Origin of the sequence: Lacibacter sp. MH-610, from assembly GCF_045780045.1 — a bacterium.
In the GTDB taxonomy this organism is placed as follows: domain Bacteria; phylum Bacteroidota; class Bacteroidia; order Chitinophagales; family Chitinophagaceae; genus Lacibacter.
In genome coordinates, this window is sequence record NZ_CP116002.1 from 634,386 (window position 1) to 692,056 (window position 57,671).

Sequence of the window (57,671 nt, forward strand, 5' to 3'; positions counted from 1 at the left end):
GTTGGTAAGTTGGGTGAAGCCGAAGACTTTGCCAGTCTTGCATTGTGGCTATTGAGCCCGCACAGCAGGTATATAACCGGGCAAACGATGATTGCAGATGGAGGAATGGTGAAAGCTACACTTTAAAGAAATAAAAAAAGGGACGTCGTAGCGTCCCTTTTCTTTAACAGCATCCCCAATCGGTAATGCCACCGCAACATTCGCTGCCACTTCCGCAGCAACCAGGATCATTTTGATTTGTGTTCATGACTGTACATTTTAAGTGTTAATAAAAAAAGGTTTTAACAGCATTTGGCTTTTAGCTTATCAAACAGTGTTTCAAATTCTGATTTAAATTTTTCAAAGGCCTTCCAGTTGATGCAGTAGCAACTGCGGGGACCGTCTGTTTCTCCATCGATCAGTCCGGCATTTTTTAATTCTTTTAAATGTTGTGATACAGTTGATTGTGCCAATGGTAACACTTCCACTATTTCACCACAAATACATTCATTCTTTTGCGCCAGTACTTTTAAAATAGCAATACGTGCAGGATGGCTCATCGCTTTGGCAAAGCCTGCCAGTTCCTGTTCCTTTTGCGTGAATTCTTCTTTCTTATGAACCGCCATTATTAATCGTTTTATTACGATGAATCTGAGTTAAAAAAGAGACGGATCGATCCGCCTTTTAATTTAATATCGCAAATATACGATTAATCTTTTCAGATTTCCAATCAAAAAGCCGGAAAAATTTTTCCGGCTGTAAACTTTATGACTTTTCAGAAATACATTTTAAGTGTGGGATAACACAGTTCCGTTATCTAAACCCATCGCCATCCAGTAAATTACCAATACCTCCCAGCAAGCTTCCTTCTTCTTTACGGTTGGTTGTTCCGTAAGATAGGATGCGGCTGGCCAGTCTTGATACAGGCAATGTTTGAATCCAAACCTTACCCGGACCACGTAATGTAGCAAAGAACAAACCTTCACCACCAAAAATGGTATTCTTGATACCACCTACAAATTGAATATCAAAATCAATCTGATGTGTATAAGCTACCACGCAACCTGTATCAATCTTTATCAATTCACCCGGTTGTAATTCACGTTCAAAAACATGTCCGCCTGCATGCACAAAGGCCATCCCATCACCTTCTAACTTTTGCATAATGAAACCTTCACCACCAAATAAACCGGTACCCAACTTGCGTTGCAACGCAATACCAACACTTACACCTTTGGCAGCACAGAGGAATGCATCTTTTTGACACACTACCGGCCCACCTAAACGTAATAAGTCCAGCGGAATAATTTTACCGGGATAGGGTGATGCAAAGCTTACACGTTTCTTTCCCTGGCCCACATTGGTATAGGCTGTCATGAACAAACTTTCACCGGTGAGCAAACGTTTACCGGCTGAAAAAAGTTTGCCTAATACACCTGTAGGAGCATTGGCACTTCCATCACCAAAAATGGTTTGCATTTGAACGCCTTCATCCATCAGCATAAAACTTCCGGCTTCAGCGATTGCGGTTTCATTGGGGTCGAGTTCAATTTCTACATACTGCATTTCTTCCCCTACAATGCGGTAATCAATTTCATGAGACTGTGGCATGATGATAATTTTTAAGTGAAGGTAACGGAGAGTTTAAAATTTTAAACGGGTATTTTGTTAAACGGAAAAGAAAATCCCGCCACAAGTGCGGGACTTCTTCTAATCAAAACCAACTGTATTATTTTATGCTTTTGCCGGTACCTTCCGTTGCTGGCCCAGCCATACTTTCTTGCCTTGAATGGCTCTAACCAGGTACATGATACCTACAAAGATGAAGAAGAAAGGACCAAGGAAACCAAACAATGCCACGTACTTGGTGCCATAGAATTTTTCCATGGGTCGCTTTAATCGTTCAGCAATGATGTACATACTTGGTACCATCATCAACGTTAAGAAAAAGGCGAAGATGAGACCATAGATAATGGTCCAGCTCAGCGGTCCCCAGAACACAACGCTATCTCCTCCAAAGAAAATTTTAGGATCAAGATGTTGGAACAATGAAACGAAATCAATATTAAAGCCAACAGCGAGCGGTAATAAACCAAGCATCGTAGCTAATGCGGTTAACAATACAGGTATGATACGGATCTTACCTGCCTGTATGGTGGCTTCCCTGATTTTATAACCACGGCCTCTCAACTCATCTGTAAATTCAATTAATAGAATACCATTTTTAATTACAATACCTGCCAAACCAACAATACCAACCAGGAACATGATGGTAGCAATGGTTTGCCCTGTAATTACATAACCGATCAACACACCAATTACACTGAAGAAAATTTCAGTAGTTACAATAAACGGTTTGCTCAAACTGTTAAACTGCAGTACAAGAATCAGGAAGATCAAACCAATAGCAATTGCTAATGCCATACCAAGGAACCGTGAAGTTTCTGCTTCCTGCTCACTTTGACCACTCTGCCGAATGGTTACCCCTTCAGGCAAACGGGTAGCTGCTTTAAATGCATCAATCTTCTCTTTCAATGCAGCATTAATTGGTGCTGCCTGTGTAGGATCAGCTACGTTGGATTGTAACTGAATAGTACGTTTAAAGTTTTTGCGTTTTACTCCACCACTTGTACTGGTATAATCAAATTTTGCCACTGCACCTACCGGTACCTGTTTAATCTGACCGGTTGTGAAATCACGGAAAGTGATTTTCATATTCATCAGATCGTTAATGTTGTTGCGCTGTAAATCAGAGTAACGTAATTGAATTTTATATTCATCATCACCCTGCTTTAATTTACTTACTTCACTTCCAAATAATGCAGTGCGTATTTCCATCCCTATCTGTCCGGTACTTACTCCTTCAATCAAGGCACGCTCTCTGTCAATGGTTACGGTTATCTCAGGATTATTTAAATCCACATCCAGTTGCAGGTTTTCGATTCCCTGTACACGGTTGGTGTCAAGATAATTGAAAAGATTAGTCGCCACTTTTGCTATCTGGTCAAAGTCTTCACCCACTACCTCAATATTTACAGGAGGCTCGGTGGGAGGACCACCGTTTTCCTGTTCTACACTGATAGAAGCGCCGGGAATATTTTTAATACTGTTTCTTATCTGTGTTAGGTATGGAGCAGAAGATTTTCCATGACGTTTTTCAAATTCAACAAATGAAATCTGAATACGGCCCAGGTTACTCTGCGTGCTTCTGTTATTATCCATCGGGTTATTGGCACTCACGGCTACGTTGGCAATAACACTTTCAACAATGGAACCTTCTGCACCCGGTTTTTCATCTTTTAAAATTTCATACACTTTCTTTTCCAGTGATCGTGTTACAGAATCTGTTGTGCGTACATCAGTACCAACCGGCATTTTCAAATAGACATAAATAAAATTGGGATCACCACTGGGGAAGAAGGTTGATTTGGTTCTGCCCGATGAAACACTCATGAACAGTAATACTGCAGAAATCAGGAACAGAACAAATAAAGACACAAACGCCCACACAGGCCTGGTTCCTTTTAAAATCCAGCTCAATAATTTTTCATAACTCCTCATTAAGTAAGGCAATGCCCTTTCCTGGAAAAAGTAAATGGAATCACGAAGTACATAGCGGTTAAGTACACCGGCCAGTGCCATGAAGAACAACAGGTTTCCGGTACCATGATTGCCCATTACATGCATAAGAATACCAATGCCCCAGAAGGCCCACCAATAAGGTTTGCGGAAGATAGCTTTCTTAGATTCATCATAAGCCCTTCCTTCCGGCTTCATAAAGCTCACCGCAAACACAGGGTTGATGATAAAGGCAACGATTAATGAAGCAGCCAATGTTAAAATGAGCATGGTGGGTAAGTAAATCATGAACTTACCAATGATGCCCTTCCAGAACAGCAGCGGAAAGAACGGCGCAAGTGTAGTGGCTGTACCTGCTAATACCGGAATAAATACTTCTCCTGCTGCTTCCTTAGCACTTCTTACAATAGGTACTTTACCGTTATGATAAATACGATGCGTGTTTTCAATTACTACAATGGCATCATCCACAATAATACCCAGACCAAACAGCAACGCAAACAATACAATAAAGTTGAGTGTAACTGTAGTGCCGATGATTCCATCTGCAACAGGTAAAAACAGGAAGGCAACAAATACACTTAAAGGCACACTGAGGGCAACAAAGAACGCATTGGTAACACCCATGAAAAACATGAGGATGAGTAACACCAGTATAAAACCGATAATGATGGTGTTTACCAGTTCATTAAAAGAGGTCTTGGTTTGCTTACTCTGGTCACCTGTAATGGTTACTTTCAGATCTTTTGGTATTTCATCATTATCCTGCATTTCTTTTACAGTAGCCTTGATTTTATCGGCGGCATTGATGAGGTTTTCTCCACTGCGTTTAACAATATTGAGAGTGATTACATTCTTACCATCCAATCTTGCAAAACTTTCTAATGTTTTTACAGTATCTTTTAAGGAGGCAATATCTTTCAGATATACGGGTGCGCCGTTAATATTTTTTACAACAATATTCTCCAGGTCAAAAGCAGTTTTAAACTGACCACGAATACGAACAGTGCGTTTCATATCTCCGCTTTCAATTAAGCCGGCACTGATATCGTTGTTCTCTCTTTGTACAGCTGCTTCAATATCATTAAAGCTTACCCTTGCACCGGCCATGCGGTAAGGATCCACATTAATCTGTATTTCACGTTCAGGAGCACCCACAATATCAGCTCGGGTAATTTCACGAAGGTCTTCAAAATGATCCTGCAGCTTATCAGCATATTGTTTCAGCTTGACGCCATCATAATCACCGCTGATGTTTACATACATGATGGGCATTTCACTAAAAGCAAACTCCTGCACATCCGGTTGCACCGTTAAGTTTTGCGGTAAGTCAGTTTTTGCTTTATCTACCGCATCTTTTACTTTCTGTTTAGCAAGGTCTGTTTTAACATCTGTATCAAACTCAACAATGATGAGTGAAAAATCCTGCTGCGATGTAGACTGTACTTTTACTACACGTGCTCCACTGATGCTTTTAACCTGTTTTTCAATGGGTCTTGTAACCAGGTTTTCAATATCAGCAGGTGAGTTACCCACGTACACTGTTGCTACAGAAATAGTGGGTACTACAATGTCAGGAAACTGTTCCTTGGGCATCGTGTTGAATTTGTATAAGCCATACAGTGTTACAAGAATCGTAACAATGTAAATGGCCGTACGGTTATCAACACTCCAGCTGGTAGGTTTAAATTCTTTAAACTTTTTGCCGATGCCTTCTATAAAATTTGATTGCATAATTTCTTGTTTTGGTGGTCTTCTTTAGAATGAATATTCCGCTGTCATAATTTCTCTTTAGTTGGCTGCAGTTGTTTGGCCATCTATCTGCACCACCTGTTTGTCATATACGCTTTGATAACCGGCAGTAACCAGCTGCATACCCGCCTGTAAGCCTGCTTTGATTTCAATCATATTATTGTAGGACTCACCAACCTGTACCGGTATCTTTTTAACCACATTCCTGTTTTTACTGTCTTTCTCAACAGTATAAACATATTTTCCGTTTTCGTCTGTCTGTACAAGGTTTACAGGTATAACCACAGCCGCAGGAGCACTGTAATCTTTAATGCGTAAAGCAGCAATGGTGTTAGGACGAACCGTGCCACCCGGAATTGAAGCTTCAATGGCAAATGTTCTGCTGTTAGGATCAATAAGCTGTGAGGCAAGATTTATTTTTGATGAATAGGTTTTTCCTGCATCCGGCAAAGAAATTTCAACCTGGCTGCCTACATGTACACGGCTCATATAGTTTTCAGGAATATTAGCCTTTACTTTCAATGTACTGTTATTTACAATCTGAATCTGTGGACCACGGGCACCTGCTCCTGTAAACATTTCACCCACTTTTACATCTACTACATCAGCAATGCCGTTTACAGATGAAGTAACCGTGTACAACCTGATTTGCTCATTGAGTGTTACCAATTGTTTTTCGAGGGCCTCAACATTGTTTTTGGCAGTTATGAGCTGCACTTCACTACCAATATTCTGCTCCCACAAGTTCTTTTGACGGTTATAAATATTCTTTGCAAAATCAAGTTGTACCTGTAATTGCTGCAATTGTGTACGCAACACTTTATCATCCATCTTTAAAATGAGCTGTCCTTTTTTTACATACTGTCCTTCTTTAATGTAGATGGCAGTTACTACACCACCCATACCATTTGCAGGAGCTATGTAAGAAATATCTTCGGCAGTTACGGTGCCTTGTATATCAATGTAATGACTGAAATCCTGTATGGTTACAGGTGCTGCAGCAATGAGTTTAGCTTTGTTCAGCAGCGCAGCAGCAGTATCAAGCCTGGCTATTTCCTCTTCCAGTTTTTTGATTTCTGTAGCGGTTACAGCCATTTCTTTTTTCAGTTTTTCCAACTGTGCTTTTTTATCGCCTAAACTTCCTTTTTTCTCTTTAGCGCCTTCGCCGCAGGCGATTACAAGTAATGCAAATGTGGCGGTGAGTGTGTATTGAATAATCTGTTTCATAATCTGTTTTTTCGGTTGTGATATTATTGGAGTTTTCCGGTTGCTTTTAAGTAAGAAATCTTTGCTACTACCGCCTGGTATAAGGCGTCGAAATAATTTCCCTGTGCCCGTTGCAACTCAGTGTCTGCAGTTAGTATTTCAAAACTGCTGCCCACACCCTGCTCATATTTCTTTTTAGTAGTGTTATAAACATGCTCTGCGAGCTCCAGGTTTTTTTGCTGGGCATCCATATTGATGATGGCATTACGCAGGTTAATCTGTGCTGCATTCTTTTCAAAGTCAATTGCTTTTCTTGTATTATCAAGAATATTGTTTGTTTTATCAAGCGTGTATTGTGCCTGCTGGATTTTATTCTTCTTTACTCCAAAATCAAAAATGGGAACGCTCAGGTTTAATCCTACAAGATTGGAGTTAAACCAAAACCAATTGCTTCCTGTAAACGCAGAAAAGTTTTTATTAAGTACTCCCTGTTGCTGAAACTGGTAAAAGAACGAAAGCGTGGGTAGATAGCCGAGTTTATTACGACGTACATCTAACTGCTGCAGTTTTTGTACGCTGTTGAGCAGGCGCACTTCGCTGCGGCTGTTGTAATCAAATGTGCCATCATCCAGTGTATTTTGTTTTACTAACTCCGGAGTAAGCTTATCTGTTAAAGACAGTTTATCTGTTTGCGCAAGCCCCAGTGTAAACTTTAATGAAGCGTAACCCAACTCAATAATATTCTTTAACTGTGTTTCTGTTGCTTTGGTGTTGTTGAAGGTTACGGTTGTTTTATCCAGATCCAGCTTTTCAATAAAACCATTTTTAAACAACTGTTCCTGATCAGCCCGTAATTTTTCCAGCCGCTGCAATGTTTGCTGCAGTACTTTTAATTGCTCTTCGCCTATGAGTACCTGGTAGTAGGCCTTCTGTACCTGCTCACGGATTTTATCTTCTGCCACTGCGATGTTTTCTTTGGCATATTCAATAGATGTTTTGCGGGCAATGAGTCCTACAAACACATCCGGCTGAAACAGCAACTGATTCAGGCTTACACCTGCAGAGGCATTCCAGGGTTGCACAAAGGAAAACTGGTTTAAGGCAAATTCCTGTTTGGGTTGAATTACATTGCCACTTCCGTCTTTTACACCTTCCTGGTTCAGTACACGGTAAATATCTGTTGCTCCTGTACTGGGGAAAAGAATGAGGGGTAATGTGAGGTAGTGTGTTAATTGAGCGCTTCCTGTTATTTGAGGAAGTGCCGATCCTACGATTTCACGGTTCTGCGCCAACTGTTTGAGTGAGTCAATACGCAGGTTTTTTACTTCAGCTACATTTTTTAATGCCAGGTTCACAGCATCCTGTACACTCAATTTATAGTCTGTTTGAGCATAGGCAGTGATAGTGTTCAGCAAAACAAGTAATGCAACTAACCATTTACTTTTTGTTAGTCTTGTCATAGCTTCTTTTTTTGATTTGTTCTTCTTTGTATTTGGTGATTAACTTATATCCTTTAAGTGTTGCTAAGCCGTACAAAAAATGCTCCATGGTTTCCCGGGCAACAGCAGCCAGGTTATACTTGGTAGGTGCAGAGGCTGCCATACTGAACGCCACCATCATGGTTTCTACCCGGAAGCGGCTCATGGTTTCCACATTAATATCCGGGCGGTAGAGTTCTTCTTTAATACCACGTTTAATATTGTTGGCCACTACCTGCTGCAGGTATTCATCCTTCATCTTTCTGAACTTTTGATAAGCACGGGGATGAAATTTTTCGATATCATACAGTATCATAGGATTCAACTCAGAGAACTGTTCATGAATTTCTTCCATGGTTAGAAATATCTCATCAATGGCATCCTTGGATTGATTTTTACAGAAATCACATTTAATATGCGTTTCTGAATTCTTATAATCCATTACGGCATCTACCAGTTCATCTTTATCATTAAAGTACTGGTAGATGGTTTTTTTACTCATGCCAAGTTGCGAAGCAATATCATCCATTGAAACGGAACGAAAGCCGTAACGCATGAACAGTTCATGTGCCTTACTTTGTATTCTTTCTTTTATATCCATATTGTAAGAAATCGGAGGCAAAACTATGGAAACTTTAAACGTTGCCAAAGTTTCTATCATGATTTTTTTCCGCTGGTAACAAAAAATTAAAATCCGAACATGCGTTTGTAAAACAGTATTTTTGATTCAAGAAAACGTTATTCTATGTTCAAATCCTTCAATTTCAGAAAGTTGTTTCAATACTTTCTGCAGGGTTTATTGGTAACTGCACCACTGGCAATTACCGTTTTTGCCATTTACTGGATTGTAACCAGTATTGATGAACTCATCCCCATTTTTACAACTGTTGAGGATGGCCGGGTTAAGGTTCGGAATTTTGGTTTGGGTTTTCTCATCATCATTGCCTCTATCTGCATCATCGGATATTTGAGTACGTTTTTTATTCAAAGCCGGATTTTTAACCTGTTTGATCACTGGCTGGAAAAAGCCCCCGGCATCAAATTCATTTATACCACCGTTAAAGATTTCTTTGAAGCTTTTGCAGGCGAAAAGAAAAAATTCAATCGCCCCGTGCTTGCTAATATTGATGACAATGATGTGTGGCGTGTTGGTTTTTTAACCAATGAAGATGTGAGTGACTTAGGGCTGAAGGACTATGTAGCTGTCTATGTGCCCATGAGCTACTCCATTGCAGGCAATGTTTATTTAATACCTTCCAACCGTATTAAATCACTGGATTCACATCTGTCGCCAACTGAAGCCATGAAATTTGCCATCAGCGGTGGTGTTACCAAAGTGGACGAATAAAACGGCGAATTACTTTTTGAGCTTTGTATTTTTTTTGAAATTAGCGGTGAATAAAAATACAGTACGATGCGGGGCTTAGAATGTTGAGCCAATGACATGGATAAATTGTTTGGGTTGTAGCTGTGTTTCTTGATAATGAAACAACAATCGATACATGAAAAAATTTTTGTTAAGCCTTCTCTTGCTCTGTTGCTGGCAACAGGTTTTTTGCTGGGGCTTTTTTGGTCATCGTAAAATCAATTACCTGGCGGTTTTTTTGTTGCCTCCGGAGATGATTTCTTTTTACAAAACACATATTGATTTTTTATCAGAACATTCGGTTGATCCCGATAAGCGACGTTATGCTATTCCTGAGGAAGGCCCCAGGCATTATATTGATATTGATCATTACGGCATTTATCCTTATCCTCAACTTCCTCGTTCTTATGACAGTGCTGTGGCTAAGTTTACAGAAGATACCATCCAGGCTTATGGCATTGTACCCTGGTGGGTGCAAACCATGCTCGGCCGTTTAACCTTTGCTTTTAAAGAAAAAAACCAGGCCCGCATTTTAAAACTCAGTGCAGAAATCGGTCATTATATTTCAGATGCACATGTTCCGCTGCATGCCAGTCATAATCATAACGGACAGTTTACCGGGCAAAATGGTATTCATGGTTTTTGGGAGAGTCGTATTCCGGAACTGCTGGCCGACAGGGAATTTGATTTCTGGATTGGTAAAGCAGAGTACATCAAAAAGCCGGGTGAGTTTATCTGGGCACGTGTACTGGAGAGCGGCGCTGCTTCAGATACAGTGCTTCGCTTTGAAAAAGAACTTACGAATGCTTATGCCAGCGATGCCAAATATTCATTTGAAAACAGGAACGGTGTTACGGTGCGTACGTACTCAGCAGGATTTACAAGGGCGTATAATGAAAAATTGCAGGGTATGGTGGAACGCAGGATGCGGCAAAGCATTTATGCAGTTGCCAGTTTCTGGTACACCGCATGGGTAAATGCAGGTCAACCGGATTTGAAAAATCTTTTGAATAAAGAATTCAGTGCAGAAGATTTGAAAGAGTTTGAAGAGCTTAATAATACCTGGCGTAAAGGAAAGATACAGGGCCGGGAGCATGAATAAATTAACGTAATATAAAATGCAGTTTTTAAATGGTAGTTGTTGAAAACGGTACATTCCGTTTGTTATATCTTTTAATGCATTTGAAATTATCCTTCAATTCTTGTAATATCAGCTCCCAGTTTTCGTAAGCGTTCATCAATGTATTGATAGCCCCTGTCAATCTGCTCTATGTTCTGAATAATACTCTTTCCTTCTGCACTTAATGCAGCAATGAGTAATGCCTGGCCGGCTCTTATATCCGGACTGCTCATGGTAATACCTCTCAGTTTCTGTTCCCGCTCCAGTCCTATTACCACTGCACGGTGCGGATCACACAAAATAATCTGGGCTCCCATATCAATAAGCTTATCTACAAAGAACAAACGGCTTTCAAACATTTTCTGATGTATGAGTACGCTGCCTTTTGCCTGAATGGCGGTTACCAGTACAATGCTCAACAGATCCGGTGTAAAGCCGGGCCATGGATGATCATAAATAGTGAGTACACCTCCATCAAAATAACGCTGTATTTCATAAAGCTCCTGCTCGGGAATATGAATATCATTGCCTTTAATGTCCAGTTGAATACCCAGTTGACGGAATTTATCCGGAATGATTCCGAGATGCTCTACACCTGCATCTTTAATAACAATATTACTCTGCGTCATTGCTGCAAGACCAATGAAAGACCCAACTTCTATCATATCAGGTAAAATGCGGTGGGTGGTTCCTCCTAAAGTATCTACACCTTCAATGGTAAGCAGGTTGCTGCCCACCCCACTGATACGTGCACCCATACGGTTAAGCATGGCACATAGTTGCTGAATGTAAGGCTCACATGCTGCGTTATAAATTTGTGTGGTGCCGCTGGCCATACAGGCAGCCATTATAATATTGGCAGTGCCGGTTACAGATGGTTCATCCAGCAGCATGGTAACACCTTGCAGTTGCGGAGCGGTTAAATGAAAAAATCCATCCTCAGGATGATAATCAAAACGGGCACCTAATTTTTCAAACCCGATGATATGTGTATCTAATCGGCGGCGGCCAATTTTATCTCCGCCGGGTTTTGGAATAAAAGCTTTTTTGTAACGGGCCAGCATAGGGCCGGCCAGCATTACACTTCCTCTTAAACGTCCGCTTTTCTTTTTATACGTTTCACTGTGCAGGTAATTAATGTTTACATCATCTGCCTGAAAGATACAGGTGTCTCTTTGCGGTCTTTCTATTTTCACATTCATTTCACCCAATAACTCAATCAGCAAGTTGACGTCAATGATATCGGGAATATTGGTGATGGTTACTTTTTCTGCAGTAAGTAAAACAGCACTGATAATCTGTAAGGCTTCGTTTTTAGCTCCCTGCGGAATGATATCACCTTTTAGTTTATTGCCGCCTCTTACCTGGAATGAATGCATGTGACTGAATTTAAAAATCAATAATAGATGCGTGTTGTTGAGGCGAATGTAAATAAAAAGGGGACGTTTTTGCAAACATCCCCTTTCAAACAAATGGTTGAATTAATATCTTTTTTTAAATTTTCCGCCACGGTTATCTCTTCCTCCGCCGCCATTGTTACGGCCGCCGCCACCACCACGTTGTTGAAAATGTTTATAACGTTTGCCGCCACCGCCACGGTTATCACGGAAATCATCGCTGGGTCTGTACTGTCTTACAAAAGGTTTGTTGTTGAACTCAAGTTCTCCTTTGGTAATCGCCTGCAACTCTGCCTGGATCGTATCATCCTGTACATTCTCTTTATGCCAGTTGTTGTAAGACAGCTTCATGTAATAAGCAATGGCATTGGCAAATCCCTGTTTCTTTTCAGGGTTTTCTTCGCTCAGTGCTTTATTAATTACCAGTTCAATATTTTTTCCGAGGTGATTGTAGCGGGGATAACGTTTAGGGTAATGCAAACGCTGAGGTTTTGCTTTGAGTGTTTCCCGTGTAGGAATAGGATAAGGACTTTCTACATCCAGTTTAAAATCTGAAATTACAAACAGATGATCCCATAGCTTATGACGGAAATCTTCTACGTTTTTGAGATGCGGGTTGAGAAAACCCATCAGCTCAATTACCACATGTGCCTGCTCCTGGCGTTTCTTTTTATCTTCTATGGTTAACAGGTGGTCAACCATTTTTTGTATATGTCGTCCGTATTCACGAATACTTAAACCGGACCGGGTGGTATTATATTCCATACTTTATTTAAAAGACAAATGTAAGCATACGGCTGTAAATAAAAGAACTGCCCTTTTCAGGGCAGTTTTAGTTTAAGAACAGGTAAGCAAAAAGAAGGTGATTTATTTTTTGATGATTTTTTCAGTAGTGATTTCAGATCCGTCAATGATCTGCAGCAAATACATGCCGCTACTCATAAACCCGGCTTCAATACGGTTGTAGCCGGTAGTCATACGACCGGTGCCCAGCTGGCGTCCGTTCATATCTACCAATCTCCACTGGTAAGAACCATTGCTGTTTACCACTACACTGTTTTGGTTAACAATATTGGTAAGCAGGTTGTATTTGTTGCTGTTCTTAACAGGGCGAAGAGAAACGATGTTAGAATAGTATTTCAGTTGTGAGGCGGTAACTACATGTAAACGGTAATACAAGGTTGTTTTTTCAAGCGGCTGGTATACGAATTTGCGGAGCGTTCCATTGATTGTTTGCAGGTTTGTAAATGATTTACCGTCAGATGATACTTCAACAGCTATCGATTCAACCGGTTCGTCAGCAATGATATTCCAATCGAGCTCATGTTTTTCATTGTTAATACGTGCACCTAACTGCAGGTCATATACAGGCAACACAGCGCCTGCCACATAAGAACCGCTCAGTGAGTAATTGCCAAGCATACCATAGTTGGTAGTATTTACATTACCCACATTGGTAACACGTATAAAATAAGTTCCTTCATTCAATACAGAATCAATAATTGCCTGTACTGATGTAGAAGGATTATACACTCTGATTACGGAACCATTAGAAGCCAGTAAAGAAATCTGCAGATCAATATTGGCTGATTGTGTTCCGTTTCCTACGTTATTGGGAGTGCCGTTTAACACAAAGCGGCCTCTTTCAACCAGGTTAAAACGAAACATATCAATATCATTCGTAGAGTTGATGAATGCACTGGTGGCAAAAGTGGAACCATTGATGGTTACGGTGGCTGCCTGTGCTGTGTTGCTTCCTATATCGTCATTGCGGTAGCCGAAACCGTTCTGGTTGCTGGCTATAATACTCAAATCATCTTGTGTTGTACCGCAACTGGTAGAAGTACCATTATGCCACAGTGTAAGATTGCGGGAATAACTGTTGCCCATAATAGGAGCCCAGCTGATTTCGCCACTGCCAATGCCGGGATTGTATTCAAACTGCAGACCACAGGAAGCATTGTACAATTTCTGATGTTCCAGTCCTAATGTATGACCTGTTTCATGTGAGCAGGCTTCTGCAATAGATTTCGGATTCCAGTTTAACAGGTTACTGAAAACAAAGCCCGGTACATCCTGCGTCCAGCGGAAAGACGGGTTGTAAGCAACACCACCGGCACTTCCATACCATGAACTGTAGGAAGTAATGATGATTCTTTGTCTTCTGCCGGGTGTAGCCGCCAGAAACACAGTGGAGTCTGTAGTAATGTTGAGATTAAAAGGCCTGAAATCTTCAGCTACCTGGTTAAACACACGGGTCATCTGGTCAGTGGTTAAACCCGATGGTGTAGCATAAAACGGAGTAACCGTCCAGAAAGGTGAAGAAACTGTTTGGCCATCAAAATCAAGGAAAATAGTTGCTGATGCTTGCGGGTAACTGTTTAAAACAGGCACTTGTGCATTTGCAACTGCTGCGGTTAATAGCAACGCCTTCAGGCTCAGGGCAACGATGAAGCGTTTCATGGGATTGGGATTTAGTTTGGATTATTGGTTATATCTTCTTCAGGGTATACGGATAAAAAACGGGCTAATCTGCTATCATTTGCGAAAGGTTTTTTCGGGTCCACATATAATTGCCGGTAATAATATCTTTCTCCAGCATAATCATGTCGCTGATGTCACGGCTGGTAATAAGGCCCATGAAATCAATACTTCCATCTGCTTTAGTAAACTTTGAAACAGAAAGGATCAATCCTTTTTTCTGCTGACTTTCAACAGTAACAATCTCCAGGCCGTTGCTTTCACGGGTTTTAGTAATTACTTTGCCGCTGAAAACAAAACCATCCGCTAACTGAAAACTGACCTGCTCGTCAAGACGAACACTCAGAATTTCATTAAGAAAACCGGGCTTTACTGAAAACTTGGAGGAAAGATGTTTGAATTGCTGAGGCTTACCATCATGCTTTTCTTTACCGGAAGTAAAATGAAAATCTTCCTGGGAAAAGGCGGCGGATACGGATAAGCTCATTACAAGAATGAATGCAAGCTTCTTCATAGAATTTGGTTTTAACTTGGATACAGAATTAAATCTCCTTACAAACTTATAATCAAAAAACGAATAGAAAAACAGTCATTTTTCAAAACTAAATGGAAGACCCCGCTGGAAAGCGGGGTCGTTTACCCAAAATCCACATTGTAAAACCATCAACTTGCTCCCGTTGCAGTATCAGATAGCTGCCTCGGGAAATTCGTTTTTTTCCTTTATCCTCAATGCTTTATGAAGAATTTTATGTAGTGTTAAGTGTTTCATTCTCTTGGAAGCAATTATTATTCCAAAATCGGTTCAGCGGTTGTTTTTTTTACAGGCAGAGGGCAAGTGAATTTTCAAAATCTAAGTGTATTTTCTTAAAGTAACTGATAGTATTTTTTACATAATTTTTATTCTTCATTAAAGTTACAATAACTATTTGAGCCCTGCAATCGTAACAGCAATGATTTTGTGCTACGCAAAAAACCAGTTGTCTTGCAAAAAATACGGTAATTACGATGTAGTAAGGCTTGTTAAGTATACAATCTTCCCTGCAGCTTACTTTTGCAGCTATGAATGTGGTGATTGATCTTTCTCTCAGAAATCCCGGAACAGATGATTCGTTCTTTTTTTCCGATGAATTACTTGCGGTTCTGCAGGAACATTACCCGAAACATCGCTTTACTTTTATTAATAATGAGAATAGCAGGGTAAACTTTTCTGGTAGTGACAGGGTAAAAGAAATTTTGTTTAATCCGTCAATCAATCCACTGCGGAAAATAGTTCAACAAAAATCTTTACAAAAGGAAACAGAGCAGCTTCGTCCGGATGTTTACATAGGAACTCCCGGTTCTATCTTCTCCGCCCAAAAAAAATTCTGCTTGTTTATTTCCGGTGCTGATGAATTAAAAACAGCCCTGAAAAAAAGCAGAAAAAGTAAAGCAGTGTTTTGTACAGATGCATTCAGCTTTGATCAGCTTCAGGCGCATTCTCTTCTGAACAATAGCAGGTTGTTTTATGCGCCGCCGCCGCCACTTCCCTTTTATAAAAAAATTGAATGGCAGGAGAGAGAACAAATCAAAAGCGAACTGAGCGGAGGTTCTGAGTATTTTTTATTACTTAACCCCGTTTTGCAGGAAACGGAACTGGTGAACCTGCTCAAAGCATTTTCATTTTTTAAAAAACGATTGCAAACCTCTATCAAATTAGTAATTGCTGCCCGGCAGGAGGAGTTTGCGGCATCTTTGTTACAGTTGCTGGCTACTTATAAATACAACGCTGATGTTGTTTTAGCCGGAGACCTTACAAACAATAACAAACGGGCCTCTCTTGCTGCTGCCTGTTATGCAGCGTTGCAAATAGCATCACCTTATAAAACGTATATTTTACCACAGGATGCTTTAGCCGCTGCCGTTCCCGTTGTGTTATGCGGTCATCCATTGCATTCTTCTTATGAAAATATGTTTATACAGGCAGGCACAACTCCTGAAGATATTGCCCGTATTATGATGCTTCTTTATAAAGATGAACAATACCGAAAACAGGTGATTGAGAACGGGCAACAAGGGTTGCACAATTTTTCACACAGGGTAAATGCTGCTTTATTAGCAGAATGCATTGAGTACACAGCCGGGGAGGCAAGCTCTTTTTCTTGAGCAGGAACGGTTGAAAACCTACCTTTGCGCTTCAATTTTAACTATGACACATAAGAGTACAATTACAATTAATGTAGCGCTGGATGAAGCCCGTGTGCCCGAACAGATTTCCTGGAAAGCTACAGACAGTACAGCGGATATGGAGCAGCAGGCAAAAGCCATGATGGTTTCTTTTTGGGATGGCGCTGATAAGAGTGCTTTACGCATTGATCTCTGGACAAAAGATATGATGGTAGATGAAATGGCGGATTTTTATTATCAAACCTTTATGACGATGGCCGATTCTTTTCAACGTGCAACCAACCAGCCCGAACTGAGTGCAGAGTTGAAAACATTTGCGCAGGGATTTATCAAAAAATTCAAACAGGAACAGTTGAAACAAAATCAATAAAACTATGAGTCTGGAAACAAGCATCATGGCCGAAATGAAAGAAGCCATGAAGTCAAAAGATGAAGCTACGCTTCGTGGATTGCGTGCTATTAAAGCCGCATTGTTGTTATTGAAAACATCCGGTTCAGAGGTAACAGAAGATGCTGAGTTGAAGATGTTGCAAAAACTGGTGAAGCAACGTAAAGATTCGCTGGAAATATTTCAGCAACAAAACAGAAATGACCTGGCTCAGAAAGAGGAGGAAGAAATAAAAGTGATTGAAAAATTTTTACCGCAACCTTTAAGTGAAGATGAGTTGAAGCTGGCTGTACAAAAAATTATCATTGATACAGGCGCTTCTTCACCGGCGGATATGGGTAAGGTAATGGGAGTGGCTACCAAACAACTGGCCGGTAAAGCAGATGGTAAAGCCATCAGTGCAGCTGTAAAGGAACTTCTTAAATAAACCTGATGATAATTGATGTGGCTGTTGCCGCTATTTTGCTGATGGCCATCATCAAAGGCTATCAGAGAGGGTTAATTGTTGCACTCTTTTCTGTATTGGCATTTATTGCCGGTATTGCAGCCGCTTTAAAGTTGAGCAGTACGGTAGCAGTGTGGTTAGGTGAATCAACCAACCTTGGTGCCCGTTGGCTTCCTTTTGTAAGTTTTTGCGTCGTTTTTCTGGGAGTGGTGCTATTAGTGCGGTTAGGCGCTTCCTTTATTGAAAAAGCAGTGCAGCTGGTATTGCTGGGCTGGCTTAATAAAACGCTGGGTATACTGCTCTATCTTTTTTTATATACAGTCATTTTGAGTGTGTTTTTATTTTATGCTCAAAAGCTGCATGTGTTTTCTGATGCCGTTGTTAAAGAATCTGTAACGTTCAATTATATTGCTCCCTGGGGGCCAGGTGTTATTGATGGTCTCGGATCATTACTTCCGCTGTTTAAAAATATGTTTGATGAATTAGGAACTTTTTTCAGCAGTATGCAAAGCTCAGCGTAGGTGCAGTACCGATACCATTATTGCTGACGGAAGCATCATGAATTATTTCTTCAACAGTTGTAACCTATATAACCTGTTCATATTGAATTTTATTGGCACATTTGGAACAAATCAATTACTTTAGCAAATAACAATTGCTTATCAAAGCTTCATGAACTACGAAATAAAACAGCTTGATAAATTCAGATACATTGAAGAGGGAAGCGGAGAGCCGCTGATCCTTCTGCATGGGCTATTTGGTGCATTGAGTAATTTTAAAGATTTGATTGAATATTTCCGGCATCACAACACAGTGGTTGTTCCCATGCTGCCGTTATTTGAGTTAGACTTACTGCATACAACAGTTGGCGGGCTTGAAAAATTCGTTCATAAGTTTATTGAAGCTAAAGGTTATACCAATATTCATTTATTAGGTAATTCACTGGGTGGTCATGTTGCACTGGTACATGTGCTGAAGCATCCGCAACGGATTAAATCACTTACATTAACCGGCAGCAGTGGTTTGTTTGAAAACGGAATGGGTGATACATATCCCAAACGTGGTGATTATGACTATATCAAACGTAAAACAGAATTAACCTTTTACGATCCCTCAGTTGCTACCAAAGAGTTGGTTGATGAGGTCTATGATATTGTAAATCAACGGTTGAAAGTAATAAAGGTAATTGCACTGGCAAAAAGTGCTATACGCAATAACCTGGGTGATGAGTTGAAAGAAATAAAAATTCCAACACTTTTGATCTGGGGAAACAATGATACCATCACTCCGCCGTTTGTAGGAAAGGAATTCAACCGGCTCATACCAAATTCTGAGCTGCATTTCATTGATCTTTGCGGGCATGCTCCTATGATGGAACGGCCCCGTGAGTTTAACGAAATATTACATGGGTTCCTTACCAAACTTAGTCGCCCGGTACCCGTCTGATTCTAAAAAACAAACTATGACCGCTGCTGAACTTCTTATTAACTCCATCCCCTCTCTGCAAACAACAGACAATGTTCAGCACGCTCTGGAGCTAATGAAAGAATTTCGTGTAACAGAATTGCCGGTTGTAGCAAATCACCAGGTAGCCGGTTTATTGTACGAAGAAGATGTGGAAGATATTGATGCGGCTGATTCCATAGCTCCTTATATCCGCACCGATGCACAGGTGCAGGTTCATGCATCTGACTTTTTTCTTTCTGTATTAAAAATGATGCACCAGCGTAAGTTAAGCCTTGTGCCCGTTGTAAAAGAAGATGGTGAGTACCTGGGAGTGATTACTGCAGAAGATTTGTTGTACGCAGCTTCGCATTATAACAGTGCTGCCGAACCCGGTGCTATCCTTATTTTACAAATGGCCCCTAACAATTTTTCCATTTCTGAACTGGGCAGAATTATTGAATCCAATGATGCACGCATCATACACCTCAACACCTGGATGGATAAAGATAACGGTCATTTAATGGTAGCAATAAAAATCAATAAACCGGATTTACAGGATATACTGGCAACACTGGAACGATATGAATACAACGTGATCCAGTATTTTGGCGAAAATCTTACAGAAGAAGAACTGAGGCTCAACTATGATCACCTCATGAACTACCTCAATATTTAACGAAAAATCCATCCTTCAAAAAGGGCATTTTCCTTCATATCCTTTACATTTACCAATGGCTTACCGTGTGTATTGGATGAGAAAATTTCTGTTTACATATACGCTGCTTGCAGTTCTGTTATTCCCTTTTGTACAACTTATGGGACAGGCTTCCGTGTCCTATGATTCTGTGAAACGGAAAATGGAGGAAACTGTAAGTCAATTACCGCAGGAGGCTGCTGTTCGCATTATTAATATTCAGCTCTCCGGTCATAAAGTAACCAAAGATTATATCGTACTAAGGGAAGTGTCATTTACAAAAGGTACCGTATTGCCGGTGAAAGATTTACTCAAAACCATTGAAAAGGCAAGGCTGGATATCATCAACACCCAATTGTTTTTAGAAGTGCTTCCTAGCTTGCGCATTATCAATGAGCAGGAGATAGAAGTGTTTTTTGTTTTAAAAGAACGCTGGTACATATTCCCCATTCCTTATTTTAAAGTGGTTGACCGCAATCTCAACCAATGGATTGTAGAACAAAATGCAAGCCTGGAGCGTGTGAACTATGGTCTTAAATTTAACTGGGAAAATGTTTCGGGCCGCAGAGATAAATTGTCCTTCCGTTACATTAATGGGTACAGCCGTCAATACTTACTTTCTTACGAACAACCTTTTGCTGATAAAAAACTGGAAAAAGGTTTTTTGTTTTCCATCAATTATACCAGCAACAGGCAGGCTTCTTTCGCCACCGATAGTAATAAACAGGTGTTTTATCCGGCAAACAATAATCTAATCAACGATTTTGTAAGAACTACTTTTAAAGCTGAAGCAGGATTTTCATACAGGAAAGGAGTAAAGCATCGTCATTATTTAAGGGTAGGTTATGTAAATGAACGTATTGCAGATACCATTTCCCGTATCATACAGCAGAATGCATCAAAGGGTTATCTTCCTTTTTTTGCAGATAACAAAACCCGCCAGGCTTTTGGCGAAATAAGTTATAACTACCAGTATTACGATCTTGATAATATTCCTTATCCATTAAAAGGCTTTGCATTTAACGGAACTTTTTTGCAAAGAGGTTTAGGTGCCAAAGGAATGAATCTCTGGCAATTTAACGGTAAAGCAGGCAGGTATATTACACTTGGAAAAAAAACGTACACCTCTTTTTACGGAGTAGGTACATTAAAGTTGCCGTTTAATCAGCCTATGTACAATATGCCTGCAATGGGTTATGGCGATTTGTATATGCAGGGGCTGGAGTATTATGTTATTGATGGGGTAATGGCAGGAATGCTCAGAACTACAATAGCACAGGAACTCTTCAAGGTGAATGTGCCCACGCTTTTTATTAAAGATGAGAAGTATCGGAAAATTCCGTTTCGGGTACTGGCAAAAGTGTATGCTAATATCGGCGGTGCCTACACGCCTTTTTACGCAACAGGATTTTTAAATAACCGTTTGCTGTATACTTACGGGGCGGGGCTTGATATCCTGAGTTATTATGATTTTACAGCCAGGATTGACTATTCATTCAACCAGTTGGGCGAAAAGGGTTTATTTTTACATGTACGTAAAGATTTTTAAATCCATCAATCACTGCTGGTTTTAAATTTCAGCAAATCAAATTCAAATGAAGGTAGCTTTATACAGCCGTGTTTTTGAGCAGGAGCAGAAAGAAGAGATTCAGCGGCTGCTGCAACAACTGGACGATCATAATATTAAACCTGTTTTATATCACGACTTTTTTATGCAGGTAAAAGATGTGTTGCATTTCAGCAGCACTCCTTTGTTATTTAACGAACCTCATGAGTTGGACGATTCTTTTGAATGTATGATCAGTCTTGGAGGTGATGGTACCTTGCTGGACACTGTTACCATGGTGCAGGATAAAAAAATTCCATTGCTTGGCATCAATTTCGGAAGACTGGGCTTTTTGGCAAGCATCGGCCGTGAAGAGCTGGATTCAGCCGTGGCCGCATTGGTAAATCATACGTTTGTAAAAGATGAGCGTACATTGATTCATCTTGACAGCAACACATCTCTTTTCGGCTCCACACCGTATGGGTTGAATGAATTTGCCATTCATAAACTGGACACATCATCCATGATAAAAATTCATACCTATCTCAACGGAGAGTTTTTGAATACCTATTGGGCAGATGGGTTAATTGTGGCTACACCTACAGGCTCTACCGGTTATTCATTAAGCTGTAACGGACCGGTTGTGTTTCCTGAAAGCGGCAGTTTTGTAATTACCCCGGTGGCTCCGCATAATTTAAATGTAAGACCGCTGGTGGTGCCGGATAACAATATTATTTCTTTTGAAATAGAAGGAAGAACAGACAGCTTTCTGTGTACACTCGATTCAAGAAAAGCCATCGTTCAAAAAGATGTGCAGGTAGCCGTTAAGAAAGAAGATTTCTGCATCAACCTGCTACGCCTGAACGAAACCAATTTCCTTCAAACCCTGCGTAATAAATTATCATGGGGGCTGGACCGGAGAAATTAAAAACGGTCCTCTGCAAATGAAAATCCTGAAATTGACGTTATAAACACATTGAATTAAAAAGAACCGAATGAAACAATTCTTGCGCCGTACAGCTATTGCATTTCTTTGTACGCTTTCCCTGCCGGTATTAGCACAATATGAAGGATTCAGACATGAAGGGGAATTTGGTATTCAACTGGGTGCTGCTCATTATTTTGGCGATTTAAACCCTACTACCCGTTTAAACAGACCTAAAATAGCCGCAGGCGTATTTTTCAGAAAGCAGGTGAATGATTATGTGGCTTTACGTATCGGCGCCAACTTTGCACAACTCGGTTACAGCGATGTTTATGAAAAAGACAATGAATTCCGCCGCCGCCGCAATCTCAGCTTTAATACCAACATCTGGGAGTTAATGGTGCAGGGTGATTTTAATTTTTTCCGTTTTAATCCTGCTAACCCCAACGAACGGTTTACTCCTTATCTCACATTTGGTGCCGGAGTGTTTGGCTTTAATCCTTATGCTTATTTAGGTAACACCAAATACTTTTTACAGCCTCTGGGAACTGAAGGGCAAGGCTCGGCTGTTTATCCGGATCGCACACCTTATTCTACCACCGCCATTGCATTCCCGGTTGGCTTAGGTGTAAAATATGCGTTTAATGATCGCTGGAATCTTAACATAGAAGTAGCCCATCGTTTTACTACAACAGATTACCTGGATGATGTATCCTCAACATACGCAGGCATTGCTGCTTTCAAACCCGGTTCACCTGCCTCTTTTTTACAGGATCGCAGCTACGAAACCGGTGCCATCATTGGAGCCCAGGGTAACCAACGGGGTTTTGGCAAGCAAAAAGACCAGTATGTAATGGCTACTGTGGGTATTACTTTCAGCTTCTCCTCCTATCGTTGCCCTACAGGCCAATAAGTTGAGGTTCTTACACCGGGCCAATGGCTCCTATTCCCCTTACTCAAGCGGTTTACAAGCTTGACAGAATGGTCATTAAATTTTTTGTGCAAAAATTTAATTGAAAATCAATTGTTTGCAAAAGCACCCTCAAAAATACTTCCTCATTTCTTTGGTTGATTGGCTGCAGCACCGCTACCTTTGCGACCCGTTCTTAAAAACGGGAAATTTTTCAACAAACTCCACGGGATGGCGTGGTACCGCTGCCGCCAAAAGCTATAGCGGATAAATAAAAACAAAAAACAATGAGTAAACTACATTTCACTACCAAACATGCGAACGAGGCTACCGTGCAGCGTAACTGGTACGTTGTGGACGGCACCAATCAAACCGTAGGTCGTATGTGTTCCAAAATTGCTGCTGTATTACGTGGCAAGAACAAAGCTTATTACACACCGCACGTTGACTGTGGTGATTACGTAATCGTTATCAATGCTGATAAAGTTGTATTTACCGGCAACAAAACTGATTACAAAGAATACCAGAACTTCAGTGGTTACCCCGGTGGCCAGAAAATTGAAATTGCTAAAGACCTGATGCGTCGTCGTCCGGAAGTGGTAATTGAGCGTGCTGTAAAAGGAATGCTTCCTAAAAACCGTCTCGGCCGCAAAATGTACAAGAAGTTATTTGTATATGCAGGCGCTGAGCACAATCAAAAAGCACAGCAACCTAAAGAACTGAAATTCTAATTCATAAACTCATTCACAAATTCCCATAAATGGAAAAGCAAAAAAACGCAGTTGGTCGCCGTAAAGAAGCCATCACCCGTGTGTTCATCAGCAAGGGTAACGGTAACATTACAGTTAACGACAAAAACTACAAAGAATATTTCAGCCTGGTGTATTTACAAAACCAGGTAGAGGCTCCTTTAAAGAGTGTAGATGGTTTAGACAAGTTTGATGTAAAAATTAATGCCAGCGGTGGTGGTATTAAAGGTCAGGCTGAAGCGGTAAAGCTGGGTATTGCCCGTGCACTGCTGGAAGTAAATGCTGAGTTCCGTCCTGTGTTAAAAGCAGCCGGTATGCTTAAGCGTGATCCCCGTGGTGTAGAACGTAAGAAATTTGGTAAGAAGAAAGCACGCAGAAGCTTCCAGTTCTCTAAACGTTAATGGCATTTTCAAATTTTCAAACAATCAAATTTTCAAATTCATAAAATGGAAAATAACACTTCATTACAACAGCAGTTACTGGAAGCAGGTGTACACTTTGGTCACCTTAAGAAGAAGTGGAACCCCAAGATGTTGCCTTACATCTTTGCTGAAAAGAAAGGCATCCACATCATTGACCTGAACAAAACCGTAGAAGGTTTGCAGGAAGCAGCAGCAGCAATGAAACAAATTGCACGCAGCGGTAAAAAAATCATGTTTGTGGCTACTAAAAAGCAGGCAAAAGAAATCGTTACTGAGTGTGCACAAAAAGTAAACATGCCGTATGTAACTGACCGTTGGTTGGGTGGTATGTTAACTAACTTCAATACTGTTCGTAAGAGCGTTAAGAAGATGCAGAGCATTGAAAAAATGCTGAACGACGGCACATTTGATAACATCACCAAGAAGGAGCGTTTGCAACTGAGCCGTGATAAAGACAAAATGGAAAAAGTATTGGGAGGTATTGCCAATATGGGCCGTATTCCTGCTGCTTTGTTCCTGGTGGATATTGGTCATGAGCATATTGCTTTGGCTGAAGCAAAGCGTTTGGGTGTAACTACCTTTGGTTTAGTTGATACCAACTGCGATCCTAACAAAGTTGATTTCTCTATCCCCGGTAATGATGATGCTACCAAATCAATTGCTATCATCACTCAATACATCACTGCTGCTATTGCAGAAGGTTTAGCAGAGCGCCAGACTGAAAAAGAAGAAGAAGAAACAGAAGAAGTAACAGACCGTGGACCTAAGTTTGACGAAGGTGGTGAAGAAGGCAGAGAGCGTGGTGGTCGTGGTCGTGGTGGTAACCGTGGCGGCAATGCAGGTGGCGGAGCCGGTGCTCCCAAGCGTCGTGTACCCAGCACACAGAAGCGTACTTCTGCAAGATAATTGAGCGGTAGGAAGTAAAGAGAAGTAAGAGGTACGAACTACGAAGTACAAAAAATAAATGCTTTCTGCCTGAGTTAGTAAAACAACTTAAGCAGGAAGCATTTTCAAATTATTTAATTACAAATTTTCAAATTGAAATTATGTCTACAGTAACAATCAGTGCACAGGATATTAATAAACTCCGCCAGGCCACCGGTGCCGGTATGATGGATTGCCGTAAAGCGTTAACTGAAACCAATGGTGATTTTGAAGCGGCTATTGACTGGTTACGTAAGCAGGGACAGAAAGTTGCTGCCAAGCGTAGCGATCGTGAAGCAAAAGAAGGTGTGATCATTGCACAAACAAGTGCTGATAAGAAAACAGGTTTTGTTGTGTGCATCAGCTGCGAAACTGATTTCGTAAGTAAGAATGCTGATTTCGTAGCGTTTGCAAAATCAATTGCAGATGCAGCGGTTGCCAACAATGTAAAGAGTGTTGAAGAATTGAATGAAGTTGTAGTAAACGGTGCAAAAGTTTCTGATCTTATTAATGATAAACTGGCTGCTATCGGTGAAAAAATAGGCATTAGTCGTTTTGAAAGAATTGAAGCTCCTTATGTATCTTCTTATATCCACGGCGCTTACCGCATGGGTGTTTTAGTAGGATTAAATAAAGAAGCTGAAGAAGCAGGTAAAGATGTAGCGATGCAGATTGCTGCTATGAATCCTGTAGCAGTGGATGCTGCCAGCGTACCTGCTGATGTAGTAGCACGTGAAAAAGATATCATTATGGACCTGATGAAACAGGATCCTAAAATGGCAGGCAAACCTGAAGAAATGATTGCTAAGATTGCAGAAGGCAAAATGAACGCTTTCTTTAAAGAGCAAACATTAACAGCACAGGCTTTTGTAAAAGATGGTGCTAAGAGTGTAGGTGATTACCTCAAGAGCGCCGGTGATGTAACCGTTACTGAATTCAAGCGTGTTGCATTAGGTTAATTAAATAATCTAAAATATAGAAATGGAGCAGCTCAACCTGCTCCTTTTTTATTGAGTTAAAATCCCCTCTCTTAACTCTTATTCCAGGTGGTGTATTTCATTAAAACATCTATCTTGTACTTATGATAGATACTCAAAAATCAAACTTCATACGCTCAATGTTTACAGAGCTGATCCGTAATAATCCTGCCGCAGAAGCAAAATGGGGAAAAATGAACCTGCAGCAGATGGTGGAGCATGTAACCGATTTTTTTAATGTTTCAAATGGAAAAATTCAGTTGCCTTTTCTTTCGCCTGAGGAACATTTACCTAAGTTGAAAGCATTTTTGCACAGCGATAAAGAGTTCAGGGAAAATACAAAAGCACCATCCCAGATTCTGGGTGAAGAACCGGCACCTGTACGTAATGAATCAATGGAAGTGGCTTTGATCAAACTTCAAAAAAGTATTGAACGTTTCTTCAATTGTTTTGAGGAAAATCCTTCAGCTATTATATCACACCCGGTATTTGGTCCTTTGAATTTTGAGGAATGGATATTGCTGCATTACAAGCATGTAACACACCACGCAAGACAGTTTGGATTGATGAACTGATTTTTTTACAGCATCATTTCAGTTTACCTTCGCAGTACAACGATTTTGCTGTATGAATAAACTGGAAAATTACATCTCCGGCCACTGGATTACCGGTGATGGCGACGGACAATTATTATACAATGCGGTAACAGGTGAAGCTATTGCTTCAGCTTCTACTAAAGGATTAGACTTTGCTTCCATTCTTAACTATGCACGCCAAACAGGTAACCCTGCTTTACGGAAAATGACTTTTCATGAGCGTGGCAATATGCTCAAAGCCCTTGCATTGCATTTACGAAATCATCTTCCGAAGTTTTATAACATCAGCTATCAAACAGGTGCCACCAAAGCAGATAGCTGGGTAGATATTGAAGGAGGTATCGGTAATTTATTTGCCAATGCATCACTTCGCAGAAAATTTCCCGATGATGTGATTTGTGTAGATGGTGAAAGCCATAACCTCAGTAAGAACAATACGTTTATGGGCACTCATATTTTTGTGCCGAAGGAAGGAGTAGCTGTTCATATTAATGCCTTCAACTTTCCGGTATGGGGCATGCTTGAAAAAATTGCCGTGAATTTATTGGCAGGAGTACCCGCTGTTGTAAAACCGGCAACAGTTACTTCCTATGTTACAGAAGCAGTAGTAAAAGAAATTATTGCTTCCGGCATTTTACCTGAAGGTGCTTTACAATTGATCTGCGGCAGTGCGGGTGATATGCTCAATCATGTTACGTCACAAGACGTAGTAACTTTTACCGGGAGTGCATCAACAGGGTTGCTGTTGAAATCAAATGAAAACATTCTTCGTGAAAATGTTCCGTTTAATATGGAAGCAGATTCGCTCAATTGCATCGTTTTGGGAAATGATGTAGAGCCGGGTATGCCGGAGTGGGACATTTTTGTAAAAGAAGTGCGTAAAGAAATGACCTTGAAAGCTGGTCAGCGATGCACCGGCATCCGCAGAATATTTGTACCGGAAAACAAGATGGAAGATATGTGGAAGGCCATCTCAACTTCTTTATCACAAACAGTAATCGGTAATCCGCTCAATGAAAAAGTAAGAATGGGATCACTGGCAGGTGAAACGCAAAGAAGAGAAGTGAAGGAACAGGTGCAGAAATTGTTATCGTCCTCACAACTTGTTTATGGTTCTCTGGATAGTGTTGAAGTGGTAGATGCTGATGCAGCAAAAGGTGCTTTTATGAGTCCCTTATTGTTGATGAATGAACAACCTTTTGCAACTAAAGAAGTTCATGAAGTAGAGGCCTTTGGTCCTGTGAGTACCATTATGCCCTACAAAACAGATGAAGAAGCGATTGCTTTAAGTAAGTTGGGCAAAGGCAGCCTGGTAACAACGATTGTAACAGCTGATTATAATACAGCCCGGAATTATGTAATTGGTGCAGCAACACATCACGGCAGAATATTAGTATTGAATAATGAATGTGCAAAAGAAAATACAGGTCATGGTTCACCGTTGCCTTTATTGGTGCATGGTGGCCCGGGACGTGCAGGTGGTGGTGAAGAGATGGGCGGCATTCGTGGAGTAAAACATTATCTGCAACGTACAGCATTACAAGGTTCGCCCACAACGATTACTGAAATCACGAATGTATATCAGCCTCATGCAAAGGGGAAACAACCGGGTAAACATCCGTTCAAAAAATATTTTGAGGAGCTGCAGATAGGCGATCAGTTAATAACTGAGAAACGAGTTATTACAAGCGAAGACATTGATGCTTTTGCAGATTTAAGTGGCGATCATTTTTATGCCCACATTAAGACAACAGATTTTACCGGAACGATGTTTGAACGCCAGGTAGCACATGGTTATTTTATTATGAGTATTGCAGCCGGCTTGTTTGTGGATGATTACGAACTCAATCCTGTGCTTTTAAATTATGGAATTGATGAGTTGCGTTTTACCAAACCGGTTTATCCCGGCGCTGAAATTCATATCCGTTTTACCTGCAAGGAGAAGTTGCCGAACGATAAACGTATTGTAGAAAAACCTGAAGACTTCAAGCGAGGTGATGATATTGACAAAGGCATTGTAAAGTGGCTGGTGGAAATGATTGATGAAACAGATGAAGTAACAGGCGTGGCAACGATATTGACAATGGTGAAGAAGAAAGGCTAAGAGGTTAAAGGAGAAAAAGAGGTAAGGAGAATTGTTCAATAGGCTTTTTTGTCTTTAAGAGATTGAATTCTTACATATGGACATAAATACTCTGACCGGAATTGTAGTTGACCTTTGCGTTAGAATTCATTCTAAAATTGGTCCGGGTTGCTTTGAAAAAGTATATGAAGAAATACTTTATTATGAATTAATTAAACTGGGGATTACTGTTCACAGGCAATGCTTGTTACCAATTGAATGGGAAGGTTTAAATATTGAAAACGCTTACAAAGTTGATTTGCTGGTTGATAATAAACTTGTTTTGGAGCTAAAGACACTTTATCCGCTTCCATCTGTTTACTTTAAACAAATAAGAACACATTTGGGGTTATTAAACTTAAAACATGGAATGCTTATTAATTTCAAAGTTGAACTTATGAAAGATGGTATTCACAGGGTTTTTAATAATTTTGGAAGAGAAGAATCTGAATGAACTCTTTTTCTTCTTTTCTCTTTTATTCTCTTAGCCAAAATTTCTTTTTATGATACACGAAGTAGCAGGCGGTTCAATAACATTTGAACTTCACAATCAAATCGGAACAATTGAGTTTTTTCATCCCCAAAGCAATTCACTTCCTGGAAAATTGCTCGAAGAGTTAGCGCAGGTAATTCATGGTGCCGGTAATGATGACCGTGTAAAAGTGATTATCCTCCGCTCAGCTGGTGAAAAAGCATTTTGCGCCGGTGCCAGTTTTGATGAACTGGTAGCTATTAAAACCGAAGCAGAAGGATTGCAGTTCTTCAGCGGTTTTGCCAAAGTGATCAATGCCATGCGCAAATGCCCCAAATTTATCATAGGCCGCATTCATGGTAAATGTGTTGGTGGTGGTGTGGGCGTAGCTGCATCAGTTGATTATGCCATTGCTACTGATAAAGCGGATGTAAAGTTGAGTGAGTTGGCAGTAGGCATCGGGCCTTTTGTTGTGGGCCCTGCGGTAGAACGTAAGTTGGGAACATCAGCATTCAGTACTTTATCGATTGATGCCGCTTCCTTCCGGAATGCGGAATGGGCACGCCGTAAAGGTTTGTTTGCTGAAGTACATGACTCCGTTGAAAATATGGATGAAGCCATCAATAAACTAGCGGCAGCACTTGCGCACTCCTCACCCGAAGCGATGGCAGAAATGAAAAAAATATTCTGGAAGGGAACCGAACACTGGGATGAATTGTTACAACAACGTGCTGCCATCAGCGGACGATTGGTACTGAGTGAGTTTACTAAAAATGCTATTGCAAAATTTAAGGCTAAGAGTAGTTAAGAGGATGAAAGAGAAAAGGAGTAAAAGAGAAAATTCAAACCTTGCTAATTAAATTTTTAGTTCATAAGACTCACAAGGAAATCTCATTCTCTCTTTTTCTCCTTTAACCTCTTAGCTATATCAAATTTTATCATTCACCTCCTTTACTATTTTTCTTCTTTCAAAATCCTGGCCCATGATTTCAACTTTTTCTTCCGGCAACTTTCAAACATTCTGTAACCATCTTTCCAAAAAAGACAAACACCTCAAAGCTATCATCAAGCAACATGGCTATCCACCAATGTGGACTCGTAAGCAGGGTTTTGAAACACTCATCCTTACTATACTGGAGCAACAGGTTTCTCTGGCAGCTGCATTTGCGGCATATAAAAAACTGAAAGCAAGAGTCGGCACCGTAACTCCTGAAAAAATTCTCAGCATGAGCAATGAAGAGTTACGGGAATGTTATTTCACACGACAAAAACAAGGCTATGCCAAAAACCTGGCGGAAGCTTTTGCAAGCAAATCATTACCATGGAAACAATTTCCTGAGATGACGGATGATGAAGTGCGTCATCACCTCACTTCCATCAAAGGTATTGGTAACTGGACGGCTGATGTTTACCTTATGCATGCACTCCAACGAACAGATTTGTTTCCACTGGGCGATATTGCATTGGTCAACTCTCTTAAAGAAACCAAACAACTCCATCCGCACATCAGTAAAGACGAAATGCTGCTCATTGCAGAACCGTGGAAGCCCTACCGAACCATTGCCGCCATGATTCTATGGCATGCTTACATCAAAAAGCGTAATATCAGGATTGATGCTTAACAACATCTGTTTGCATCAATAACCTTAGCTTTGCAGTAACAATCTTCATGAATACTGAAATCCTGATTAGTAATCTTACCAATCCTACACTGCTGTTTTTTCTGCTCGGTGTAATTGCAGCTATTGTAAAAAGTGATTTGGAAATTCCGCCGGGTTCTGTAAAATTCATTTCATTGTATTTATTGTTTTCCATCGGTTTCAAGGGTGGACAGGAACTGGCACATAGCGGGCTCACCACAGAAATTATCATTACTTTATTTATTGCTTTAGCATTAGCAGCATTTGTACCATTGTATTCATTCTTTATACTCAAACGAAAATTGAATGTATATGATGCAGGTGCCGTAGCAGCAGCGTATGGAAGTGTAAGCGCCGTTACGTTTGTAGCAGCAAGCGCATTTTTAGAAGCAGAGCAAGTGCACTATGGTGGTCACATGGTGGCAGCAATGGCTTTGATGGAAGCTCCGGCGATTATTATAGGCGTCATGCTCATCAGAAAATTTGATGAGCATAAAGAACAACATCACAAACTTCGTTACATCGTTCATGATGCCCTTACTAACGGAAGCGTATTGATGATTATGGGAAGTTTAATCATCGGTATTGTTGCTGATACCAAACAGGCAGAGGGTATTAAACCATTTACATCAGATATTTTCAAAGGGTTCTTGGCCGTGTTTTTATTGGAGATGGGGATGGTGGCGGCCAAGCGTTTCAAAGCATTCCGCAGTTACGGATGGTTTGTTACATTGTTTGGTTTATTGTTGCCGCCTGTTAATGGTACACTTGCCATTTTCATTACATCTTTTTTTGAAATGGAAACAGGCAATCGTTTCTTACTCGCTATTCTTGCAGCAAGCGCCTCTTATATTGCCGTGCCTGCTGCCATGCGTTTAGCGGCACCTAAAGCTGATCCCGGCTTGTACATTCCCATGACCTTAGGTGTAACTTTTCCGTTTAATATAACTGTAGGTATTCCATTGTACTGGTGGATGGCTAATCATTTCTGATAAAAAAATGCCGCCCCGGGGCGGCATTTTTTTACAGGTTGTCAAACTCATATAAAGGATCAAAATGTTCACCGGCACGCATTTCAAAAATAGGCTTAATAATACCATCGTGTAAATCATAGACCCAGCCATGTAAATGTGGAGCCTCTCTGTCCTTCCATGCTTTCTGCACAATAGATGTCTTGGCCACATTCATTAACTGTTCTTTTACATTTAATTCAATCAGTTTATTCAAACGGCCTTCTTCATTTGGGATGGCCCTTATTTCGTCCTGGTGAAAACGATACACATCTTTAATATTTCTCAGCCATTTATTTATCAGACCAAGACTATGTTGTTGAAAGGCAGCTTTTACACCTCCGCAGCCATAATGACCACAAACGATAATGTGATTTACTTTCAGAACATTTACTGAATATTCAAGAACACTCAACACGTTCAGGTCAGTATGGATCACCATGTTCGCTATGTTACGGTGAATGAAGATCTCTCCCGGTTGTGTTTGCGTTATCTGATCCGGCGGTACACGGCTGTCGCTGCAGCCAATCCATAAGAAATCCGGTTTTTGAACATTTACAAGGCGGTCAAAAAAGCCGGGGTCTACTTTTATTTTTTCTCCTGCCCAGCTTTTGTTGTTCTCTAAAAGACGTTCATAAGAATTCATAGTTGTTTGTTTTAATGGTTATTGTGTAACAGTATCTGTTACATGGGTTTTGGTGTTTTCAATTTTATAAGCATTTTTAAAACCTACAAGATCTACTTTGATATCACGATCCTTGCTTGTAAAAGCAAAAAAGTCTTTGATTAACTCCAGCACATCATGATCAATATATACTGTTTCACTGGCATTAATTATTACATGACTGTTAGCAGGTAAATGTGCCAGGGTTTGCTTAATGGCGGCTTTATTAAGAAAGGAGACTTCCTGGGCCAGTTTTATCTCAATGTTTTTACCCTCCTGGTGTTGTTTGTCTTCAAAAAAGTAAGCCAGTTTCATATTGCCTTTCAAAATGAAAATGATACTTACAGCAAGACCGATACCCACACCTTTCAGCAAATCAGTAAATACTACTGCTGCTACAGTTACAATAAATGGGATAAACTGAAACTTTCCATTGTGCCACATGTGTTTAAATACTTTAGGACTTGCAAGTTTTAAACCAATCATAATTAAAATAGCAGCCAGGGCAGCTAAAGGAATTTTATTGAGTACTGAAGGAATAAAAACTACAGCCAGCAGCAGAAATACACCATGTGAAATTGTGGCGAGTTTGGTGCGGCCGCCGGAATTAATATTTGCAGAGGTACGTACGATTACAGAAGTCATAGGCAAGCCGCCAATAAAACCGGCAAGCATATTTCCGATGCCTTGTGCCCGTAATTCGGTATTGCCGCTTGAAAAACGTTTTAGCGGATCCATTTTGTCAGCAGCTTCCAGGCATAAAAGGGTTTCAATGCTGGCAACTACGGCAATAGTAGCACCCAGCAACCATATCTTGCCATCGAGAAATGCTTTGAAATCAGGTAACGAAAACTGGTTAAAAAACTCAGTAAACGACTGAGGCATCGGGAGTTTCACCAGGTGTTCCGGTTGCACAGCAAGTACAGAGCCTGTTTGAATAAACACTTCATTGATTAATACACCCGCAATCACAGCTACCAGGCCTCCCGGCAATAGTTTCATTTTTTTAAGCCGGGGTACTTTATTAAAGGCTATTAAAATTCCAATACATATCACTGCAATAATAATAGCACCGTAATGCACAGAATTAAGAGAATCAATAATGGCTGTAAGAGTATTGTTCCCGGTTGATGGCTCAATAAAGGCAAAATCTCCTTCACTGTCTTTATCAAATCCTACTGCATGTGGAATTTGTTTTAAAATGATGATAATGCCTATACCGGTTAACATGCCTTCAATAACATTGGAAGGAAAGTAGTTGGAAATACTACCTGCTTTTATAAGTCCCAAAACAAGTTGCAGGAAACCGGCAATTACTACTGCGGTTAAAAAAGTATCATAACTGCCGGCGCTGGTTATTCCGGCAAGTACTATTGCTGTTAGACCGGCAGCAGGGCCTGATACACTAAGATTGGAACCACTTAGCATACCTACAATAATTCCACCAATAACTCCTGTAATAATGCCGGAAAATAAAGGGGCTCCGCTGGCTAATGCAATTCCTAAACACAGCGGTAAGGCAACTAAAAAAACAACTAGGCCTGAGAGCAGATCGGTTTTAAAATATTTTGTTTCCGGTTTCATGTGTTGTTTAAAGATGGTTTTATGAATAACAGGAAGCTAAGCATCAATGCTGCTTTGTTATAGCATATTAAAAGGGTTAAAAAAGAAAGAATAGGGAATGGTGGCTGTTAAACAATATTGGGAGGTCGTGTTTCTACATCATCAGAAAAGCGGGAATACATCTGTTCCGCCCAATGAATTACCTGGGTGATGCGGAGTTCTGTGAGCGCTATTTGTTCCTCGTGGCTTAAGGTTGCAATATGTTTTTGCAGTTCCTCAGTAAAACTGGGAGCGGTGGGGTTGTCATTGTGCGGTAGTTCTTCATTCATCTGCTGGCTTTGATACATAGTTGTACTGATTTGTGTAAGCGGCAGTAGCTGTATACACATAACCAGGCAAAGCATCAAGCTGATGAATTGTTTCTTCATACCCTCAACAAAAATAAAGGTATAACCACAAGTTGTAAATAAAAAAAAGGTAAAAGCCAAAACCTTTACCTTTTTTTACGATTTGTGCAAGCGTTAAATATTCAAACCGCCACAGGCACTGATGGTTTGCCCCGTTACATAACTGCTTAAATCACTGGCTAAAAAGAGGGTAACATTGGCAATGTCTTCAGCGCTTGCGAAACGTCCTAATGGTATACCTGCTTTATATTTATCACCTGCTTCACCTTCTTTAAGGTAGGAGGTCATATCAGTTTCTACAAAACCTGGAGCTATAGCATTACAGCGGATATTACGGCTGCCCAGTTCTTTTGCTACACTTTTTGTAAACCCGATAACACCTGCCTTGCTGGCGGCATAACTGCTTTGACCGGCATTACCCATTTCGCCAATCACAGAGCTCATGTTGATGATGCTTCCGCTTTTGGCTTTCATCATCGGTCTTATCACCTGTTTGGTCATATAAAAAACAGAGTTGAGGTTTACACGGATCACATCTTCCCACTGATCCGGGCTCATACGCAACAATAAGTTGTCTTTTGAAATACCGGCATTGTTGACACAGATATCAATAGTGCCGAACTCTTTCAATACATCATTTACAAAGCTCTCACAGGCTGCAAATTCGCCGGCATTGCTTTGATAAGCTTTTGCTTTTACACCCATGCCCTGCAGTTTGGCTTCAAGGGCACTTGCTTTTTCTTTACTGCTGTCACTAACAAATGTAAAAGCTACATGAGCGCCATGCTCTGCAAATTTGATGGCTACGGCTTCGCCAATGCCACGGGCAGCTCCTGTAACAATAGCAACTTTTCCTTCGAGTAATTTCATATGCATTGATTTGGTTATTTGCAAAGTAAAGTGTTTTATTCCTCCATCAAAGAAGGCCGTTCTGTTATTTCGTGGTATTTCACCACATCTTTTGCATAGTAATGAATCACCATGCTTTTACGGGTAAGATCGGGGTTGGTAACAGGTATGCCGCCATGGATAAGATTTGCATGCCAGATGAGAACGTCTCCCTTCTTTGGAAGAAAAATCTTTTTTTCCAATGGGTTTTTCGAAAGAATATCTTCTACCAGGTCTTCATAGTCAGTATATTCTTTTTGGCCCAGTTTAAAACGGGTGCTGTAGTTTTCAAAATCATCATTAAGCAGGTAAGGAAGTTTATGACTGCCCGGGTAGTAGAAAAGCGGTCCGCTATCCGGATGAATATCTTCCAGTGCAATCCATGCTGCAATAAGATAACCGAGCGGATAGGTAGTCATATGAATGCTGTCACTATGTGCCCGCTGACCACTTCCTTTTACAAAGTTGAGCGTTTGAAAGGGCTGTACTTCTTTACCAAGAATAAAGGATAACAGATCAATCAGCCCCTTATCATGCATCATTTCTTTGATTACCGGAGAATGCCTGTAACCAAACATTACTTTATTATCATGTGTAACAGGTAAATGTTTTTGATGTATGAGGGATGCAACCGCATTGTTTACAGCATCTGCCTGCTCTGCAGTAAAATAATTTTTTATGTGCAGGTAGCCATCTCTGCTCCAGTTCTTTAATTGCTGCTGTACATCTGCACTGAAAGCAGAAAAGCCGGGTTGCTGTTCTGCTACCACTGCTGCATCATTTACATCCAGCCAGGCGCCGGACGTTTTATCAGGAAAATCTTTACTGGAAATAGAATTGTAAAGTGTTTTTGTTACGCCGTATTGCCGGTATGCCTTTTTATTATGTTGTAACCGGCGATAATGAAACAGGTTGTTGATCCAATGCGCCAGTTTATATTCTTTTAATTTGCTTCTTATGTTCATGCTCAAAAGGTTAGCCGCAAAGGTAACAGTTACGCTTTTGTAATGATTTAATGCGGCAGATGATTGGTATCAGCCAGTTTATTATTCCTGAAAAGATAATCGTAGTACTGAATAAAACTTCTTGCTGTTTTTAAAGTTGCAGTAGTATCAACAGGCGTGCCGGCATTAAACTTTACACGGCTTATTTTATCATTCGTTACATCAAAATACAATTCAGTATCAGTGGTGGTGAAGAGTAAAAGACCGGGCCATTGTTTTACAGCAACCGTCCATTGCCGTTCCGGTTGCAGGTTGAGCACACTACTGCCAAATGAATTGAATTTATGAGTATAACCGGTGAGATGCATTAGTGTAGGAAAGATGGACAACTGATCTGTTACACCTGTAATTGTTTGTTTGAGACTGCCATCCGGTTTATAAATAAATAGCGGAATCTGGTAAATACCGCTTCCATCTGCTTTTAAAGTAGGATCTTCTTTGTTCCAGTGATCGGCTGTAAAAACAAACAGGGTGTTATTATACCAGCTGCTTTTCTTTGCTTCTTCAAAAAATAATTGCAGGGCACGGTCCAGAAAGCTTACCGATTGTGCAGCGGCTGTATTGCCTTTGGGAAAAACAGAACGGTATTTTTCCGGTATCACATAAGGGTAGTGCGTGGAGATATTAAAAACAGTAGTAAAAAATGGTTGCGGTTGTTTGGCTACCTGCTCCACGGTAAAACGAAAAAAAGCAGAATCATTAATACCCCAGTAACCATTATGCTCTGCTTTGTTGCCATAGGCCTCTTCTGAAATATAATGATCCACCCCAAAACGACGGGTGAGTTTTTCCAAGCCAAAATGATCTTTGCCGGCACCATAATAAAAGTAAGTACCGTAACCACGTTCTTTAAAAACAGCGGGCATGGCTCTTGTAAAGTTGAGATAGTAAGGTGAGTTATCAATGTTATAATCATACAAGGCAGGAATACCGCTGAGTACCGCCTGTATTCCGTTTACTGACATCGAACCATTCGCATAAGCATTGGTGCAAACAAGACTGTTGCTCATGAGTGTATCTAAAAAAGGAGTGGAAGCTTTTTGGGGATCGCCTTTTTCCAGGTAGGCCCTTGATACACTTTCCATGATAAACAAAACCACATTGTACTTTTTTTCTTCAATGGCCGGTAGTTGCTGTACAAAAGGAACTGTTTTAGTAACAGTATCGAACGGATAAAACTGTTTTGGGTTTCCCCAATTGTTTCCAGGCGATTTAAAAGCCGAGTACAAGAAGGTTTGAAGCGTATTGGTCACAATACTGGAATAGTTGGCATTGGTGTAAAGTGAAACTGACAAAGGTGAAAGAGGTCTTGCATTCCATCCACGGATGCAGATAAACAGGAAAAGAAAAACGGGTAGAAAGAGCAGTGTATGTTTAACAGGAAAAGCAGTGCTGACTTTTAACCGTGCTGTAAAACGCCTGAGCAAAAAATGAACACCAACTACCAGGACTAAAGCCATCGCAAAGAGACCGGCATAAGCCAAAGGGGCTGTTTTAAAAACACGCAGGCTATCTGCTGTAAACTGCAGCATTTCTATGGAGCTTCTTTGAAAACTGAATGCATAATAACCGGTATCAAATAAACTGAGGGATATCAAAACAAAAAGAAGCACTTTCAAAAGCAGCAACATCAACTGCAACCATCTTTTGTTAGCAGTTACAAGGTATATGGTATAAAGAAGTAAGCAGGGGAGCAAAATAAGTGCTACAGAGGAAGCATCAAACCTGCTGCCTGCCATGAATACACTCATCTTCTCTTTCAGGTTTGCTGCAGGAAAAAAGCGCCGGTTAAAGGTCCAGAAAATAATACGCAGCATCAGCATTAAACCCATGCACAAGGTAAAAACCATAACAAATGAGTAGAGCAGCTTTTTTTTCATGGCGTTAATGAGTTTAAATAATAATCTGCATCTACCAGGAATACTTTAATGGATGAAGGTGTTTGGGTTTCTTTTTTAATGATTGTTGCAGGGGCATCAAATAAATAAAGCGGCAGACCATTGAACCGCTGTTTGAAATCTTCATCATACATTGAATAACCGGTAGTGAAGCCATCAAAATTGCTGCAGGCAATGAGTGTTTTAATATATATAAGCTTTAACCATTTGGCAGGAAAGCTGCGGTTGTATTGAATCCAGTACAAGGTTTGAATGGTTCCTTTTTTAAACTTCCGGAGCGCCGCACCGTTTCCGCTTTCTACAAATAGTTTTTGACCGAGGTTGTATTGCTCTGCCATCTGCAATAATGCCTGTTCAGCCTGTTTCCTGTTGGTATTGGTTAGATTTTTGAAATCAATCCAGTAAGAAACCGAATCCTTAAAACGGGCCAGCAGTTCCTCTAATTTTAAAACAGAATCTTTGGTTTTCACCGGCAGGTCATGTGTTACTATAAAACATTGCTGTTGTTCCTGCCAGTAAACATCCGTTTCAATGCCTGTAACACCATTACGGATTACATGCTCAAATGCAGCAATACTGTTTTCAGGTAATGCAAGCTTATTAAATCCCCGGTGACTCCAGTATTCAGTGGTATAAACCTGCTTGCTTTTTTTATTGGCAAAAAGCCATTCAATTACACTTGCATAGATTGCCAGCAATACCGCTGCTATCAATACAATGCGTGTAATTTTTTTTACAATCAACAAAAATGAGTTTGTTGCTGCCATTACTGAACAAAAATACCGGGTAAACAGATTGACTGTTGCAGGTTGATTAAGAAGTATTATTTAGAAGTGATGCTTTGCAGAATTTCTTCGAGAATCTTACGATCATTATTGAGGCGGGGAATTTTATGCTGCCCACCCAGCTTTCCTTTTTGCTGCAGCCATGCATTGAAGCTGCCTTTGGGAACCGGTTTTACAAACGGTAAACGAAGCGCCATGTTTTTATGACGTTTGGCTTCATAATCACTGTTCAGGTTTTTGAGTGCCGTATCCAGTTCGTACACAAAATCATTTAATCCCACCGGATCTTTTTCAAATTCAATAAGCCATTCATGAGCGCCTGTGCTGTCGTGGTTAAAATAAACAGGAGCGGCTGTATAATCATTCACCACAGCACCTGTTTGCTCACAGGCTATGGCAATGGCACGGTCTGAATTATCAACAATCACTTCTTCACCAAATGCATTGATGTAATGCTTTAAGCGGCCACTTACTTTGATGCGATAGGGATTTACAGAAGTAAACTGAACGGTATCGCCAACAATATAACGCCACAACCCACCATTGGTGCTGATGATGAGTGCATAGTTTTTTCCGATTTCAACTTTGTTTAGCCCAATTGTATGAGGAAATTGCTTGCCATATTCTTCAATGGGCATAAACTCGTAAAAAATACCATGGTCTGTAAACAGTAACATGCCATCAGCATCCGGTTCATCCTGTGCAGCAAAGAAACCTTCACTGGCATTATACATTTCCAGGTAGTTGATGGGTTTGCCGATGATTTGTTCAAACTGCTCACGGTAGGGTACAAAGGAAACACCGCCGTGCAGGTACAGTTCCATCTGCGGCCATACTTCGCTGATGGATTGTTTACCGGTGAGCTCCAGTATTTTTCTGAAGAGCACCAAGGTCCATGTGGGCACTCCGGAAATGGAAGTAACGGGATCTTTGATAGTATTTTCGGCCAGCATCTGGATCTTGGTTTCCCACTCATCCATCAGGGCAATATTTAAACCCGGTGTACGGATCCAGTTACTCCAGAAAGGAGCATTTTGCATTAATACCGCACTCAGGTCACCAAACTGTATGGTTTCATTTACCTGGCTGATGGTGTGACTGCCACCAATGACCAATCCTTTGCCGGTTAACAAATCGCTGGAGGGGAAATTGTTGTAATAAAGAGTAAGTACATCTTTGGCCGCTTTATAATGTCCATCCTGCATGCTTTCTTCACTCACGGGAATGAACTTACTTTTATCGCTGGTTGTACCGCTGCTTTTAGCAAACCAGCTAATGGGAGTGGGCCAGAGTACATTTTCTTCGCCCTGCATCATCCTTTCAATGAAGGGTTTCAGGTCTTCATATTCGCTTACCGGAACCGTATTTTTAAAATCTCTTACACTGAAGAGTTTTGAAAATTGATGCTGATGCCCAAACTGTGTGTATTGTGCCGTTGTAACAATATCCTGCAATACTTCCCGCTGGGCAGCAACCGGATTTTGAATCCAGCTTTCTATGCGCCACATTCGTAAACGGGCCAGTCTTGATATGGCAGGGCTCAGCAGTTTCATGTTGTAGACTACGGCAAGATAAAAGAAAGCCGCAAAAAGGCAAAACCTGCCTGCTATTTAAACGGTAATATCTACCTCCGGGCTGTTTCCGGCGCCTGAAGCGGCTCTGTTAACGCTTTCAATTGCTTCTTCATGGAGATAATCTTTCCGCTTTAACTCAAAATTGCGGCCGAGGTATAAGCGACGCACCTGTTCATCCTGCGCCAGTTCTTCTGCCGTTCCATGTTTAAAGATTTTACCTTCAATCAGCAGGTAAGCACGGTCACAAATGGAAAGGGTTTCTGTTACATTATGATCGGTAATAAGAATGCCGATGTTTTTATACTTGAGACGGGCCACCACACTTTGAATATCTTCAACCGCAATAGGATCTACCCCGGCAAAAGGTTCATCCAGCAGAATAAATTTAGGGTCTACTGCAAGTGCACGGGCAATTTCTGTACGGCGGCGTTCGCCACCACTCAAACTATCACCCATATTTTTCCGCACGTGGTGGAGACGGAATTCTGTGAGCAGTTCTTCCAGTTTCTGCTGCTGTTCTTCTTTACTCAGCTTGGTCATTTCCAGTACTGCAGCAATATTTTCTTCAACCGTGAGTTTACGGAATACACTGGCTTCCTGGGGGAGGTAACCGATACCCATCTGGGCCCTTTTATACATCGGCAGCTTAGTAATGTTTTCATCATCCAGGAAAACTTCACCTTCATCCGGCTTAATAAAGCCAACCACCATGTAAAATGTGGTGGTTTTACCGGCGCCGTTGGGTCCTAATAATCCCACAATCTCTCCCTGCTTTACGGATATACTTACCTGGTTAGCTACCGTACGGTTGCGGTAGCGTTTTACTAAACTGTTTGTATGAATGGTTAAACTCAAAGCCAAAGGTTTGGTTGCGAAAATACCGTATTCCTGTTCAAGAGTTGCTGTAAAAATGTGAAAGAAGAAGTAATATTCCTTTGTTTACCGCTCCTGCTTTTTTAAGTTTGCAGGCATTGGTAAAACAAACGGGGTTAACCCGGGCTTACCGGTTGCAGACCTCTCCTCTTCAGTTACAGGAAATGCGTGCCGCAGACAGAAACAAAAAGAAAGGGGCTGAAACAATCAAAACAAACAGCAAACATGAAGGTTACGGAACACATTGCCCAGGCGAAAGACACACTTGTATCATTTGAAATTCTTCCCCCGCTCAAGGGGAAAACCATCAATTCTATTTATGATCACCTTGATCCTTTAATGGAATTTAAACCCTCGTTCATTAACGTTACCTATCACCGTGCGGAGCAGGTATTCAAGAAAAAACAGGATGGAACCTTTCAAAAAGTGGAGGTACGTAAGCGGCCGGGTACGGTTGGTATTTGTGCAGCTATCCAAAACCATTATAATGTAGATGCAGTTCCACACCTGATCTGTGGCGGCTTTTCAAAAAGGGAAACAGAAGATGCGTTGATTGATCTCAACTTCATCGGTGTGCAGAATGTTTTAGTGCTGAGAGGAGACGCTGCTAAAAACGAAGCCAATTTTGAACCACATCCCGAAGGCAACAGGCTGGCCATAGAACTGCTGCAGCAAACGATCAATCTCAATCATGGTATTTACCTGGAAGATGATATCCGTGATGGCTTCCGGACAGATTTTTGTGCCGGTGTGGCGGGATATCCGGAAAAACATTTTGAGTGTCCTAATATGGAAATAGAAATGCAGCGGCTCAAACAAAAAGTAGATGCCGGTGCTGAATTCATTATGACGCAGATGTTTTTTGATAATCAAAAATTCTTTGCATTTGTAAAACAGTGCCGTGAAATGGGAATTGAAGTGCCGATCATTCCGGGTTTAAAACCTTTAACCACCAAGAAGCAACTCTCTGTAATTCCAAGGACTTTTCATGTGGATATTCCAACTGACCTGAGTAATGAAATTATGAGAGCTAAAACAGATGATGATTGCAAAAAGATAGGAACAGAGTGGTTGATTCAGCAATCAAAAGAACTCAAAGAATTTGGGGTACCCGTTTTGCATTACTATACATTGGGCAGTCCCAAGATTATTTATAATGTAGTGAAGGAGGTGTTGTAGTTGATTAAATAAAGAAGGCGATAAATCATTATCGCCTTCTTTATTATCCTGTAGTTTACTTTAAACTTTTAATCAGCATCTCATTCACTTTCACCGGGTATTTCTTTTTTAACTGGTTGATCCATTTTTCTTCCAGCAATAACTGGTAATCATTAATCACCAATCCTCTCGCCTCATCAAAGCTTCGTTGTTCTTCTCCGGGATATTTTTTAAGAATATAGCAGAAAGAAGCTGAGCCATCATTTTCATTGGTTTCAACAGGTGTAAATAAACCGGGCACTAAATTAGTTCCTGCTTTAACAGGCAATTGCGCATATTCATAACGGCCACTGTCTGCCAGTGCACGACCGCTCATATTATCCATAATTTCTTTCCAGCGTTCCGGGTGTTGCTGCATCATACGCAATGCTTCATGTGCTACCGTTGTATCAGCACAGTTAAAAAGCACCGCATTCACGCTGGGCATCCACTTGTATTTTGATTTATTGTTATTGTAATAGGTAATTAAACCGGCACTGTCGGCAGGAGCTTTACTCCAGATGGTACGTTCCATTACTTCAAATAATAAACTTCCTTCAGCAAACTCTTTTACCTGGTAGTTGAAATCCTCATTCATCTGCTCCAGGCGGTCCTTGTAATACTGCTCTACAGTTTCGTTTACAAATTGTTTGTACAGGTTGCTGAAGTTCTGGTTACTTTGGTTAACCGGCAAGTTGCGTTGCTGACTTTTAGCATACTGCAGCCAATCTGCAATAGTGATGGTTTTTCCTTTCAGCTGAAATAATGGTTTGCTCCGGTTGGCATTAAAGAAGGTTACATAATTTTTTGACTTCAACATTGTATCAGTGAGTTTCCATAATTGCTGTTCCTGAAATGGAAGGGCTTTGTAACCGCAAATGGTTTGCAGACGTTGTTTCAGCATTTCTCTTGCAACATTGATACGGGTATCAGTACTTACTTTGGCATTCCATTCTTCAAAAGCCTGTATGTCATTCAGGTCAACTTTGAAAGGAGTAACAGCAATACGTTGTACAATATGCCAGCCTAAGGAAGTAAGAAAAGGACGGCTTATGTCACCATCTTTTTTTAATCCGAAAGCAACGGAACTGAAGGCCGGATCATAGCTGGTGAATGTAAACTCAGGTAATACGCCACCGGTGTTATAGGAAAACTTATCCGTACTGTATGCAAGCGCCGCATCAGCAAACTTTAATCCGTTTTGCAAAAGTTGATAAACAGAATCAGCTTGTTTTTTGATCGCTTCTTTCTCAGCAGCAGAAGCACCTTGCGGAATTGTAAAAAGAATTTGTGCTGCTTTCAGTTTACCGGCAGTAGCTCTCCGGCTCAGTAATTTAAAAATATGCCAGCCATTGGCACCCGCCACAGGTTTTGAAATGCTTCCGGTTTTTAAACTGTAAACAATATTCTCCAGTTCGTAAGGCAACGAAAACGCAGAGATGTAACCGATGTAACCTGCATTTTTCCTGATAGCTTCATTGGTTGTGTAAGCAGCAACTGTTTTATTAAAATCAGCACCGCCGGTTAATTCTTTATATGATTTTTCAATCTGTGTTTTGGCAGCGGCACTGTCAGCACCATAGGCCACAAATACATGTGCTATTTCCAGTTCTTCAGTAGAGCGTTGTACAGCTTCCTGCACCAGGTCTCTGCTGGAAGTTTGCTGCCGCATGTATTGTTCTACCAGTTGAGCTCTGAACCCGGCTACATCTCCTTTTAATGTGGGCAAAGTGTCCAGCTTACTGTCTTTAGCTGCCTGCACTTTGAGTTTAAAACGGATGTAGAGCTCCAGGTAATCACGAATGGATGTTTCTGATACGGCACCTGTATTGTTTTTGGTATAAGCCCGCCAGAATTCATTCTTACTTACACTGTGCGGACCATAGGTAAAAACAGTTTGTGCAAATGTGCTCACACTGCCAAGCAGTAGTAATGAAAGAAAGAGGTTTCTCATATTTTTTATTTAAGGATGTTTGGGTTGCGTTTGTTGTTGCCTGTAGTTTAAAAACTCTGTTACCTGTTCAGGATTTATTTTTTTGGCAACAATGCGTTTGTCTTTATCCAGCAAATATATTGTGGGTGTTTGATAAACATCATAGGTTTGGCGGAAACCGGGAATGCTCTTCAACCGTTCTTCTTCTCTTGCTTCAAAACCCTGGTACCAATGGCTCCAGCCGGTTAGTTTCTTTTCTTTGATAAAATTCATCCAATGCTGTTTTACTTCGGGCAGTTTGCTTTTCATGCTTCGCACAGAATCAACCAGCACACCTACCACCCGGATGCCTGATTTTTTCCAGGCGGTTTTATACAAACTGTCAATCACCGGAACGGTTTCCTTACAATGGCCACAATCCGGGTCCCAAAATACCAATAACGTATAAGGCGCTTTGATGTTGTACAGCGTTTGTTTGGCATCCAGAGTATCTAGCATCACCAGCTCTGCTGCCGGCTCGCCCACAATATTGCCCATAATACTATAGGCCCGGTTAAAGACCATTTCTTTATCCTTGGGTTCCAGCCAGGTTACCTGGTTGGTTACATAATATTTTTCAAACAGATGAAGAAACACTACATCTAGTCCCATGTACTTGGGATTCATATATTCATTGGTAAACCGGTTGAGGTAATAGCGAAACATAGTGGTACTGGTGCGGCTGTATAAAATGAAACGGTCCACTTCATTTTTAATACTGTCCGGATGGCGGTACACTACATTTTCAAAATAACGGGTGAGCCGTTGTTCAAACATAGGTGTACGAAGCAGGCGTTCATCGCCCGGTGCAATATCTGCCCAGTATTGTTTTTTGTAGTGATACCAGGCAGCAACAGAATCTGCTTTGGAGCTGCCCTTTACTCTGTACTCCGGTTCTTTCATTAAGCGGAATAACAAAGCCAGGTAACTATCCGGGTGGCGCAGGGTAAAACTGTCTCTCCATTGCTGCGCAGCTGCTACCGAGCCATTGATTTTTTGCTGAACGGCGGCACTGTCTTTTTTGGTTTTAGCCTGTGCCAGTTCCTGCTGCCATTGCTGAAAATTGCTGAAGAACTTTGCGGTAGCTTCTTTGTAATTCTCCAGGTAAGCATTTTCAACGGAGCCGGTGATGGATTGAATGGTAAAGGCCGAAGTATCCAACCGCACCTCAAAGTTTTGTTCCTGGTCTATCAGTAAATCTGTAAAGCGTTGTTTCTGATCATCCACTAAAATATACAGGCCGCCTGTTAGCAGCTTGTCGCCCCGGAAGGTAACAGTTCCATCAGGCTGCAGCGCTGCTGAATCCTGCAGGTACTTTTTATCACCGTAATAATAACCAAGATACAGATAGCCATTCTTTACGGGCCGGTATTGCACCTTAATATGATACCCCTGGCCGTAGCTAAACACAAACAGGATAATGGCAAAAAGAAACAGGATTGTCTTTTTCATACAAAAGGCTAAGTTATTTAAAAATTACAGTGTGGTTGTTAATGAATTACTTATTCCATGACGTAACGAAGTGCAAAACGGTTTCAACTACCTTTGCGCCGTGAAAAAGAAAAAACAAATACGCATACTGCCACAGGTATTAGTGCAGGATTATGCAGCGGAAGGACGCTCACTGGCGAGGGTTGACGGAAAAGTGATTTTCATTGAAGGTGCTGTACCGGGCGATGTGGTAGATGTGCAGTTAGGGAAGAGCAAAAAAGACTGGGCTGAAGGCAAAGCCATTCACTTTCATAGTTTATCTGCAGCAAGGGTGCAACCTTTCTGCAGTCATTTTGGATTATGCGGCGGTTGTAAATGGCAAATGCTGCCTTATGCCGAGCAGATACAATACAAACAAAGAGAAGTAGAACAGAATTTAAAGCGCATTGGCGGTATTGAGTTGCCGCCGCTGAAACCCATTGTGGGTGCAGATGCTACTAAGTATTACCGCAATAAGCTGGAATTCACCTTCAGCAGCAAACGTTATTTAACCAGGGAAGAACTGCAAAAGCAGGATGAAGAAAGGGAAAAGCATATTGCTTCCGGGGCAGATATGCCTTTCACCCCTTCAGGGGATGGGGACGCTCTTGGGTTTCATGTGCCTAAAATTTTTGATAAGGCTATTGACATTGAAACCTGCTACCTGCAACCGGAGCCGAGTAATGCCATCCGCAACTTTGTGCGGCAGTTTGCAAAAGATCATCAGTTTAACTTTTATAATATCAAAGAACATACGGGCTGGTTACGTACCATGATCATCCGTACTTCTTCTACCGGCGAAGTAATGGTAAACATCACATTCGGTTATGATGATGTGCCCAGCCGCACTTTATTATTTGATGCGCTCATTCATGCGTTTCCTGAAATAAGCACCCTGTTGTACACCATCAATCCAAAATGGAACGACAGCATATTTGATCTTACGCCGCAGGTTTACTCCGGCAAAGGATTTATAACCGAGAAGCTGGATGAGTTTGTTTTTAAAATCAGCCCTAAGTCTTTTTTTCAAACCAATACCCGCCAGGCCGAGCAGTTGTACCGCATTACACGGGAGTTTGCACAGCTCAACGGTACGCAAACGGTTTATGATCTGTATTGCGGTACAGGCAGCATTGGTATTTTTTGCAGTAAAGGAGCCCGTAACATCATCGGCGTGGAAACCATTGCCGAAGCTATTGAAGATGCCAAAGAAAATGCAGCACTCAATGGGTTAACACATACGCAATTTTATGCAGGTGATGTGATTGATATCTGTAATGATGATTTTTTTGCAGCTCATGGCCGGCCGGATGTAATTATTACCGATCCGCCCCGTGCAGGTATGCATGAAAAGCTGGTGAAAAAGTTATTGGATATAGAGGCGCCCCGCATTGTATATGTAAGCTGTAATGTAGCCACACAGGCCCGTGATTTACAGTTGCTCAATGAAAAGTATGTGGTAGAGCAGCTGCAGCCTGTTGATTTATTTCCGCATACACATCATATTGAAAATGTAGCGGCACTGGTTTTAAGAAAATAAAAATGGGCCACATCGGGTAGTCTTACAAGAAAAATTAAATTTGTGTATGTCGTATTTCAATTCAGGCAATCGTGTTCAAGGTAATACACCTATTGTAACCAATCTTATCATTATTAATGTTCTGGTTTATCTGGCTCAATTGTTCTTTAAACAAATTGATGTAACAGAACTCGGGTCTCTGCATTATTATAAATCAGAAAAATTTTATCCCGTTCAAATTGTTTCAGCAATGTTTTTGCATTCGCCGCAAACAATCATGCATATCGTTTTTAACATGTTTGGGCTTTACATATTCGGCTCCATTCTTGAACGGTTTTGGGGTAGCAAACGATTTCTTTTTTTCTATCTGATATGTGGAGTGGGTGCTTCAATTTTAGAACAGTTTACTATTCCTTATACAGTTGAACGTATCGTTCGCTCTTTAGATATCCATGAGCAGGGTTTCAGTATCGCTCAAATAACAGAAGCATATTTACAAGAGTATAGCGCTCTTGGCGCATCAGGGGCACTTATGGGTGTAATGGCTGCATTTGCTTATTTGTTTCCTAACACTGAATTAATGATCTTATTCATTCCTTTTCCTGTAAAGGCCAAATACCTTATTCCCTTTTTTGTTTTGGTTGATTTGTTTGGTGGTATCTATGGAATACCGGGTCTAAACATCGCCCACTTTGCCCATCTCGGCGGGGCCCTCATCGGCTTTTTATTGGTGCTGTACTGGAACAAAAAGAACCGCAGAACGTTTTATTGATATTAAATTGATAAGTGCTATGGCGTATCCTCAAACACAAAAAAAGTCAACTTCTATACTGGGCGACAGCAGTAATCCCCTGCTCATGCTAATTGTGCTCAATGTGCTGGTATTTATTATTCTCAATTTCATCAGCATTGTGTATGTGCTCAGTAACAGTGCCCCGGGTACTTTTGAAGCACAGATCATGCAGTGGTTTGTACTGCCTGCTTCCCTTGAAACGCTGGTAACAAGACCGTGGGTAATCTTGTCGCACATGTTTTCGCAGGTAAGTGTATGGGCGTTGATCGGCAATTTGTTTTTTCTGTGGGCTTTTGGTTACCTGCTACAGGATCTAATAGGCAACCGTCATGTAGTTCCGCTTTATATCTATGGAGCGCTGGCAGGCGCTGTGTTGTTTATTGCCAGCGCCAATATCTTTCCCCGCTTTTATGCCGTTGTGGATACGTTTTCATTTACAGGTGCCGGAGCAGCAGTAATGGCTATTGCCGTTGCCGCTACTACATTGGCTCCCGATTACAGAGTGTTTCCCATGATTAACGGCGGCATTCCACTCTGGGTTATTACGCTTATCTATGTGATCATTGATTTTGCAGGTCTTGCTTCAGTAGCATTTCCGCATCACCTGGCACATTTAGGCGGAGCAGTTATTGGCTATGTGTATATACAACAGGTACGTGGTGGAAAAGATCCCGGTAACTGGATGCATCGTTTGTACCATTGGTTCAATCATTTATTTGATCCGTCCAAACGAAAGCTGAAACCTGTGGTAAAAGAGCAGGTGTTTTATAATACTAAAGGCAAAAAACCTTTCACGAAAACACCTACCGTAAACGAACGGAAGATTGATGAAATCCTGGATAAAATAAGTGAGCACGGTGTAGAGGCACTAACACCTGAAGAAAAAGAAATTCTAAAAAAGGCAAGCGAAAACGACACTCTTTAATGGCCGGCTTTTTCAGAAAGTTTACCAAACAGTTGATCATAGGCAGCAATTTGCTGGTGAGCATGGCTATGCTGCTCCTTTACCTGCTGCCGGTAGCTGATCCCAACCGTTTCTGGTTTTTGAACCTGCTGGCACTTGCATTTCCGTTGCTGGTGATAGTACAACTCGGTTTTTTGGTATTCTGGTTATTTGCAAAACGCAAACTTGCATGGATTCCGTTCCTGAGCTTAGTACTTTGTTATCCCTTACTTCGTTCCACCATCGGCACTACATTTCCCTCAAAGAAAGAAACGGCAGCCGGTTTTACAACCGCTACCTGGAATGTACATCTGCTCGATTTTTATGAATACAACGGGCATCACAGCAGCAGTATGCTGCAAAGCATCAAAGCCTTGCAGGCAGATGTACTGGCCACACAGGAACTGGTGTTTTCGCTGGACAGTAATTCTGAAATGAGCCTTGATAACCTCAAACGAAGATTAGGATATAGCTATGCCGTGGCGGGTAATGACCGGAAATTTGGCGTACATACAAATGGCGGCACCAAAAATGAACGCTATTTCCCTTTTTGTGTGGGCATTTTTTCAAAGTACCCCATTCTGCAATGGCAAAAAGTACAAACCCTGCGGGAGTACAATCACACATTTATCTGGGCTGATATTAAAGTAGGAACTGATACCATCCGTTTTTTCAATATTCATCTGCAAAGCATGCACTTTGCCCGCAGGGATTATGATTTTATTGAAAACATTGACAACCAGGGCATGCAGCAGGTAAAAAGCACCGGCAAAAGCATCATCCGCAAAATGAAACAGGCCAATGTGCTGCGGGCCCTGCAGATTAAAAGTGTAGAAGAAGAAATTGCTAAAAGTCCGTACCCTGTGATTCTTTGCGGCGACTTTAATGATGTGCCCAATTCTTATGCCTACCAAACCATTCAGTCAAAATTGAATGATACACATGCGGAAAAAGGTTTTGGCATCGGTCGTACGTTTCTTAAACTTTCACCCACATTGCGGATTGATTATATTTTTTGCAGCAAGAGTCTTCAACCTTTAAGCAACAACACAGTTTCCGGCGGAGAAAGTGATCATAAGGCTGTAAAAGTTAGTTTCGCCCTGCCCGTTACTGAATAGCAGGAAATGCTATCTTTGTTTTCATGAAGAATTATTTTCAATCCTTTTGTTGCTGTTGTTGTATTTGCTGTTAATGCAAATACCTACTTTCTCTTTTCAACAACATTTCTTCATTTCCAATTCACATTTATATGTCTCAGTTAAAAGTTTATAATTCGCTCACCCGTCAAAAAGAAGTATTTGAGTCGATAACGCCCGGTCATGTGGGTATGTATGTGTGCGGACCCACGGTAAGCGGCGAAAGTCACCTGGGTCATGCCCGGCCTTATATTACGTTTGATGTGTTGTACCGCTACTTAACGCATATGGGTTACAAGGTTCGTTATGTACGCAATATTACAGATGCCGGCCACTTTGAAGAAGAAGGGCGTGAAGCAGAAGATAAGATCTCTAAAAAAGCGGTGCTGGAAAAACTGGAACCGATGGAATTGGTGCAGAAGTACACCAATTTGTTTCATTGGGCCATGGAGCAGTTCAACACCGTTCCTCCCAGCATTGAACCCACAGCTACCGGTCATATTGTAGAACAGATCGGCATGATTGAAGAAATCATCAAAGCAGGTTATGGGTATGTGGTGAATGGCTCTGTTTACTTTGATGTAAAAAAATATGCAGCATCACATGATTACGGAAAGTTGAGCGGAAGAGTGATGGATGATCTGTTAGAAACAACAAGAGAGCTGGAAGGCCAGGAGGAAAAGCGTGACCGAGCCGATTTTGCACTTTGGAAAAATGCAGCGCCGGAGCACATCATGCGTTGGAAAAGTCCCTGGGGTGTTGGCTTCCCCGGCTGGCATATTGAATGCTCGGCCATGGCCACTAAATACCTGGGAGCACAGTTTGATATTCATGGCGGTGGTATGGATCTGCAGTTTCCCCATCATGAAAGTGAAATTGCTCAAAGCACCATCTGCAATCATACAGCACCTGTTCGTTACTGGATGCATAATAATATGATCACCATCAACGGTAAAAAGATGGGGAAGAGTTATAACAATGTGATCAAGTTAACGGAACTGTTCAGCGGTGATCATCCTTTGCTGGAAAAAGCTTTTCATCCCATGACCATCCGTTTCTTTATTCTGCAAACACAGTACAGAAGCACGCTTGATTTCAGCAATGAAGCGTTGCTGGCAGCAGAAAAGGGATTGAAGCGTTTATGGGAAGCATACGAATGGATACAGAAGTATGAAGTTGGAAGTACAAAGTACGAAGCAGCAGATACAGCGCTGGATAAAAAGGTAAATGATTTGGTTGCTGAGTTTAGTGAGTTTATGAATGATGATCTGAACACTGCTAAAGTGTTGGCCAATATGTTTGAACTGGTGCCGGTGATCAATGGTATTAAAGACAAACATATTGCGGCAGATGCCATCAGCATTTCAACCCTGGCGCACCTGCAACAACAACTGAAATTGTTTACAGAAGATATTTTTGGTTTGAAAGCAGTTAGCGGGGCAGAAGATGATAAGTTCAAAGCAGTGATGGAACTGCTCATTCAAATACGTAAAGAAGCAAAAAGCCGTAAAGATTTTGTAACCAGCGATAAAATTCGCAACGAACTTTCAGCCATTGGCATCCAGTTGAAGGATGAAAAAGACGGCGGTATGAGCTATAGCTTCTGATCATTCACCTGAAAACATTGCAAAGCGGGACAATCGTCCCGCTTTTTTACTATCCACAGGTTACAGTTCACTCCTTTTTTTCTGCAGTTCACTCCCGGAGCGGCTCTTTGCCGCTGCTTCTGCTGTTGTTAAAAGAAAAAAGGTTATGAAAAAAACATTCTTGTTCCGTTTTGCAACAGCTGGCTTACTCACTGTTGCACTCTCTGCTTCAGTTATCAGTTGTAAAAAGAAAGAAGATCCTCCGGCGCCCAATACGGTTGTAAATGTGGTGGTGAACAATGGCTATTCTACATTGGCTACATTAGTAACCAATGCCGGATTGGTGCCTACTTTAAATGGTACCGGTCCCTTTACCGTTTTTGCTCCTTCTAACGCTGCCTTTACCGGTGTAACTGCACCTACCGGCGCTGCTCTCACAAATCTTTTAACATATCATGTTATTTCCGGACAGGGTTTAACTGCTGCCCAGGTAATTGGTTTAAGTAATGGTAACCTTATTAAGGTAACTATGGCTAACGGAGATTCAGTGTTTGTAAAAGCAAGTAATGCCGGTGGCGTATTTGTAAATGGTATACAGGTTACAACTCCTAATCTTACAGGTACAAATGGTGTAGTTCATGGTATCGGAAGAATTTTGGTTCCACCAGCCGGTAATATTGTACAAACAGCTCAGTCAGTAACCGGTGGTCCTGCTGCCTTTGATTCATTAGTAAAAGCAGTCGTTCGTGTAAGTACCGGTGCAACAGGTGCTGACAATATCCTGGATGTTCTTTCTAACACTAATGCACTTACCGTATTTGCTCCAACTAACCAGGCATTTGCCGATTTGTTTGCAACTGCCGGCTTCCCCTTCCGCCAGATCAATGAGATTCCTGTCGATCTTTTGCGTACCGTACTCCGTCACCATGTAGTTACAGCACGTGCCTTTTCCAATGATTTGGCAAATGGTAATCTTGGTATGGCCAATGGTTCCAATGCCACCGTTGCTGGTGTTGGCACTGCCGCCATTACCATTGATGGCTCAGGCACTGTTTTCAATAACGTACCGGCAGGCATCGTAGGCACCAATATTATGGCCCGCAACGGCGTGGTTCATGTAATAAGTAAAGTATTGATACCATAAGATACCTTATGTAAAAACCACCAGCCCTGAACCTTAGGGCTGGTTTTTTTGTTATGAACTATTCAGTGTTTTTTCAAAACAAATACCGCTATTGGTTTATCCTGGCACTGGCTACATACACGTATGTAAACACAGCCGTGTGCCGGGTGTACGACTATTTCCAGATGCCGATAGAGTGGTACCAGGCCTATCTCAGTATTATCCTTATTACGCTGATTACCTGGGAGTGGAGCCGCATTAACCAGCCTTTTTTTGAGCGTTGGTTTGATGGTGAAAAAAATATTATCAAACGCCTGGGTTTGTTTTTTGTATTTGGCTTGCTGGGCAGCATCATTTTCACCTGCATGATTGTAGTTGCGTTTGAACACTGGGTACTCCACATACCGATGAGCCTGGATAATCCTTTAAAGCTTACACTCACCTATACTTCTCTCATCAATTTGCTTTTTCACCTGGTGAATGCGGTAGTGTTTTTTATGGGTAAGTATAAAAGCAAACAACTGGAGGCAGAAGAACTCTTGCGGATGAACACACAGGCGCAGCTGCAAAGCATCCGGTCCCAGATCAACCCGCATTTTCTTTTCAACAATCTCAACGTTTTATCGTCTTTGGTGTTAAAAGACAAAGAGGAGGCCAATTCATTCATCGAAGCTTTTTCTAAAGTGTATCATTATATTTTAAGAAACCAGGATAAAGAGTTGATTGAATTGCAGAAAGAAATTGAATTCTTACAGCCTTATGTGTATTTGCTGCAGCAGCGCTTTCCGCACAGTGTGGAGTTGAAAACAGAAATTGATGAGCGCTGGAAAAATACCTATGTAGTACCTGTGGCTTTACAAATGCTCGTGGAAAATGCCATCAAGCATAATGTACTTTCTTCCAACAGACCATTGGAAATAAAAATCAAAGCCAATGGTACCAATGATCTGGAAATAACGAATAATCTGCAACCTAAGTTAACAAAGGAACCCTCCTCCAACATTGGACTGAGTAATATCAGTCAGCGTTACGAACTCATCACCGGAAAGCAAATTAAAGTAAACAGTAACGAAAAAGAGTTTAAAGTTTCTTTACCATTAATTGAAGTAAATGCCTATGAAAGTAGTAATCATTGAGGATGAACAACTGGCTGCAGAACGGTTAGTGTACCTGCTCAACCAGTGTGAGCTAAAGGTAGAAATCGTTAAGCATCTTTTCTCGATTGAAGAAAGTGTGCAATGGTTGCGGCAGCATCCGCATCCTGATCTGTTGTTCCTGGATATTCAACTGGCAGATGGTTTTTGTTTTGAAATTTTCAAACAGGTGGAATACACCAACCCTGTCATCTTTACTACTGCTTACAATCAATATGCATTAGATGCTTTCCAGTTGTTTAGTATTGATTACCTGCTCAAGCCGGTAACAGCAACTGCTTTACAGGCTGCTTTGCAAAAATTAAAACAGATTCAAACACCTGCAGTTGTTAACTACCGGCAGTTGACAAATGTGTTTGAAGATGCTTCTTTTAAATCACGGTTCCTGGCACGTGCCGGACAAAAAATGTTTTTTGTAGAATCTAACGAAGTGCAGTATTTCCAGGCAGATGATAAGATTGTGTTTTTGGTAGATAAAGAAGGCAATCGTTTAGTAGTGGATTATACCCTTGAAAAACTACAGGAACTTTTAAACCCCAAAGAATTTTTCCGTTTGAACCGGCAGGTGATTGCACGCTATACATCCATTGCACAAATTAAACCCTATGTAAACAGCCGTTTGAAATTATTACTTCGCAACGGTTCTAAAACAGAGGAAGTGATTCTGAGTCGTGAACGGGTGCATGATTTTAAACAATGGGCCGAGGCTTAACCATGACCCGGTTGTGGAGCAGTGCCCGGTAAAAAATCAGAAAGCTGAAAGAACGGTTGTTTTGTTTCCTCTTCTTCCATCGGCTGATGTAAAACATCACTCAACACACCCAGCAATAATTTTTTAGTGGTTAAGGCCCATGCAGCAAATTCCTTGTTAGCCTGATGATGCGGCAGATAGTTGAGCAATGCACTTAGATCAAATCCATCAGCATAAATACCGGCTCCTGCTTTAGCGCCATCCCTTGCATTACACCATTGTTCAAAGTGCCCCTGCACCGGCACCATCAAGGCAGGTTTGCCCATATACAAAGCTTCGCATACCGTTTCAAAACCGGCAGTAGTTACCAATGCTTTAGCACCTGCCATATAACGTAGAAACTTCTGATCGTCTAAGGAATGAAAGCAAAGTGTATCATTATACTGCCATTTTCCTTTTACAGTTGCGCTGTCAGTAAAGCAATGAATGGTTGTTTCAGGATTGTCTTTATTCCAGTTGATGATATCCTGCATATATCCGCTGTTAAGCAAATAAACCAGCAAGTGCTCACCTTCATACAATTCCTGTACAGCTACTTCTTTGCGGAGCAATGGAGGAGATACAATGATGTTTTTATACACTTGTTGTTGCAAAGGATAAAATGAAAGTGCAACCAGTTTGGAAGAACCTTTGGCAGTAAGTTTTGTGTATTGTTGAATGGCAAACCTGTCGCTGGCATTGCCACCTGCAGGAAACTTAAACTCAGGATGCAGGTATAGAAACTGATGCGCAATGGAAACAATGTTGGGGTGCATGGGTTTGAACATCGAACCCAAGCCAATCAAGGGTTCATAAAAATTCAACACAATATCCGGCTGATGTTGCTGCAACACTTCTTTGATCAACGCAATGCTTTTGCGAAACTGCTTCCATTGAAACAGGTTATGCCGGATTGTTTTTCCGATACGGATGGATTTGTTTTCTTTATCCGTAACAAAGTTGGGACTGGAGTAAGTGATAATAGGCGCTTTGATTCGTTCCTTTACAAACGCCGGAATTTCTCTGCGGCTACTGCTGCCGATTAATACAGCTTTTACCTGGTGACCTCTTTGTGTGAGCATTTCGTACACTGCAATCGCCTGTGTTAAATGACCCCTGCCTTCGCCCTGTACGGCAAATACAAATGTGTTGTTCATAGTATCAGAATTGTGGAGTTAAAGATTCAAGCAATTGTGCAGGTGTTGCATACAGGTCCAGTTCCTCTTGCTGTACAGCAGCTTTAGGTTGTTGTTGTTGAGCCCATTCGTTATAATAAAGAATCTTCCATTCGCCTTCCTGTGTTTCCACCAAAGCACTCATGGTCTCCACCCAATCCCCACTGTTGAGGTAATGAATATGGTTGATTTGTTTATCAGCCGCCTGGTGAATATGACCGCAAATGACACCTTCGCAGTCATTGGCTTTTGCCACTTCGCACAATTGTTCTTCATAATCGCTGATGAAAGAAACCGCCGATTTCACTTTTGCTTTCACTACCTGTGAAAGAGAATAATAGGGCAATCCTTTTTTGGTGCGGTATTGATTGTAATGCCGGTTTACCCAAAGCAGAAACGTATAACCAACATCTCCCAGCTTGGCCAGCCATTTTAAGTTGGTGGTGATGCTGTCAAATATATCACCATGTATCACGTAATATTTTTTAGTGCCGCTTTGCAGAATATGATGACGTTTGATAATAAATTGCCCGAATGAAAAAGGAAGAATCTCATCCAGGAAATCATCATGATTACCACGCAGGTAAATCACCTTTGTGTTGTACTTGTGCATATACTTCATGATGATGCGGAAGAAAGAAGTGTGTTTCTTTTTCCACTCGCCTGATTTTTTCAATTGCCAGCCGTCAATGATATCGCCGTTGAGAATGAGCGTATCACATTTGTGAGCATTTAAAAATTCTACGGCTTCTTTAACCCTGGAATTGCGGATACCAAGATGGATATCGGACAGGATGATTGTTTTGTAGTGTGGCTTCACCGGAAAGAGGTTTTACAAAGGTTTGTTTTGGATGTTAACTCATTATTGACAGAACTTTACCGCAGAATGAATAAATTGTAAAGCCAATGTTAACAGGTGTCAGGATAACGTTGGTGTCAGGACGTCGCAGACGTCAGACACCTTGATCAATCAAACTCAAAAAATCAAACCCTTTCCCATCAACCATCAGTCATGCACTATATTCCCCATCTTTCAAAAGACAAAAAATTAAAAAAGGTACTGGATGCGCAGGAGCCACACAGATTAGCAAAGCGGAAGAAAATTTATTTATACCTCTGTGCCAGCATCATGAGTCAGCAATTGAGTACGAAAGTGGCGAATGTAATTTATAACCGCTTCCTCGCCCTTTACGGAAAGAAAGAACCAACGGCTCAGCAAATACTGGATACACCGTTTGAAACCTTGCGTGGTATCGGGTTGAGTAATGCCAAAGCCAACTATGTGCAGAATGTTTGTCGTTTCTTTATGGAGTACCAGTTAACCGACGCCCGTTTGTACAAAATGAAAGATGAAGAAGTAATTGCATTGCTCACACAGATCAAAGGTGTTGGTAAATGGACGGTGGAGATGATCCTCATGTTTGCACTGC

At 41.1% G+C, this 57,671-nt stretch carries 55 protein-coding genes (2 of these 55 cut by a window edge); 32 read left to right on the plus strand and 23 right to left on the minus strand.

The window, feature by feature from the left end:
- Positions 1 to 126, plus strand: partial view of an SDR family oxidoreductase gene (locus PDL71_RS02880; RefSeq protein ID WP_407525061.1) — the end only. Its footprint begins 645 nt before the window's first position; 126 of the gene's 771 nt are visible here — the last part of the coding sequence; the start codon falls outside the window, past its left edge; the stop codon is at positions 124 to 126.
- Between the two features lie 155 nt (positions 127 to 281).
- Here the strand turns inward: PDL71_RS02880 and PDL71_RS02885 are convergent, their stop codons facing one another.
- The 6 genes from PDL71_RS02885 to PDL71_RS02910 all read right to left on the minus strand — a co-directional run bounded on the left by PDL71_RS02885 (position 282) and on the right by PDL71_RS02910 (position 8,655).
- The gene (locus PDL71_RS02885) at positions 282 to 605 is read right to left on the minus strand and encodes an ArsR/SmtB family transcription factor (protein ID WP_407525064.1); all 324 of its coding nucleotides are present in this window, start codon (positions 603 to 605) and stop codon (positions 282 to 284) included.
- A gap of 187 nt (positions 606 to 792) precedes the next feature.
- Positions 793 to 1,590, minus strand: a complete 798-nt coding sequence (locus PDL71_RS02890; protein ID WP_407525067.1) for a TIGR00266 family protein — start codon at positions 1,588 to 1,590, stop codon at positions 793 to 795.
- A 123-nt stretch (positions 1,591 to 1,713) separates the two neighbouring features.
- Complete coding sequence (locus PDL71_RS02895; protein WP_407525069.1) at positions 1,714 to 5,292, minus strand: efflux RND transporter permease subunit; 3,579 nt, start codon at positions 5,290 to 5,292, stop codon at positions 1,714 to 1,716.
- A 57-nt stretch (positions 5,293 to 5,349) separates the two neighbouring features.
- Positions 5,350 to 6,537, minus strand: a complete 1,188-nt coding sequence (locus PDL71_RS02900; RefSeq protein WP_407525072.1) for an efflux RND transporter periplasmic adaptor subunit — start codon at positions 6,535 to 6,537, stop codon at positions 5,350 to 5,352.
- Positions 6,538 to 6,560: 23 nt separating this feature from the next.
- Entirely contained in the window at positions 6,561 to 7,976 is a 1,416-nt protein-coding gene (locus PDL71_RS02905; RefSeq protein ID WP_407525075.1) for a TolC family protein, read from the minus strand.
- A complete protein-coding gene (locus tag PDL71_RS02910) occupies positions 7,954 to 8,655 on the minus strand; it encodes a TetR/AcrR family transcriptional regulator (RefSeq protein WP_407525078.1) in 702 nt (233 codons plus the stop codon). The genes PDL71_RS02905 and PDL71_RS02910 overlap by 23 nt, the downstream gene beginning before the upstream one ends.
- 84 nt (positions 8,656 to 8,739) lie before the next feature.
- On the opposite strand from PDL71_RS02910, the gene PDL71_RS02915 reads away from it, so the two are divergent.
- Positions 8,740 to 9,342, plus strand: a complete 603-nt coding sequence (locus PDL71_RS02915; RefSeq protein ID WP_407525080.1) for a DUF502 domain-containing protein — start codon at positions 8,740 to 8,742, stop codon at positions 9,340 to 9,342.
- A gap of 154 nt (positions 9,343 to 9,496) precedes the next feature.
- Positions 9,497 to 10,462 (plus strand): zinc dependent phospholipase C family protein, encoded by a 966-nt coding sequence (locus PDL71_RS02920; protein ID WP_407525083.1) that lies wholly within the window; start codon positions 9,497 to 9,499, stop codon positions 10,460 to 10,462.
- 86 nt (positions 10,463 to 10,548) lie between these two features.
- Here PDL71_RS02920 and murA read toward each other — a convergent pair whose 3' ends face one another.
- The 4 genes from murA to PDL71_RS02940 form a co-directional block, all read right to left on the minus strand.
- Entirely contained in the window at positions 10,549 to 11,859 is a 1,311-nt protein-coding gene (murA, locus tag PDL71_RS02925) for a UDP-N-acetylglucosamine 1-carboxyvinyltransferase (protein WP_407525085.1), read from the minus strand.
- A 102-nt stretch (positions 11,860 to 11,961) separates the two neighbouring features.
- Entirely contained in the window at positions 11,962 to 12,642 is a 681-nt protein-coding gene (locus tag PDL71_RS02930; RefSeq protein WP_407525088.1) for a DUF4290 domain-containing protein, read from the minus strand.
- Between the two features lie 102 nt (positions 12,643 to 12,744).
- Positions 12,745 to 14,340, minus strand: a complete 1,596-nt coding sequence (locus tag PDL71_RS02935) for a T9SS type A sorting domain-containing protein (RefSeq protein WP_407525091.1) — start codon at positions 14,338 to 14,340, stop codon at positions 12,745 to 12,747.
- A gap of 64 nt (positions 14,341 to 14,404) precedes the next feature.
- Entirely contained in the window at positions 14,405 to 14,872 is a 468-nt protein-coding gene (locus PDL71_RS02940; protein WP_407525093.1) for a hypothetical protein, read from the minus strand.
- 503 nt (positions 14,873 to 15,375) lie between these two features.
- Here PDL71_RS02940 and PDL71_RS02945 point away from each other — a divergent pair.
- The 19 genes from PDL71_RS02945 to PDL71_RS03035 all read left to right on the plus strand — a co-directional run bounded on the left by PDL71_RS02945 (position 15,376) and on the right by PDL71_RS03035 (position 31,769).
- Complete coding sequence (locus PDL71_RS02945; protein WP_407525096.1) at positions 15,376 to 16,500, plus strand: glycosyltransferase; 1,125 nt, start codon at positions 15,376 to 15,378, stop codon at positions 16,498 to 16,500.
- Between the two features lie 43 nt (positions 16,501 to 16,543).
- Positions 16,544 to 16,891 (plus strand): gliding motility protein GldC, encoded by a 348-nt coding sequence (gene gldC, locus PDL71_RS02950; protein WP_407525098.1) that lies wholly within the window; start codon positions 16,544 to 16,546, stop codon positions 16,889 to 16,891.
- Between the two features lie 4 nt (positions 16,892 to 16,895).
- On the plus strand, positions 16,896 to 17,336 hold the full coding sequence (locus PDL71_RS02955) for a GatB/YqeY domain-containing protein (RefSeq protein ID WP_407525101.1): 441 nt from the start codon (positions 16,896 to 16,898) through the stop codon (positions 17,334 to 17,336).
- Between the two features lie 5 nt (positions 17,337 to 17,341).
- Entirely contained in the window at positions 17,342 to 17,875 is a 534-nt protein-coding gene (locus PDL71_RS02960; RefSeq protein ID WP_407525104.1) for a CvpA family protein, read from the plus strand.
- Positions 17,876 to 18,026: 151 nt separating this feature from the next.
- On the plus strand, positions 18,027 to 18,800 hold the full coding sequence (locus PDL71_RS02965) for an alpha/beta fold hydrolase (protein ID WP_407525106.1): 774 nt from the start codon (positions 18,027 to 18,029) through the stop codon (positions 18,798 to 18,800).
- Positions 18,801 to 18,816: 16 nt separating this feature from the next.
- Positions 18,817 to 19,476 (plus strand): CBS domain-containing protein, encoded by a 660-nt coding sequence (locus PDL71_RS02970; protein WP_407525109.1) that lies wholly within the window; start codon positions 18,817 to 18,819, stop codon positions 19,474 to 19,476.
- 139 nt (positions 19,477 to 19,615) lie between these two features.
- Positions 19,616 to 21,043: a hypothetical protein gene (locus tag PDL71_RS02975; protein ID WP_407525112.1), complete on the plus strand. Its 1,428-nt coding sequence runs from the start codon at positions 19,616 to 19,618 to the stop codon at positions 21,041 to 21,043.
- 46 nt (positions 21,044 to 21,089) lie between these two features.
- Positions 21,090 to 21,968, plus strand: coding sequence for an NAD kinase (locus PDL71_RS02980; protein ID WP_407525115.1), 879 nt, complete (start codon positions 21,090 to 21,092; stop codon positions 21,966 to 21,968).
- Between the two features lie 67 nt (positions 21,969 to 22,035).
- Complete coding sequence (locus PDL71_RS02985) at positions 22,036 to 22,878, plus strand: DUF6089 family protein (protein ID WP_407525117.1); 843 nt, start codon at positions 22,036 to 22,038, stop codon at positions 22,876 to 22,878.
- Between the two features lie 284 nt (positions 22,879 to 23,162).
- Positions 23,163 to 23,606, plus strand: coding sequence for a 50S ribosomal protein L13 (gene rplM, locus PDL71_RS02990; RefSeq protein WP_407525120.1), 444 nt, complete (start codon positions 23,163 to 23,165; stop codon positions 23,604 to 23,606).
- A 29-nt stretch (positions 23,607 to 23,635) separates the two neighbouring features.
- Positions 23,636 to 24,025, plus strand: a complete 390-nt coding sequence (gene rpsI, locus PDL71_RS02995; protein ID WP_407525122.1) for a 30S ribosomal protein S9 — start codon at positions 23,636 to 23,638, stop codon at positions 24,023 to 24,025.
- Positions 24,026 to 24,070: 45 nt separating this feature from the next.
- The gene (gene rpsB, locus PDL71_RS03000) at positions 24,071 to 24,952 is read left to right on the plus strand and encodes a 30S ribosomal protein S2 (RefSeq protein WP_407525125.1); all 882 of its coding nucleotides are present in this window, start codon (positions 24,071 to 24,073) and stop codon (positions 24,950 to 24,952) included.
- Between the two features lie 140 nt (positions 24,953 to 25,092).
- Entirely contained in the window at positions 25,093 to 25,929 is an 837-nt protein-coding gene (gene tsf, locus PDL71_RS03005; RefSeq protein WP_407525129.1) for a translation elongation factor Ts, read from the plus strand.
- Between the two features lie 158 nt (positions 25,930 to 26,087).
- Positions 26,088 to 26,522, plus strand: a complete 435-nt coding sequence (locus PDL71_RS03010; RefSeq protein ID WP_407525132.1) for a DinB family protein — start codon at positions 26,088 to 26,090, stop codon at positions 26,520 to 26,522.
- Between the two features lie 52 nt (positions 26,523 to 26,574).
- On the plus strand, positions 26,575 to 28,647 hold the full coding sequence (paaZ, locus tag PDL71_RS03015) for a phenylacetic acid degradation bifunctional protein PaaZ (RefSeq protein WP_407525135.1): 2,073 nt from the start codon (positions 26,575 to 26,577) through the stop codon (positions 28,645 to 28,647).
- Between the two features lie 76 nt (positions 28,648 to 28,723).
- Positions 28,724 to 29,119, plus strand: coding sequence for a GxxExxY protein (locus PDL71_RS03020; RefSeq protein ID WP_407525137.1), 396 nt, complete (start codon positions 28,724 to 28,726; stop codon positions 29,117 to 29,119).
- Between the two features lie 49 nt (positions 29,120 to 29,168).
- Positions 29,169 to 29,945: an enoyl-CoA hydratase/isomerase family protein gene (locus PDL71_RS03025; RefSeq protein ID WP_407525140.1), complete on the plus strand. Its 777-nt coding sequence runs from the start codon at positions 29,169 to 29,171 to the stop codon at positions 29,943 to 29,945.
- 175 nt (positions 29,946 to 30,120) lie between these two features.
- Complete coding sequence (locus PDL71_RS03030; protein ID WP_407525143.1) at positions 30,121 to 30,759, plus strand: DNA-3-methyladenine glycosylase family protein; 639 nt, start codon at positions 30,121 to 30,123, stop codon at positions 30,757 to 30,759.
- 47 nt (positions 30,760 to 30,806) lie between these two features.
- A complete protein-coding gene (locus tag PDL71_RS03035; protein WP_407525146.1) occupies positions 30,807 to 31,769 on the plus strand; it encodes a sodium-dependent bicarbonate transport family permease in 963 nt (320 codons plus the stop codon).
- Positions 31,770 to 31,800: 31 nt separating this feature from the next.
- Here PDL71_RS03035 and PDL71_RS03040 read toward each other — a convergent pair whose 3' ends face one another.
- The 9 genes from PDL71_RS03040 to lptB form a co-directional block, all read right to left on the minus strand.
- A complete protein-coding gene (locus tag PDL71_RS03040) occupies positions 31,801 to 32,433 on the minus strand; it encodes a carbonic anhydrase (RefSeq protein ID WP_407525149.1) in 633 nt (210 codons plus the stop codon).
- An 18-nt stretch (positions 32,434 to 32,451) separates the two neighbouring features.
- Positions 32,452 to 34,035: a SulP family inorganic anion transporter gene (locus tag PDL71_RS03045; protein WP_407525151.1), complete on the minus strand. Its 1,584-nt coding sequence runs from the start codon at positions 34,033 to 34,035 to the stop codon at positions 32,452 to 32,454.
- Positions 34,036 to 34,142: 107 nt separating this feature from the next.
- Positions 34,143 to 34,442: a hypothetical protein gene (locus tag PDL71_RS03050; protein ID WP_407525154.1), complete on the minus strand. Its 300-nt coding sequence runs from the start codon at positions 34,440 to 34,442 to the stop codon at positions 34,143 to 34,145.
- Between the two features lie 93 nt (positions 34,443 to 34,535).
- Positions 34,536 to 35,291: a 3-oxoacyl-[acyl-carrier-protein] reductase gene (gene fabG / locus PDL71_RS03055; protein WP_407525157.1), complete on the minus strand. Its 756-nt coding sequence runs from the start codon at positions 35,289 to 35,291 to the stop codon at positions 34,536 to 34,538.
- A 35-nt stretch (positions 35,292 to 35,326) separates the two neighbouring features.
- Complete coding sequence (locus PDL71_RS03060) at positions 35,327 to 36,274, minus strand: phytanoyl-CoA dioxygenase family protein (protein WP_407525160.1); 948 nt, start codon at positions 36,272 to 36,274, stop codon at positions 35,327 to 35,329.
- A 47-nt stretch (positions 36,275 to 36,321) separates the two neighbouring features.
- Positions 36,322 to 38,193, minus strand: coding sequence for an LTA synthase family protein (locus tag PDL71_RS03065; RefSeq protein ID WP_407525163.1), 1,872 nt, complete (start codon positions 38,191 to 38,193; stop codon positions 36,322 to 36,324).
- Positions 38,190 to 38,978 carry a glycerophosphodiester phosphodiesterase gene (locus tag PDL71_RS03070; RefSeq protein WP_407525166.1) on the minus strand — a complete coding sequence of 263 codons (789 nt, stop codon included), beginning with the start codon at positions 38,976 to 38,978 and terminating at the stop codon, positions 38,190 to 38,192. Before PDL71_RS03070 ends, PDL71_RS03065 begins: the two co-directional genes overlap by 4 nt.
- A 56-nt stretch (positions 38,979 to 39,034) precedes the next feature.
- Complete coding sequence (locus tag PDL71_RS03075) at positions 39,035 to 40,549, minus strand: GH3 auxin-responsive promoter family protein (RefSeq protein WP_407525168.1); 1,515 nt, start codon at positions 40,547 to 40,549, stop codon at positions 39,035 to 39,037.
- Between the two features lie 57 nt (positions 40,550 to 40,606).
- A complete protein-coding gene (lptB, locus tag PDL71_RS03080; RefSeq protein WP_407525171.1) occupies positions 40,607 to 41,425 on the minus strand; it encodes an LPS export ABC transporter ATP-binding protein in 819 nt (272 codons plus the stop codon).
- Between the two features lie 243 nt (positions 41,426 to 41,668).
- Here lptB and PDL71_RS03085 point away from each other — a divergent pair, with 243 nt between their 5' ends.
- A complete protein-coding gene (locus PDL71_RS03085) occupies positions 41,669 to 42,622 on the plus strand; it encodes a methylenetetrahydrofolate reductase (RefSeq protein ID WP_407525173.1) in 954 nt (317 codons plus the stop codon).
- A 55-nt stretch (positions 42,623 to 42,677) separates the two neighbouring features.
- On the opposite strand, the gene PDL71_RS03090 is transcribed toward PDL71_RS03085, so the two are convergent.
- Together PDL71_RS03090 and PDL71_RS03095 are read right to left on the minus strand one after the other, a co-directional pair.
- Positions 42,678 to 44,594, minus strand: a complete 1,917-nt coding sequence (locus tag PDL71_RS03090) for a peptidylprolyl isomerase (protein ID WP_407525176.1) — start codon at positions 44,592 to 44,594, stop codon at positions 42,678 to 42,680.
- Positions 44,595 to 44,603: 9 nt separating this feature from the next.
- Complete coding sequence (locus tag PDL71_RS03095) at positions 44,604 to 46,064, minus strand: TlpA family protein disulfide reductase (RefSeq protein WP_407525179.1); 1,461 nt, start codon at positions 46,062 to 46,064, stop codon at positions 44,604 to 44,606.
- Positions 46,065 to 46,164: 100 nt separating this feature from the next.
- Here PDL71_RS03095 and rlmD point away from each other — a divergent pair, with 100 nt between their 5' ends.
- From rlmD to PDL71_RS03135, 8 genes are all read left to right on the plus strand, one after another.
- Complete coding sequence (rlmD, locus tag PDL71_RS03100) at positions 46,165 to 47,622, plus strand: 23S rRNA (uracil(1939)-C(5))-methyltransferase RlmD (RefSeq protein WP_407525181.1); 1,458 nt, start codon at positions 46,165 to 46,167, stop codon at positions 47,620 to 47,622.
- 46 nt (positions 47,623 to 47,668) lie between these two features.
- Positions 47,669 to 48,373, plus strand: coding sequence for a rhomboid family intramembrane serine protease (locus tag PDL71_RS03105; protein ID WP_407525184.1), 705 nt, complete (start codon positions 47,669 to 47,671; stop codon positions 48,371 to 48,373).
- 19 nt (positions 48,374 to 48,392) lie between these two features.
- Positions 48,393 to 49,319 (plus strand): rhomboid family intramembrane serine protease, encoded by a 927-nt coding sequence (locus tag PDL71_RS03110; protein WP_407525187.1) that lies wholly within the window; start codon positions 48,393 to 48,395, stop codon positions 49,317 to 49,319.
- Entirely contained in the window at positions 49,319 to 50,455 is a 1,137-nt protein-coding gene (locus PDL71_RS03115) for an endonuclease/exonuclease/phosphatase family protein (RefSeq protein WP_407525189.1), read from the plus strand. Before PDL71_RS03110 ends, PDL71_RS03115 begins: the two co-directional genes overlap by 1 nt.
- A gap of 131 nt (positions 50,456 to 50,586) precedes the next feature.
- Complete coding sequence (cysS, locus tag PDL71_RS03120) at positions 50,587 to 52,080, plus strand: cysteine--tRNA ligase (protein WP_407525192.1); 1,494 nt, start codon at positions 50,587 to 50,589, stop codon at positions 52,078 to 52,080.
- Between the two features lie 145 nt (positions 52,081 to 52,225).
- The gene (locus tag PDL71_RS03125; protein ID WP_407525194.1) at positions 52,226 to 53,203 is read left to right on the plus strand and encodes a fasciclin domain-containing protein; all 978 of its coding nucleotides are present in this window, start codon (positions 52,226 to 52,228) and stop codon (positions 53,201 to 53,203) included.
- 53 nt (positions 53,204 to 53,256) lie between these two features.
- The gene (locus tag PDL71_RS03130; RefSeq protein ID WP_407525197.1) at positions 53,257 to 54,318 is read left to right on the plus strand and encodes a sensor histidine kinase; all 1,062 of its coding nucleotides are present in this window, start codon (positions 53,257 to 53,259) and stop codon (positions 54,316 to 54,318) included.
- Complete coding sequence (locus PDL71_RS03135) at positions 54,299 to 55,048, plus strand: LytR/AlgR family response regulator transcription factor (RefSeq protein WP_407525200.1); 750 nt, start codon at positions 54,299 to 54,301, stop codon at positions 55,046 to 55,048. The genes PDL71_RS03130 and PDL71_RS03135 overlap by 20 nt, the downstream gene beginning before the upstream one ends.
- Here the strand turns inward: PDL71_RS03135 and PDL71_RS03140 are convergent.
- Complete coding sequence (locus PDL71_RS03140) at positions 55,045 to 56,223, minus strand: glycosyltransferase family protein (RefSeq protein WP_407525203.1); 1,179 nt, start codon at positions 56,221 to 56,223, stop codon at positions 55,045 to 55,047. The two genes, PDL71_RS03135 and PDL71_RS03140, sit on opposite strands and share 4 nt — an antisense overlap.
- Before the next feature lie 4 nt (positions 56,224 to 56,227).
- Entirely contained in the window at positions 56,228 to 57,061 is an 834-nt protein-coding gene (locus tag PDL71_RS03145; RefSeq protein WP_407525206.1) for a UDP-2,3-diacylglucosamine diphosphatase, read from the minus strand.
- A 192-nt stretch (positions 57,062 to 57,253) separates the two neighbouring features.
- Between PDL71_RS03145 and PDL71_RS03150 the strand changes: the two genes are divergently transcribed.
- A protein-coding gene (locus PDL71_RS03150) for a DNA-3-methyladenine glycosylase family protein (RefSeq protein ID WP_407525209.1) crosses the window boundary here: on the plus strand, positions 57,254 to 57,671 show its 5' portion. 182 nt of this gene lie beyond the right edge of the window; 418 of the gene's 600 nt are visible here — the first part of the coding sequence; it begins with the start codon at positions 57,254 to 57,256; the stop codon falls past the right edge of the window.

Excerpts from the sequence above, each read along its gene's own strand:
- PDL71_RS03105 (WP_407525184.1), top strand. The coding sequence starts at position 47,669 with ATGTCGTATTTCAATTCAGGCAATCGTGTTCAAGGTAATACACCTATT.
- PDL71_RS02970 (WP_407525109.1), top strand. The coding sequence starts at position 18,817 with ATGACCGCTGCTGAACTTCTTATTAACTCCATCCCCTCTCTGCAAACA.
- PDL71_RS02890 (WP_407525067.1), bottom strand. The coding sequence starts at position 1,590 with ATGCCACAGTCTCATGAAATTGATTACCGCATTGTAGGGGAAGAAATG.
- PDL71_RS02915 (WP_407525080.1), top strand. The coding sequence starts at position 8,740 with ATGTTCAAATCCTTCAATTTCAGAAAGTTGTTTCAATACTTTCTGCAG.
- PDL71_RS03065 (WP_407525163.1), bottom strand. The coding sequence starts at position 38,193 with ATGAAAAAAAAGCTGCTCTACTCATTTGTTATGGTTTTTACCTTGTGC.
- PDL71_RS03115 (WP_407525189.1), top strand. The coding sequence starts at position 49,319 with ATGGCCGGCTTTTTCAGAAAGTTTACCAAACAGTTGATCATAGGCAGC.
- PDL71_RS02955 (WP_407525101.1), top strand. The coding sequence starts at position 16,896 with ATGAGTCTGGAAACAAGCATCATGGCCGAAATGAAAGAAGCCATGAAG.
- rplM (WP_407525120.1), top strand. The coding sequence starts at position 23,163 with ATGAGTAAACTACATTTCACTACCAAACATGCGAACGAGGCTACCGTG.
- PDL71_RS03070 (WP_407525166.1), bottom strand. The coding sequence starts at position 38,978 with ATGGCAGCAACAAACTCATTTTTGTTGATTGTAAAAAAAATTACACGC.
- PDL71_RS03110 (WP_407525187.1), top strand. The coding sequence starts at position 48,393 with ATGGCGTATCCTCAAACACAAAAAAAGTCAACTTCTATACTGGGCGAC.
- PDL71_RS03025 (WP_407525140.1), top strand. The coding sequence starts at position 29,169 with ATGATACACGAAGTAGCAGGCGGTTCAATAACATTTGAACTTCACAAT.
- PDL71_RS03030 (WP_407525143.1), top strand. The coding sequence starts at position 30,121 with ATGATTTCAACTTTTTCTTCCGGCAACTTTCAAACATTCTGTAACCAT.
- PDL71_RS02965 (WP_407525106.1), top strand. The coding sequence starts at position 18,027 with ATGAACTACGAAATAAAACAGCTTGATAAATTCAGATACATTGAAGAG.
- murA (WP_407525085.1), bottom strand. The coding sequence starts at position 11,859 with ATGCATTCATTCCAGGTAAGAGGCGGCAATAAACTAAAAGGTGATATC.
- tsf (WP_407525129.1), top strand. The coding sequence starts at position 25,093 with ATGTCTACAGTAACAATCAGTGCACAGGATATTAATAAACTCCGCCAG.
- fabG (WP_407525157.1), bottom strand. The coding sequence starts at position 35,291 with ATGAAATTACTCGAAGGAAAAGTTGCTATTGTTACAGGAGCTGCCCGT.
- PDL71_RS03035 (WP_407525146.1), top strand. The coding sequence starts at position 30,807 with ATGAATACTGAAATCCTGATTAGTAATCTTACCAATCCTACACTGCTG.
- rpsB (WP_407525125.1), top strand. The coding sequence starts at position 24,071 with ATGGAAAATAACACTTCATTACAACAGCAGTTACTGGAAGCAGGTGTA.
- PDL71_RS03040 (WP_407525149.1), bottom strand. The coding sequence starts at position 32,433 with ATGAATTCTTATGAACGTCTTTTAGAGAACAACAAAAGCTGGGCAGGA.
- PDL71_RS02900 (WP_407525072.1), bottom strand. The coding sequence starts at position 6,537 with ATGAAACAGATTATTCAATACACACTCACCGCCACATTTGCATTACTT.
- PDL71_RS03090 (WP_407525176.1), bottom strand. The coding sequence starts at position 44,594 with ATGAGAAACCTCTTTCTTTCATTACTACTGCTTGGCAGTGTGAGCACA.
- PDL71_RS02920 (WP_407525083.1), top strand. The coding sequence starts at position 9,497 with ATGAAAAAATTTTTGTTAAGCCTTCTCTTGCTCTGTTGCTGGCAACAG.
- PDL71_RS02980 (WP_407525115.1), top strand. The coding sequence starts at position 21,090 with ATGAAGGTAGCTTTATACAGCCGTGTTTTTGAGCAGGAGCAGAAAGAA.
- PDL71_RS02975 (WP_407525112.1), top strand. The coding sequence starts at position 19,616 with ATGGGACAGGCTTCCGTGTCCTATGATTCTGTGAAACGGAAAATGGAG.
- PDL71_RS03045 (WP_407525151.1), bottom strand. The coding sequence starts at position 34,035 with ATGAAACCGGAAACAAAATATTTTAAAACCGATCTGCTCTCAGGCCTA.
- PDL71_RS02940 (WP_407525093.1), bottom strand. The coding sequence starts at position 14,872 with ATGAAGAAGCTTGCATTCATTCTTGTAATGAGCTTATCCGTATCCGCC.
- PDL71_RS02905 (WP_407525075.1), bottom strand. The coding sequence starts at position 7,976 with ATGACAAGACTAACAAAAAGTAAATGGTTAGTTGCATTACTTGTTTTG.
- paaZ (WP_407525135.1), top strand. The coding sequence starts at position 26,575 with ATGAATAAACTGGAAAATTACATCTCCGGCCACTGGATTACCGGTGAT.
- PDL71_RS03130 (WP_407525197.1), top strand. The coding sequence starts at position 53,257 with ATGAACTATTCAGTGTTTTTTCAAAACAAATACCGCTATTGGTTTATC.
- rpsI (WP_407525122.1), top strand. The coding sequence starts at position 23,636 with ATGGAAAAGCAAAAAAACGCAGTTGGTCGCCGTAAAGAAGCCATCACC.
- gldC (WP_407525098.1), top strand. The coding sequence starts at position 16,544 with ATGACACATAAGAGTACAATTACAATTAATGTAGCGCTGGATGAAGCC.
- PDL71_RS02885 (WP_407525064.1), bottom strand. The coding sequence starts at position 605 with ATGGCGGTTCATAAGAAAGAAGAATTCACGCAAAAGGAACAGGAACTG.
- PDL71_RS02910 (WP_407525078.1), bottom strand. The coding sequence starts at position 8,655 with ATGATAGAAACTTTGGCAACGTTTAAAGTTTCCATAGTTTTGCCTCCG.
- PDL71_RS03085 (WP_407525173.1), top strand. The coding sequence starts at position 41,669 with ATGAAGGTTACGGAACACATTGCCCAGGCGAAAGACACACTTGTATCA.
- PDL71_RS02985 (WP_407525117.1), top strand. The coding sequence starts at position 22,036 with ATGAAACAATTCTTGCGCCGTACAGCTATTGCATTTCTTTGTACGCTT.
- PDL71_RS03140 (WP_407525203.1), bottom strand. The coding sequence starts at position 56,223 with ATGAACAACACATTTGTATTTGCCGTACAGGGCGAAGGCAGGGGTCAT.
- cysS (WP_407525192.1), top strand. The coding sequence starts at position 50,587 with ATGTCTCAGTTAAAAGTTTATAATTCGCTCACCCGTCAAAAAGAAGTA.
- PDL71_RS03020 (WP_407525137.1), top strand. The coding sequence starts at position 28,724 with ATGGACATAAATACTCTGACCGGAATTGTAGTTGACCTTTGCGTTAGA.
- PDL71_RS03125 (WP_407525194.1), top strand. The coding sequence starts at position 52,226 with ATGAAAAAAACATTCTTGTTCCGTTTTGCAACAGCTGGCTTACTCACT.
- PDL71_RS03075 (WP_407525168.1), bottom strand. The coding sequence starts at position 40,549 with ATGAAACTGCTGAGCCCTGCCATATCAAGACTGGCCCGTTTACGAATG.
- PDL71_RS02895 (WP_407525069.1), bottom strand. The coding sequence starts at position 5,292 with ATGCAATCAAATTTTATAGAAGGCATCGGCAAAAAGTTTAAAGAATTT.
- PDL71_RS02930 (WP_407525088.1), bottom strand. The coding sequence starts at position 12,642 with ATGGAATATAATACCACCCGGTCCGGTTTAAGTATTCGTGAATACGGA.
- PDL71_RS03010 (WP_407525132.1), top strand. The coding sequence starts at position 26,088 with ATGTTTACAGAGCTGATCCGTAATAATCCTGCCGCAGAAGCAAAATGG.
- PDL71_RS02960 (WP_407525104.1), top strand. The coding sequence starts at position 17,342 with ATGATAATTGATGTGGCTGTTGCCGCTATTTTGCTGATGGCCATCATC.
- PDL71_RS03050 (WP_407525154.1), bottom strand. The coding sequence starts at position 34,442 with ATGAAGAAACAATTCATCAGCTTGATGCTTTGCCTGGTTATGTGTATA.
- PDL71_RS03060 (WP_407525160.1), bottom strand. The coding sequence starts at position 36,274 with ATGAACATAAGAAGCAAATTAAAAGAATATAAACTGGCGCATTGGATC.
- PDL71_RS02935 (WP_407525091.1), bottom strand. The coding sequence starts at position 14,340 with ATGAAACGCTTCATCGTTGCCCTGAGCCTGAAGGCGTTGCTATTAACC.
- PDL71_RS03095 (WP_407525179.1), bottom strand. The coding sequence starts at position 46,064 with ATGAAAAAGACAATCCTGTTTCTTTTTGCCATTATCCTGTTTGTGTTT.
- PDL71_RS03135 (WP_407525200.1), top strand. The coding sequence starts at position 54,299 with ATGAAAGTAGTAATCATTGAGGATGAACAACTGGCTGCAGAACGGTTA.